The 53664-nt window shown below is 73.7% G+C and carries 32 protein-coding genes and 1 pseudogene (1 of these 33 cut by a window edge); 24 read left to right on the top strand and 9 right to left on the bottom strand.

Going from position 1 to position 53664, the window contains the following annotated elements:
* Positions 1-19: 19 nt before the first annotated feature.
* The 5 genes and pseudogenes from ACFCZ1_RS17690 to ACFCZ1_RS17670 all read left to right on the top strand — a co-directional run.
* A pseudogene (locus ACFCZ1_RS17690) lies at positions 20-8788 on the top strand (SDR family NAD(P)-dependent oxidoreductase); the annotation flags it as partial.
* Between the two features lie 89 nt (positions 8789-8877).
* Positions 8878-10485: an AMP-binding protein gene (locus ACFCZ1_RS17685; RefSeq protein WP_376679188.1), complete on the top strand. Its 1608-nt coding sequence runs from the start codon at positions 8878-8880 to the stop codon at positions 10483-10485.
* Positions 10486-10717: 232 nt separating this feature from the next.
* Positions 10718-12334 (top strand): MFS transporter, encoded by a 1617-nt coding sequence (locus ACFCZ1_RS17680; RefSeq protein ID WP_376679183.1) that lies wholly within the window; start codon positions 10718-10720, stop codon positions 12332-12334.
* 270 nt (positions 12335-12604) lie between these two features.
* Positions 12605-13987: a KamA family radical SAM protein gene (locus ACFCZ1_RS17675; RefSeq protein ID WP_376679182.1), complete on the top strand. Its 1383-nt coding sequence runs from the start codon at positions 12605-12607 to the stop codon at positions 13985-13987.
* Complete coding sequence (locus ACFCZ1_RS17670; protein WP_376679181.1) at positions 13984-15237, top strand: pyridoxal phosphate-dependent aminotransferase; 1254 nt, start codon at positions 13984-13986, stop codon at positions 15235-15237. Before ACFCZ1_RS17675 ends, ACFCZ1_RS17670 begins: the two co-directional genes overlap by 4 nt.
* 81 nt (positions 15238-15318) lie before the next feature.
* Here ACFCZ1_RS17670 and ACFCZ1_RS17665 read toward each other — a convergent pair whose 3' ends face one another.
* Positions 15319-15588 carry a phosphopantetheine-binding protein gene (locus ACFCZ1_RS17665; protein ID WP_376679180.1) on the bottom strand — a complete coding sequence of 90 codons (270 nt, stop codon included), beginning with the start codon at positions 15586-15588 and terminating at the stop codon, positions 15319-15321.
* A 108-nt stretch (positions 15589-15696) separates the two neighbouring features.
* Between ACFCZ1_RS17665 and ACFCZ1_RS17660 the strand changes: the two genes are divergently transcribed.
* Both ACFCZ1_RS17660 and ACFCZ1_RS17655 read left to right on the top strand, forming a co-directional pair.
* Positions 15697-17307: an AMP-binding protein gene (locus ACFCZ1_RS17660; RefSeq protein ID WP_376679179.1), complete on the top strand. Its 1611-nt coding sequence runs from the start codon at positions 15697-15699 to the stop codon at positions 17305-17307.
* Between the two features lie 37 nt (positions 17308-17344).
* Positions 17345-18943: a PQQ-binding-like beta-propeller repeat protein gene (locus tag ACFCZ1_RS17655; RefSeq protein WP_376679178.1), complete on the top strand. Its 1599-nt coding sequence runs from the start codon at positions 17345-17347 to the stop codon at positions 18941-18943.
* A gap of 34 nt (positions 18944-18977) precedes the next feature.
* Here ACFCZ1_RS17655 and ACFCZ1_RS17650 read toward each other — a convergent pair whose 3' ends face one another.
* Positions 18978-20321: an RNA-guided endonuclease InsQ/TnpB family protein gene (locus tag ACFCZ1_RS17650; RefSeq protein WP_376679177.1), complete on the bottom strand. Its 1344-nt coding sequence runs from the start codon at positions 20319-20321 to the stop codon at positions 18978-18980.
* Between the two features lie 198 nt (positions 20322-20519).
* The gene (locus tag ACFCZ1_RS17645; protein ID WP_376679176.1) at positions 20520-21485 is read right to left on the bottom strand and encodes an ACP S-malonyltransferase; all 966 of its coding nucleotides are present in this window, start codon (positions 21483-21485) and stop codon (positions 20520-20522) included.
* A 154-nt stretch (positions 21486-21639) separates the two neighbouring features.
* Here ACFCZ1_RS17645 and ACFCZ1_RS17640 point away from each other — a divergent pair, with 154 nt between their 5' ends.
* Genes ACFCZ1_RS17640 through ACFCZ1_RS17605 form a run of 8 tightly spaced genes read left to right on the top strand, consistent with a single transcriptional unit; the run spans position 21640 to position 32567 of the window.
* On the top strand, positions 21640-23463 hold the full coding sequence (locus tag ACFCZ1_RS17640) for a fatty acyl-AMP ligase (RefSeq protein ID WP_376679175.1): 1824 nt from the start codon (positions 21640-21642) through the stop codon (positions 23461-23463).
* Positions 23457-25211 (top strand): acyl-CoA dehydrogenase, encoded by a 1755-nt coding sequence (locus ACFCZ1_RS17635; protein ID WP_376679174.1) that lies wholly within the window; start codon positions 23457-23459, stop codon positions 25209-25211. Before ACFCZ1_RS17640 ends, ACFCZ1_RS17635 begins: the two co-directional genes overlap by 7 nt.
* Positions 25212-25248: 37 nt before the next feature.
* Positions 25249-25572, top strand: a complete 324-nt coding sequence (locus ACFCZ1_RS17630; protein WP_376679173.1) for an acyl carrier protein — start codon at positions 25249-25251, stop codon at positions 25570-25572.
* Entirely contained in the window at positions 25572-28550 is a 2979-nt protein-coding gene (locus ACFCZ1_RS17625) for a type I polyketide synthase (protein ID WP_376679172.1), read from the top strand. Before ACFCZ1_RS17630 ends, ACFCZ1_RS17625 begins: the two co-directional genes overlap by 1 nt.
* Entirely contained in the window at positions 28547-29566 is a 1020-nt protein-coding gene (locus ACFCZ1_RS17620; protein WP_376679171.1) for a 3-oxoacyl-ACP synthase III family protein, read from the top strand. The genes ACFCZ1_RS17625 and ACFCZ1_RS17620 overlap by 4 nt, the downstream gene beginning before the upstream one ends.
* 7 nt (positions 29567-29573) lie before the next feature.
* Entirely contained in the window at positions 29574-31493 is a 1920-nt protein-coding gene (locus ACFCZ1_RS17615; RefSeq protein ID WP_376679170.1) for an HAD-IIIC family phosphatase, read from the top strand.
* The gene (locus ACFCZ1_RS17610; RefSeq protein ID WP_376679169.1) at positions 31480-31716 is read left to right on the top strand and encodes a phosphopantetheine-binding protein; all 237 of its coding nucleotides are present in this window, start codon (positions 31480-31482) and stop codon (positions 31714-31716) included. Before ACFCZ1_RS17615 ends, ACFCZ1_RS17610 begins: the two co-directional genes overlap by 14 nt.
* Complete coding sequence (locus ACFCZ1_RS17605; protein WP_376679168.1) at positions 31713-32567, top strand: 4'-phosphopantetheinyl transferase family protein; 855 nt, start codon at positions 31713-31715, stop codon at positions 32565-32567. The genes ACFCZ1_RS17610 and ACFCZ1_RS17605 overlap by 4 nt, the downstream gene beginning before the upstream one ends.
* Positions 32568-32614: 47 nt before the next feature.
* Here ACFCZ1_RS17605 and ACFCZ1_RS17600 read toward each other — a convergent pair whose 3' ends face one another.
* A complete protein-coding gene (locus tag ACFCZ1_RS17600; RefSeq protein ID WP_376679167.1) occupies positions 32615-33655 on the bottom strand; it encodes a LuxR C-terminal-related transcriptional regulator in 1041 nt (346 codons plus the stop codon).
* A 393-nt stretch (positions 33656-34048) separates the two neighbouring features.
* Complete coding sequence (locus ACFCZ1_RS17595) at positions 34049-34777, bottom strand: 4'-phosphopantetheinyl transferase (RefSeq protein ID WP_376679166.1); 729 nt, start codon at positions 34775-34777, stop codon at positions 34049-34051.
* A 290-nt stretch (positions 34778-35067) separates the two neighbouring features.
* Here ACFCZ1_RS17595 and ACFCZ1_RS17590 point away from each other — a divergent pair, with 290 nt between their 5' ends.
* The 4 genes from ACFCZ1_RS17590 to ACFCZ1_RS17575 all read left to right on the top strand — a co-directional run bounded on the left by ACFCZ1_RS17590 (position 35068) and on the right by ACFCZ1_RS17575 (position 40711).
* Entirely contained in the window at positions 35068-35913 is an 846-nt protein-coding gene (locus ACFCZ1_RS17590; RefSeq protein WP_376679165.1) for a metallophosphoesterase family protein, read from the top strand.
* A 146-nt stretch (positions 35914-36059) separates the two neighbouring features.
* Complete coding sequence (locus ACFCZ1_RS17585) at positions 36060-38762, top strand: AAA family ATPase (protein WP_376679164.1); 2703 nt, start codon at positions 36060-36062, stop codon at positions 38760-38762.
* Between the two features lie 360 nt (positions 38763-39122).
* Positions 39123-40079: a polyprenyl synthetase family protein gene (locus tag ACFCZ1_RS17580; RefSeq protein WP_376679163.1), complete on the top strand. Its 957-nt coding sequence runs from the start codon at positions 39123-39125 to the stop codon at positions 40077-40079.
* A gap of 62 nt (positions 40080-40141) precedes the next feature.
* A complete protein-coding gene (locus ACFCZ1_RS17575) occupies positions 40142-40711 on the top strand; it encodes a DinB family protein (protein WP_376679162.1) in 570 nt (189 codons plus the stop codon).
* 41 nt (positions 40712-40752) lie between these two features.
* On the opposite strand, the gene ACFCZ1_RS17570 is transcribed toward ACFCZ1_RS17575, so the two are convergent.
* From ACFCZ1_RS17570 to ACFCZ1_RS17555, 4 genes are all read right to left on the bottom strand, one after another.
* Positions 40753-42477, bottom strand: a complete 1725-nt coding sequence (locus ACFCZ1_RS17570; protein WP_376679161.1) for an AMP-binding protein — start codon at positions 42475-42477, stop codon at positions 40753-40755.
* Positions 42468-44690, bottom strand: coding sequence for a LuxR C-terminal-related transcriptional regulator (locus ACFCZ1_RS17565; protein ID WP_376679160.1), 2223 nt, complete (start codon positions 44688-44690; stop codon positions 42468-42470). Before ACFCZ1_RS17565 ends, ACFCZ1_RS17570 begins: the two co-directional genes overlap by 10 nt.
* An 82-nt stretch (positions 44691-44772) precedes the next feature.
* A complete protein-coding gene (locus ACFCZ1_RS17560; protein ID WP_376679159.1) occupies positions 44773-47424 on the bottom strand; it encodes a BTAD domain-containing putative transcriptional regulator in 2652 nt (883 codons plus the stop codon).
* 5 nt (positions 47425-47429) lie between these two features.
* Entirely contained in the window at positions 47430-48437 is a 1008-nt protein-coding gene (locus ACFCZ1_RS17555; RefSeq protein WP_376679158.1) for an AfsA-related hotdog domain-containing protein, read from the bottom strand.
* A 253-nt stretch (positions 48438-48690) separates the two neighbouring features.
* Between ACFCZ1_RS17555 and ACFCZ1_RS17550 the strand changes: the two genes are divergently transcribed.
* The 5 genes from ACFCZ1_RS17550 to ACFCZ1_RS17530 form a co-directional block, all read left to right on the top strand.
* A complete protein-coding gene (locus ACFCZ1_RS17550; protein WP_376679157.1) occupies positions 48691-50100 on the top strand; it encodes an MFS transporter in 1410 nt (469 codons plus the stop codon).
* Between the two features lie 98 nt (positions 50101-50198).
* Positions 50199-51194, top strand: a complete 996-nt coding sequence (locus ACFCZ1_RS17545) for an AIR synthase-related protein (RefSeq protein WP_376679156.1) — start codon at positions 50199-50201, stop codon at positions 51192-51194.
* 162 nt (positions 51195-51356) lie between these two features.
* Positions 51357-51956, top strand: a complete 600-nt coding sequence (locus ACFCZ1_RS17540; RefSeq protein WP_376679155.1) for a DapH/DapD/GlmU-related protein — start codon at positions 51357-51359, stop codon at positions 51954-51956.
* A gap of 430 nt (positions 51957-52386) precedes the next feature.
* Positions 52387-53556: a hypothetical protein gene (locus ACFCZ1_RS17535; RefSeq protein ID WP_376679154.1), complete on the top strand. Its 1170-nt coding sequence runs from the start codon at positions 52387-52389 to the stop codon at positions 53554-53556.
* Positions 53553-53664, top strand: partial view of a WecB/TagA/CpsF family glycosyltransferase gene (locus ACFCZ1_RS17530; protein ID WP_376679153.1) — the start only. It continues 668 nt past the right edge of the window; the window shows 112 of its 780 coding nt (coding positions 1-112); its start codon is at positions 53553-53555; its stop codon lies off the right edge, out of view. The genes ACFCZ1_RS17535 and ACFCZ1_RS17530 overlap by 4 nt, the downstream gene beginning before the upstream one ends.

The raw sequence follows: 53664 nt of genomic DNA, 5'->3' as shown, positions 1-53664 counted from the left end.
CGGTCTGGCCGCGCAGAGCGTGGACGATGCGGTGCTCGTCGCGGCCGTGCGCAAGAACCGGCCCGAGCCCGAGACCCTGATCACGGCCCTCGCCCGGCTCCACGTCCACGGTGTCCCCGTCGACTGGGAGGCCTTCTACACCGGCGCCGGCGCCGGCGCCCGCCGCGTCGACCTGCCCACCTACGCCTTCCAGCGCACCCGCTACTGGATCGGCACCGAGGAATACCTCGCCAACTCGTGGATCGGATCCGGCGGCGGCAGCATGGCGACCGCAGGCCTGACCGATGCCGGGCACCCGCTGCTCGGAGCCGTTCTGCCCTCCCCGGACACCGACCTGGTCACGTTCACCGGCCGGCTGTCCGCGAGCACCCACGCCTGGATCGCCGACCACGAGGTCCTGGGGAACGTCCTGCTGCCCGGTACCGGCTTCGTGGAGCTGGCGGTACGCGCCGGCGACCAGGTCGGCTGCGACGTACTGGAGGAGCTGGCGCTGCAGGCGCCGCTGATCCTCCCCGAGCGCGGCGCGGTGACCGTACAGATGGTCGTCGGCGCGGCCGACGCCTCCGGGCGGCGGTCGGTGAGCGTCTACTCGCGCGCCGAGGACCGGCCGGACCTGCCGTGGACCCTGCACGCCGACGGTGTGCTCGCGACGCGCGCCGGAGCACCCGGCTTCGACCTGGCCGCCTGGCCGCCGGCGGGAGCGGAGGAACTGCCCCTGGACGGCGCGTACGAGGGCCTGCGCGAGCGCGGCTTCGGCTACGGCCCGACGTTCCAGGGCCTCAAGGCGGCCTGGCGGCGGGGCGACGTCCTCTACGCCGAGGTCGCCCTGCCGGAGCAGTCGCACGCCGAGGCCGCGGAGTTCGGACTCCACCCCGCTCTCCTGGACGCCGCCATGCACGCGGCGCTGGTGAACGGAACCGGCGGCGACGAGACCGTACTGCCCTTCGTCTGGAAGGACATCACGCTGCACGCGGCGGGAGCCTCCGCCGTACGGGTGAGGATCACGCAGCCCACGCCGGAGAGCCTCTCGCTGCAGGTGGCCGATGCCACGGGCGCTCCGGTCGCCACCGTCGGCGCGGTCGTCGGCCGGCCCGTGTCCACGGAGCAGCTCGACGCGGGCGGAACCGATTCCCTCTTCCGCATCGCCTGGAACCCGCTGCCCGTACCGGCCCCGGCCGGCCCGCAGAGCCTGCCGGAAGGCACGGTCGTCTTCACGTGCGACGTGACGGACGCCGACGTTCCGGCCGCCGTCCACGACCTGGCCGACCGGGCCCTGGCAGCGGTCCAGGAGTGGCTGGCCGAGGAGCGTCCCGAGGGCGCGGTGCTTGCGGTGGTCACGCGGGGTGCGGTGGCCGTCGTGGACGGCGAGCCCGTCGACGTGCGGCAGGCCCCGGTATGGGGCCTGGTGCGGGCTGCGCAGGCGGAGAACCCGGGCCGGTTCGTGCTGATCGACACCGACGGCTCGGTGGACGTGGCACGGGTACTGGCCCTGGGCGAGCCCGAGTCGGCCGTACGCGCCGGCGAGGTGTCGGTACCGCGGCTGGTCCGGGTGCCGGTGGACGAGGGTGCGGAGCCGGCGTGGGACGCGGACGGGACCGTCGTGATCACGGGCGGTACGGGCGGTCTGGGCGCCCTGGTGGCCCGCCACCTGGTGGCCGAGCACGGGGTACGGCACCTGCTGCTCCTGGGCAGGCGGGGCGCGGACGCGCCCGGCGTCGACGACCTCCTCGCGGACCTCACCGGTTCGGGCGCCTCGGTCACCGTCGCCGCGTGCGACGTGGCGGACCGGGACGCGCTCAAGACGGTTCTGGACGGTGTGGATCCGGCGCATCCCCTGACGGGCGTGGTCCACGTGGCCGGTGTCGCGGACAACGGCGTCATCGGGGCTCTGAATCCCGAGCGCATGGACTTCGTGCTGCGTCCGAAGGCGGACGCGGCCTGGCACCTGCACGAGCTGACCCGGGACCTGGACCTGGCGGCGTTCGTCATGTTCTCCTCGGCCGGCGGTCTGGTGCTGGCGGCCGGTCAGGGCAACTACGCGGCCGCCAACGTCTTCCTCGACGCGCTCGCCGCCCACCGCCGCGCGCAGGGCCTGGCGGCCACCGCGATGGCCTTCGGCCTCTGGGGCGTCAACACGGGCATGACCACCATGCTGGACCTGGCCGAGGAGCGCATGGCGGCCCAGGGCCTGCCCGCCCTCTCCCAGTCCGAGGGCCTGGCCCTGTTCAGCCTCTCCCTGCGCTCGGGGCAGCCCGCCCTCGTTCCGCTGCGGATCGACACCAGCGTCCTGCGCGGCCGGGCCGAAGAGCTTCCCGCCCTCCTCCGTGGCCTCGTACGCGTCCCGGTGCGCCGGGCCGCGCAGTCCGCGGACGGCGGGGACGGGCTCCTCGCACGGCTGGCCGGACTGGACGCCGACGGGCAGGCGGCAGCGCTCCTGGACCTCGTACGCGGCCAGGTCGCCGGTGTCCTCGGGCACGCCTCGCCGGACGCGATCGAGCCCGAGCGGGCCTTCAGCGAACTGGGCTTCGACTCGCTGGCCGCCGTGGAGCTGCGCAACCGGCTCGGCTCGGCGACCGGGCTGCGGCTGCCCGCCACGCTGATCTTCGACTACCCGACCGCACAGTCCGTCGCCGCCCACATCGGCGCCGAGGTGGCGGGCCGGGGCCACGCGGCCCCCGTACCCGCCCGCGCCCTGCCCGCCGCCTCCGGCGGAGCGGACGCGGACGACCCGATCGTGATCGTGGGGATGGGCTGCCGCTACCCGGGCGGGGTGACCACCCCGGACGAGCTGTGGGACCTCGTCGCCGGCGGTGTGGACGCCATCGGCGGCTTCCCGGCCGACCGGGGCTGGGACCCGGAGGTCTACGACCCGGAACCGGGCACGCCCGGCCGGACGTACGCGCGTGAAGGCGGATTCCTTTACGACGCGGCCGAGTTCGACCCGGTGTTCTTCGGGATCAGCCCGAACGAGGCGCTGATGATGGACCCGCAGCAGCGGCTGCTGCTGGAGGTGTCCTGGGAGGCGATCGAGCGGGCCGGCATCGACCCGTCCGCGCTCAAGGGCAGCTCGACCGGTGTGTTCGCCGGTGTGATGTACCACGACTACGCCCTGGGCGTGGAGGCCGCGGCCAGCAGCGGCGGCAGCCTCGTCTCCGGCCGTACGTCGTACACGCTCGGCCTCGAAGGCCCTTCGGTCACCGTGGACACGGCGTGCTCGTCCTCGCTGGTCGCGCTGCACATGGCGGCGCAGGCGCTGAGGTCCGGGGAGTGCTCCCTCGCCCTGGCCGGCGGCGTCGCCGTCATGGGCACGCCGGGCATGTTCGTCGAGTTCAGCCGGCAGCGCGGCCTCGCCCCCGACGGCCGGTCCAAGTCCTTCGCAGCCTCGGCTGACGGTGTCGCCTGGGGTGAGGGCGCGGGCGTCCTGCTGCTGGAGCGGCTCTCCGACGCCCGGCGCAACGGCCACCCGGTGGTCGCCGTCGTCCGCGGGTCCGCCTTGAACCAGGACGGTGCGTCGAACGGTCTGACCGCGCCGAACGGGCCTTCGCAGCAGCGGGTGATCCGCCAGGCGCTGGCCAACGCGGGCCTGTCGGCGGCCGAGGTCGACGCGGTGGAAGCGCACGGCACAGGCACGACGCTGGGCGACCCGATCGAGGCGCAGGCGCTGCTGGCCACGTACGGTCAGGACCGTCCCGAGGGCCAGCCCCTCTACCTGGGCTCCATCAAGTCCAACATGGGCCACACCCAGGCGTCCGCGGGTGTCGCGGGCATCATCAAGATGGTCATGGCCATGCGCCACGGCACGCTGCCGAAGACCCTGCACGTGGACGCGCCGTCCGACCAGGTGGACTGGGCGGCGGGGAGCGTGGAGCTGCTCACCGAGGCCCGGGAATGGCAGACCACGGACCGGCCCCGCCGGGCCGCCGTCTCCTCCTTCGGCATCAGCGGGACGAACGCCCACGTCATCGTCGAGGAGGCGCCGGAAGGTGCCGGGGCGAAGGTTGCACGGACCGAACTCCCCGCCCTGCCCTGGGTGTTGTCGGCCAAGACCCCGCAGGCCCTGGCCGCCCAGGCCGAGCGCCTGCTGGAGCGGGTCACGGACGGGCCGGAGAACGACCCGGCCGACATCGGCCTCTCGCTGGTCTCCTCGCGCACCGCGTTCGCCCACCGGGCGGTGGTCGTGGGCACGGAGCGCTCGGAGCTGCTGCGCGGCCTGACCGCGCTGGCCCAGGGCCGCAACGCACCCGCAGTGGTCCGGGACCTGGCGCGCCGCTCCGGAAGGACGGCGTTCCTGTTCACGGGGCAGGGTGCGCAGCGGTTGGGGATGGGGCGGGAGTTGTATGCCGCTTTCCCGGTGTTCGCGGAGGCTTTCGACGCGGTGTGCGCGGAGATCGACCCGCATCTGGGCCGCTCGCTGTGTGAGGTGGTGTGGGGTGACGACGCGGAGGCGCTGAATGCGACCGCGGTCACCCAGCCGGCGTTGTTCGCGCTTGAGGTGGCGTTGTTCCGGCTGGTCGAGGCGTGGGGTGTGAAGCCCGATGTGGTGGCCGGTCACTCGATCGGTGAGCTGGCGGCCGCGCATGTCGCGGGGGTGCTGTCGCTGGCCGACGCGGCCCGGCTGGTGGTGGCGCGTGGCCGTCTGATGCAGGAGCTTCCGGCGGGTGGCGCGATGCTGGCCGTGCAGGCGACTGAGGCGGAGGTGCTGCCGCTGCTGACCGACGGTGTCGGGGTCGCGGCGGTCAACGGGCCTGAGTCGGTGGTGGTTTCGGGTGCCGAGGCCGGGGTGCTGGCCGTGGGTGAGCATTTCGCGGCGGTGGGTCGCAAGACGAGTCGTCTGTCGGTGTCGCACGCGTTCCATTCGTCGCTGATGGATCCGATGCTGGAGGAGTTCCGGGCCGTCGCGCGGGAGCTGACGTACGGCGAGCCGCGGATCGCGGCCGTCTCGACGGTGACGGGCGACCGCACCGGCGCCGCCTGGCAGTCGCCCGAGTACTGGGTGGGTCAGGTGCGGGAGGCGGTCCGGTTCGCCGACGCCGTCCGCACGCTGGAACAGGAAGGCGTCACCCGCTTCCTGGAGGTCGGACCCGACGGTGTGCTCACCGGTCTCGCCCAGCAGGTACTCGACTCCGAGCAGGCCGTCTCGGCGGCCGCTCTGCGCAAGGACCGCACGGAGCCCGATTCGCTCGTCACCGCCCTCGCGCAGCTGCACGTGGCCGGCGTACGCGTCGACTGGGAGGCGTACTACGCGGGGACCGGCGCCCAGCGCGTCGACCTGCCGACCTACCCCTTCCAGCGCACCCGCTACTGGGTCGAGGCCGCCAAGCCCGCCACCGATGCCGTCGCCGTCGGCCAGGACGCCCTCGACCACCCGCTCCTCGCGGCCGTCCTGCCGTCCCCCGACTCCGACACGGTGTCCTTCACGGCCAGGATCTCGCTGGACGCCCAGCCGTGGGTGGCCGACCACGCCGTCCACGGCAGCGTCCTGCTCCCCGGCACGGGCTTCGTGGAGCTCGCGCTGCAGGCCGGCGACCACGTCGGCTGCGGCCTCCTGGAAGAGCTCACCCTCCAGGCCCCGCTCGTGCTGCCCGAGCGCGGAGGCGTCGCCGTGCAGGTCGTCGTCGGCGAACCCGATGCCCGGGCCCGGCGTACCGTGCAGGTCTACTCGCGCCCGGAGAACCGGCCCGACGAACCGTGGACCCGGCACGCCGACGGCTTCCTCGCCCCCGGCGCCACCGGGCCCGGCGACGGCCTCACCGCGTGGCCGCCCACCGGCGCGGCCGAGCTGGACGCCGCCGAACTGTACGACCGGCTCCAGGAACGCGGGTTCGGCTACGGCCCGGTCTTCCAGGGCCTGACCGCCGCCTGGCGGCTCGACGACGCCCTGTACGCCGAGATCGAGCTGCCCGAGCAGGCGCACGCCGACGCCGGACGGTTCGGACTCCACCCGGCGCTGCTCGACGCCTCGATGCACGCGCTCGGCTTCGGCGGGCTCGGCGCCGAGGAGGACGAGGGGGTCGCGCTGCTCCCCTTCTCGTGGGCGGGCGTCACCCTGCACGCCGCGTCCGCGACCGCCGTACGGGTCCGCCTCGCGCCCGTCGAGGGGCAGCGCAACGCCGTACGCATCGACCTCGCCGACCCGGCCGGGGAGCCGGTGGCCTCGGTGGCCGCTCTGCAACTGCGCCCGGTCGCCGCCGCGCAGCTGTCCACCGGCGGCTTCCGCGACGCGCTCCTGTCCGTCGAATGGCAGCCGGTCGGCGGCGGATCCGGACCGCGCGGAGCATGGACGGTCGCGGGCCCCGGCCTGGAGATCGCCGGTGTTCCGGTGACCACCGGCCTGGACGCGCTGGGCGCGTCGGCCGCGGAGGGCACCGACGTGCCGGACACCGTGCTGCTGCCGGTCCTCGCGACCGGGCCCGGCGCGGGCCGTGAGGAAGAGGTCCCCGCCGGGGTCCGCACCGCGGTCGGCGCGGCGCTCGCCGCCGTACAGCACTGGCTGGCCGAGCCCGCGTTCGCGCAGTCGCGGCTGGTCCTGGTCACCCGGGCCGCGGCTGCCGTGGCCGACGGCGACCCGGTCGACGTACGGCAGGCCCCCGTCTGGGGGCTGGTGCGGGCCGCGCAGGCCGAGAACCCCGGCCGGTTCGTCCTGCTCGACCTGGAGGAGGCCGAGGTGTCCCCGAAGGCGCTGGCCACCGCCCTCGCCTCGGGTGAGCCCGAGCTCGCGGTCCGGCGCGGCAAGGTCCTCGCGCCGCGCCTCACCCGGTCCGCGGCGGCGGGCGGCGACACGCCCTGGGACAGCGAGGGAACCGTCCTGATCACCGGCGGCACGGGAGGCCTGGGGGCGCTCGTCGCCAAGCACCTCGTGACCGCGCACGGAGTACGCCACCTGCTGCTGACCAGCCGGCGGGGGCCGGGCGCGCCCGGCGCGGCGGGGCTCCGCGAGGAACTGTCCGCGCTCGGAGCCCAGGTGGACATCGCCGCCTGCGACGTGTCCGACCGGGCCGCCGTGGCCGCCCTGATCGACGGCATCGACCCGGCGCATCCGCTGCGCGGGATCGTCCACGCCGCCGGTGTGGCGCACAACGGCCTGGTCGGGGCGCTCACCCCGGAGCAGGTGGACACCGTACTGTCCGCCAAGGCGGACGCGGCCTGGCACCTGCACGAACTGACGGCCGGTCACGAACTGTCCGCGTTCGCGCTGTTCTCCTCGGCCGGCGGCCTGGTCATGGCCGCCGGACAGGGCAACTACGCGGCGGCGAACGTCTTCCTCGACGCGCTCGCGGCCCACCGCCGCTCGCAGGGGCTCGCGGCCACCTCGATGGCCTTCGGCCTGTGGGACACCGAGACCGGGCTGAGCCAGTGGCTCGGCGAGGCCGACCTCCAGCGGATGCGGCGCAGCGGAACGCCCGCACTGTCCGAGGAGGAGGGCCTGTGGCTCTTCGACGCGGCCGTCGCGGCCGACGCCCCCGCCCTCGTGCCGCTGCGGGTGGACCTGGGCGCCCTGCGGGCCCGTACCGACGAGGTGCCCGCGCTGCTGCGCGGCCTGGCACCCGCCGCGCGGCGCCGGGCCGGAGCCGCTGCCGGAGCCGCCGAAGCGGGCGCGCTGCGCGAGAAGGTCCGCGCGCTCGGCGGCGCCGAGCGCGAGAAGGCCGTGCTCGAAGCGGTGCTCACCCACGCGGCCGAGGTCCTCGGACATGCCGACGCGAGCGCCGTCGACGCCGAAGCGGGCTTCCTGGAAGCCGGATTCGACTCGCTGACGGCGGTCGAACTGCGCAACCGGCTGAACGCGTCGTCCGGCCTGTCCCTGCCGGCCATGGTGGTCTTCGACAGCAAGAACCCGCTGGCCCTGGCCCGGGTGGTCGCCGAGCGGCTGGGCGCCCCCGGTGAGGCCGGGCAGGCCGACGCGCCGGCGGGGCACGCCGACGAGCGGCTCGACGACACGCTGTACGGGCTGTTCCTCGACGCGATCATGTCGGGGAACATCCAGCCCGGCCTGGCGATGCTGCGTTCCGTGGCCGCGCTGCGGCCCGCCTTCGGCTCGGCGGCCGACCTGGCGGAACTGCCCGAGGCGGTGTCCTACGGAGCACGTACCCGGGCTCCGGGCGAGGACGCGAAGGCGCCCCGGCTGATCTGCCTCAGCACGCCGACCGTGGCGGGCGGCGTGCACCAGCACGCGAGGCTCGCGGCCAGGCTCTCGATGCCCGTGTCCGGCATCCCCACCCCCGGGTTCGGGCGCGGGGAGGCGCTGCCGGAGTCGTTCGACGCGGCGGTGGACGTCCTCGCCGAAGCCGTACTGCGCACCGCGGGCGGGGAACCGTTCGCCCTGCTCGGCTTCTCCTCGGGCGGCCTGCTCGCCCACGCCACCGCGGCCCGTCTGGAACGGGTCCACGGGGTACGGCCCGCCGGGCTGGTCCTGCTGGACACCTACTACATGGGCGAGACCAACGACGCGATCTTCGACCAGATGGCCTTCGCCGTCCCCGGCAAGGCGGCCACGCTGGGCAACTTCAGCAGCGCCGAACTCTCCGCGATGGGGCGGTACGTGGAGCTCCTGCCGCAGTTCCGGCAGGACGACATGGAGGCGCCGGTGCTCTTCGTGCGGGCGGGGGACCTGTTCGAGATGGGGGAGGGCGCGCAGATCGAGCCCGACACCGACTGGCAGGCCGACTGGGAGGGCGCGGACACCGTGGCGACCGTCCCCGGCACGCACTTCACCATCGCCGAGCAGCACGTCGACACGACGGCCCCCGTCATCGACCGCTGGCTGACGGACCTCAAGGAGCGGATCTCCTGATGAGCCGGACGACGACGACCGAACAGCGCCAGACGACCGAACCGCACGAGACGACCGAACCGCACGAGACGACGAGAGGTGGCACTTCGGTGAGCCTGAGCACGGTACGCCCGGCGGCAGGAGCGGCGGCGGTCCACGCACCGGCGACACTCCTCCACGAGTTCATGCTGGCGGCGGCCCGGACCGCACCGGACAGCCCGGCCGTCTGGGAGGCCGGCCCCGACGGCTCCGCACGCGTCCTGACCTACCGGCAGCTGGAGCGCAGGGCACACGACTACGCGCTCACCCTGGACTCGCTCGGCCTCGACATCGGCGACCGGGTGATCCTGGAGTCGGACAACTCCGCCGCCGCGGTGGCCGTGCTCCTCGCCTGCTCGATGCTCGGGCTCACCTTCATCCCGGTGAGCCCGGAGGTGCCCACCCCGCGGCTGCTGGCCATCGCCGCCACCGCGGAACCCGCCCTGCACCTCCAGACGGCGGACGGCAAGCGCGAGGAGGTCCCGGAGTCCATCGGCACGGCCCGGTTCGGCCCGGACGGGATCACCGTGGAGCGGGCCCCCGCGCCGCGCACCCGGCACCGGCGCGAGGCGGTCGGCACGGACGCCGCGTACATGATCTTCACCTCGGGGACCACCGGTCGCCCCAAGGGCGTGGTCATGAGCCACCGCGGAGTGCTCTCCTTCTACCGGGGCATGCTCCAGCACTCCATCGTCACGGCCGAGGACCGGCTCGCCACCACCTCGCCGCTCCAGTTCGACTTCGCGCTGCTGGACATCGGGCTCGCGCTCGGCTCGGGTGCGCAGCTGATCCCCGTACCGCGGGAGCTGATGCACTGGCCGCGCAGGCTGCTGCGCTTCCTCACCGAGACCGGCGCCACGCAGGTGGACGGCGTGCCGTCCATCTGGCGGCCCGTGCTGCGCCACGAGGCCAAGGGGCTGGCCACGCTGGCCGGTCAGCTGCGCGGGGTGCTCTTCTCGGGCGAGGCCTTCCCGCTGCCGGAACTGCGGCAGCTGCAGAACCTGTTGCCGCAGACCCGGGTGGTGAACTGCTTCGGCCCCACCGAGGCGATGGCCTTCTCCCTCACCGACGTGCCGAACCCGCTGCCCGAGGGCGTGGACAAGCTGTCCATCGGATTCGCCTACCCCGGCGCCGAGATGCTGCTGATCGACGAGGACGGCCGGCCCGTCGAGGAGCCGGGAGCGGTGGGCGAGATCCACCTGCGCGGACCGTCGCTCTTCACCGGCTACTGGGACGACCCGGAAGCCACCCGGGCCGTGCTCGTGCCCGATCCGCTCAACCCCAGGTCCGGCCAACTCGTCTACAAGTCGAATGACTTGGCATACCGCGGCGAGAGTGGTGAGCTGTACTTCGTCGGCCGGTCCGACCTCCAGGTGAAGATCCGCGGCAACCGGGTCGAGCTGGGGGAGATCGAGCGCCGGCTCCTGGAGTTCCCGGGCGTCGAAGCGGCCGCGGCGGTGGTGCGTCCGCGGCAGGGCGACGACCCCGAGCTGTACGCGTACGTCGTCCCGGCCCGCGGGTTCACCGCCGACCCCCTCGTGATCAGCGCGTTCTGCAAGCAGACACTGCCCGAGTACATGGTTCCGCGGAAGGTCGGCCTGATCCCGGGCCTGCCGCTCACCCCCAACGGCAAGACCGACCGCAGGGCCCTGGCGGCACGCGCCGCCGAGGAGGCCTGACCCCCGCTCCGCCCCGACGCCCCCCGCCCCCGCCCTCCGAGGTCCCCCGACGCTCCCCGGACCCCCCTGTCCGGACCCCCCTGCCTCCGGACCCCCCTGTCCGGACCCCCCTGTCCGGACCCCTGTTTCGACCCCTGTCCTGACCCCTGTTCGCGTCCGGACGCTCCCCCCACATCCCAGCCTTCCGTTCACTGGTACGTACGCCCCGTCCCGACAGCATTGGACAGCCCCCATGACCAGCTCCCTGAGCGAGAACGACAACACCGGACCGGAGGGCAAAGCGGGCCGCAAGGAATGGATCGCCCTCGGCGTTCTCCTCCTGCCCGTGCTGCTCGTCTCCATGGACCTGACGGTCCTCTACTTCGCGATCCCCTCCATCAGCGAGGACCTGAAGCCGTCCGGCAGCGAGCAGCTGTGGATGATCGACATCTACGGCTTCGTCCTCTCCGGAGTCCTGCTCACCATGGGCGCGCTCGGCGACCGCATCGGCCGCCGCCGCCTCCTGCTGATCGGTGCCGTGGTCTTCGGCGGCGGCTCCCTGCTCGCCGCCTACGCCTCCAACCCCGAGATGATCATCATCGCCCGGGCCCTGCAGGGCATCGGCGGCGCGACCCTCATGCCCTCCACCCTGGCGCTGATCCGCAACCTGTTCCGCGACCAGACCCAGCGACGCACCGCCGTCGCCGTGTGGTCCACCGGCATGGCCGCCGGCGCGGCCCTGGGCCCCGTGGTCAGCGGCGCCCTCCTCACCGGCTTCTGGTGGGGCTCGGTCTTCCTCATCAACGTCCCCGTGATGCTGCTCCTGCTGGTGACGGCGCCGTTCCTGCTGCCCGAGTTCAAGGACGCCGCGGCCGGGAAGTTCGACCTGATCAGCGCCGCTCTCTCGCTCGCCATCGTGCTGCCGGTCATCTACGGCTTCAAGAAGATCGCCGTGGACGGCTTCTCCGTCACCCACGTCGTCGCCATCGTGGTCGGCCTCGCCATCGTCCCGCTGTTCCTGCGGCGCCAGCGCACCAGCTCCGACCCGATGATCGACATCTCGCTGTTCCGCAACCGCGCGTTCGGCGCCTCGGTGACCGTCAACATGCTGGCCTGCTTCACCCTCGTCGGCTACTCGCTCTTCAGCACCCAGTACATGCAGTCGGTCCTCGGCATGACCGCGCTGAAGTCCGCGCTGTGGACCATCCCCGGCACCCTCGCCGTGGGCGCCGTCGTCCCCGTCGCCACCGTGCTCGTGCGTACCGTCAAGCCCGCCCACATCATCGGCGCCGGGTTCACCATCGCCACCCTCGCCCTCCTGATGCTCACCCAGGTGCCCGCCGAGGACGGCCTGGTCCTGATCCTCATCGGCATCATCGCGCTCGCCGTCGGGCTCACCCCGGTCCTCACCCTGGTCACCGAGCTCGTCGTGGGCCAGGTGCCCCCGGAGCGCGCCGGTACCGCCTCCGCCCTGCTCCAGACCGGCCAGGAGCTCGGCGGCGCCCTCGGCGTCGCCGTCCTGGGCAGCATCGGTGCGGCCGTCTACCGCAACAGCTCCGAACTGGACGCCCCGGCCGGGGTGCCCGCCGAGGCGCTGGACCCGGCCCGCGAGACCATCGGCGGCGCCCTGGCGACCGCCGGCAAGCTCTCGGGCGAGGCCTCGACCCACCTGATCGAGGCGGCCCGCGCCGCGTTCACGACCGAGGTGCACGCCGCCTCGGTGGCCGGCGCCGTCGTCATGGCCGGCGCCGCCGTCTTCGCCCTGATCGGGCTGCGCGCCGTCCAGACCGACAACCAGCGGGCCGCGGAACTGGCCGCCCAGGCCGCCCCGGCGGAGCGGGCCGGCCAGCCGGGCGCGGGCACGGCGTAAGGCGCAGGCCCCCCACATCCCCGACAGGCCCTGCTGCCACAGGGCCCACCGACAGCCGCCCAGGACCTGAACCCCCGCCGGTCCTGGGCGGCTTCGCCATGCCCGGGGACCGTCCGGGACCCCCTCCCCGGCCGCCGCGCCGCAGGGGCCGCCGTAAGGGTAGGGCTGGGGTCCGATCTGGGGTCCGGTGGCCGATTCCCCTCCCTAGCATCGAACCGCATTCGAGCAGAAGCTCGGAACTGCCAGGCACCAGGCTGGAGGAATATCCGCATGTCCCTGCTGGCAACCGATTCTGTCGAGACGGCACGGTTCCGCGCGTACGGGCCGCGGCAGCTCGACGAGATCGCCGACCGCCACGGCCTGCCCGCCGACATACGGGAGACCGTCCGGCTCGTGTCGATGGTGCTGCCCTTCCGGGTCAACGAGTACGTCCTGTCGCAGCTGATCGACTGGAACCGCATCCCGGACGACCCGATGTTCCAACTGGTATTCCCCCAGAAGGGGATGCTGACCGAGCAGAACGAGCGGGACCTGGCCACCCTGTCCGCGGACCCCGCCTCGAAGATCGCCCTGCGGACCCTCGTCCAGCAGATCCGCGGCCGGCTCAACCCGCACCCGTCCGGCCAGAAGGAGCTCAACGTCCCCACTCAGGAGGGCGCCGAGATCGCCGGGCTCCAGCACAAGTACCGCGAGACGGTCCTGTACTTCCCGAGCCAGGGCCAGACCTGCCACTCGTACTGCACCTACTGCTTCCGCTGGGCCCAGTTCGTCGGGGACGCGGACCTGCGCTTCGCGGCGCCCGACCCCAGCGGCCTCATCTCCTACCTCGGCTCGCACCCCGACGTCACCGACGTGCTGGTGACCGGCGGCGACCCGATGGTGATGTCCACCGAGCGGCTGCGCTCCCACCTGGAGCCGCTGCTGGGCGTGGACACCGTACGGACCATCAGGATCGGCACGAAGTCCGTCGCCTACTGGCCGCAGCGGTTCGTCTCCGACCCGGACGCCGACGACGTGCTGCGCCTCTTCGAGAAGGTCGTCGCCTCGGGCCGCAACCTCGCCGTCATGGCGCACTTCAGCCACCCCCGGGAGCTCGGCACGGACCTGGCGCAGCGGGCGATCGCCCGGATCAGGTCCACCGGCGCCCTCGTCTACTGCCAGGCGCCGCTGATCGCCCGCGTCAACGACGACCCCGACGTGTGGAGCCGGATGTGGCGGGCCGAACTCGCCGCCGGATCGGTCCCGTACTACATGTTCGTGGAGCGCGACACCGGCCCGTACGACTACTTCCGGGTGCCGCTCGCCCGGGCGGCCGAGATCTTCCAGGCGGCCTACCGCACCCTCCCCGGCCTCGCCCGGACGGTCCGCGGCCCGGTGATGTCCGCGACCCCCGGCAAGGTGGCCGTGGACGGCGTCGTCGAGAACGCCGAGGGCCGGTTCTTCCAGCTGCAGATGGTCCAGGCCCGCGATCCCTCCCTGGTGGGCCGGCCCTTCCTGGCGCACTTCGACCCCGAGGCGGCCTGGCTGGACGAACTGCGGCTCGACCGCACCGTACCGGCCGACATCGCCCGCGCGATCGCGGGACCGGCGTGGCAGGGCGAGAAGGAGCTCTTCGGGACCAAGGCGGCCGCGCCGGTGGGGAGCCCCGCATGAGCGACATGCGGATGTCACCGAACCTGGCCCTCAACCAGCTGGTGGCACAGCGCCAGGCGGCCGGCGAGCCGCTGATCCACCTCGGCTTCGGGGAGTCCAGACTGCCCGCGTTCGCGCCGCTGGTGGAACGGCTCGCCGCCGGGGCGACCCGCAACGCCTACGGTCCGGTGGCCGGCTCGCCCGCGGTCCGGGGCGCCGCCGCGGGGTACTTCAACCGCCGCCGCATCCCCACCGACGCCGACCAGATCGTGGTCGCCCCGGGCAGCAAACCGCTGCTGATGGCCCTCAACCTGGCCGTCCCCGGTGACGTGCTGCTGCCCCGCCCCGCGTGGAACACCTACGCCCCGCAGGCACGGCTCGCCGGCAAGCACCCGATCGCCGTCCCGATCCCCGAGGAGTGCGGCGGGGTACCGGACCCGGACGCCCTGCGCGAGTGCATCACCGCGGCGCGGGTGCTCGGCCGCGACCCGCGCATCATGGTGCTGACGCTGCCGGACAACCCGACCGGCACCCTGGCGTCGCCCCCGCTCATCCGCGAACTGTGCGCGATCGCCCAGGAGGAGGGGCTGCTGATCGTCTCGGACGAGATCTACCGGGACGTGGTGCACGACCCGGCCACCGAGTTCCTCAGCCCCGCCGAAGTGGCCCCCGAGTGCACGGTCATCGCGACCGGCCTGAGCAAGAGCCTCGCCCTGGGCGGCTGGCGCATCGGCGTGGCCCGCTTCCCGCAGGGCCCCTGGGGCGAGTGGATCCGTACCGGAGTGGTCTCCGTGGCCAGCGAGGTCTGGTCGACGCTGGCCGGGCCGATGCAGGAGGTGGCCGAGTACGCCTTCAGCGAGCCGCAGGACGTCCGCGACAGGCTCCGGGCCAGCGCCCGGCTGCACGGGGTCGTCGCCCGCGAGGTCCACCGCATCACCGTCGAGGCGGGCGCCCGCTGCCGGCCGCCGACCGGGGCCTTCTACGTCTACCCCGACTTCGAACCGGTCCGCGAGGAACTGGCGAAGTACGAGGTGACCGACTCTCCGACGCTGGCCCGGCGGATGCTGGACCTCGGGATCGTGGTGCTCGCCGGACACCTGCTCGGCGACGAGGGGGACGCCCTGCGGTTCAAGTGCGCCACCAGCATGCTGTACGGCGAGACGGCGGAGCAGCAGCAGCTCTCGCTCGACGCGCGGGACCCGCTCGCGCTGCCGCACGTCCGCTCGAATCTCGACAGGATCGAGGAGAGCTTTCAGCGGCTGGTTCCCTGACCTTTTTTTCCTGTCGCGGAAAGAGAAACGGCCCGACTCGGATGTCACATCCTCGTCGGGCCGGTCGGTGGACCGATTTTCTCACGCAGCGGATTCGGTTTCGGTGATCAGGGTCTTCCAGAGGACGTCCGGGCTCGCGAAATTCTCCAGTTTCAGCGCGTCGTCCAGGAAGCGGACGTCGTAGGCGCCTTCCAGAGCAGCGAGCAGTTCGACCGTACCCATGGAGTCAAGCCCCAGGTCGCGGAGTTGTGCGTCCCCGGTCAGTTTCTCGTCGGGGGAGAGATAGGGCAGGAACGGGCGAATGACGGCCTCGAAAGCGTCATCCCAGGTGTGATTCGTGAGTTCTGGCATACGGGAATGATGCGGGCGCCCGCCGATGGCTGTCAATGCGTCCCGGAAATGCGCCCGGAAAGCGTCCGGAAAAGAGCTTGCCGGTAATTCTGGCGAGGAGGAGCAGGAATGGAACCATTGGCGCGGACCGCGCTGCACGCACGTTTTCTGCGCGGTCTGGAACGTTCACCGCGCGGGGTGGCGGTGCGCGTCGGGAAGGAGACCGTCGACTACACGACGGCCCACGAACTGGCCCTGTCCTGGGCGGGCGCGCTGCTCACCGCCCCCGGCGGCCCGCCGAAGGCGGTCGGCATCCTGGCGGGCCGCAGCGTGACCTCGTACGTCGCCGTCCTGGCGAGCCTGTACGCGGGACTCACCGCGGTGCCGGTCCTGGCCGACTTCCCGCCCGGCAAGATCGCCTCGATGCTCGCGTCGGCGGAGGTCTCCGCCCTCGTCGTCGACGAGGAGGGCGCGGCCCTGCTCCGGGACCGGGACGGCCTCGCCACCGGTCTCGCGTCGCGGCTCGGCGGCCTCCCGGTGCTCGCGCCGGACCTCGGCCGCGAGGAGGCCGAGGCGCTGGCCGCCGGTGGACAGCGGCCCCTGTTCGCCGCCCCGGAGACCGCACTCGCACAGCCGCGGTCCGCCGCTCCCGACGACGTGGCCTACATCCTCTTCACCTCCGGTTCCACCGGCCGGCCCAAGGGCGTACGGCTCACGCACGGCAACACGGCGCACTACTTCGCGCTGATGGACGCCTGGTACGACTTCACCCCGGACGACGTCTTCTCCCAGGCCGCCAACCTCAACTGGGACTCCGCGGTCTCGGACCTGTGGTGCGCCTGGGCGGCGGGCGCCCCGCTGGTCTCGGTCTCCCCCCACGCCTACCGCGACCTGCCCGCCTTCGTCGCCGAGCACGGCATCACCGTCTGGTTCTCGGCCCCCAGCGTGATCTCGCTGTCCCGCCGCACCGGCCGCCTGGTACCGGGCAGCATGCCCTCGCTGCGCTGGACGTACTTCGGCGGCGAGGCGCTCCAGTTCCAGGACACCGACGCCTGGCAGCAGGCCGCCCCCCACTCCGCGGTGATCAACGTCTACGGCCCGACCGAGATGACCATCACCACGCACCGCCACACCTGGTCCCCGCAGGAGTCGACCCGGCTCGGCGTCAACGGGGTCGTACCGCTCGGCCTGCTCCACGACGGCCACGCGGAACTGCTCCTGGACGAAGAGGGCGCCCCGGCGGCGGACGAGGGCGAACTGTGGCTTTCCGGACCGCAGTTGTCGGCCGGCTACCTGGACCCCGAGGACGGAGCCGGCAAGTACCTGGAGCAGGACGGCGTCCGGTGGTACCGCACCGGTGACCGGGTCCGCCGGCTCGCCGGAGGCGAACTGGTCTACCTGGGCCGTACGGACTCCCAGGTGCAGGTGCAGGGCTACCGGGTGGAACTGGCCGAGGTGGAACACGCGCTGCGCGCCGGCACCCCGGTGACCGACGCCGTGGTCGTCGGCGTCCCCGTGGCCAACAGCACCGAACTGGTCGCCTTCTACCTCGGCGGGCAGCGCTCGCCCCAGGAGTTCCACCGCGACCTGGCCGGGCTGCTGCCCGCCCAGCTGATCCCGCGCCACTACCACCGGCTGGACGAGTTCCCGCTGAACACCAACAAGAAGACCGACCGGCTGGAGCTCACCGCACGCGCTGCCGCACTGCACGGCACCCGCGTCGCGGTGGCCGCCGGCTGATCCCCGAACCCCATCACAGCACGAAAGAGGAAGTCCCATGCGCACAAGATCCCGGTCCCGGCAGGGAGCGGTCCGCAGATTCGCGCTCCTCGCCGTAGCCGCACTGACCGCCACGCTGTTGACCGGACCGGCCACCAGCGCGGCCTCGCCGCCGTCCTCCTGGCCGACGGGCGGCCACGACATCCGCAACAGCCGCACCAACCCGCAGGAAACGACGATCGGCAAGGACAACGTCGGCCGTCTCAAGGCCAAGTGGACGTACGCCACCCACGGCGACGTGTCGGCCACCCCGGCCGTGGTCGGCGGAGCCGTGTACTTCCCCGACTGGGGCGGCTACCTGCACAAGGTGGAGGCCAAGACCGGCCGTCCGATCTGGTCGCGCAAGGTGTCCGACTACACCGGTGACCCGGGCTCCGTCTCCCGGTCCAGCCCCACCCTCGTCGGCGGCAAGCTCTACATAGCCGACTGGAACAAGGCCGTCCTGATGTCGGTCGACGCCGCCACCGGCAACCTGGTGTGGAAGCGGGAGATCGACACCCAGTACAAGGCGGTGCTGACCCAGTCGCCCGTCGTGCACGACGGCGTGATCTACCAGGGGGTCTCCTCCCGCGAGTCCGAGGGCGCCCTCGACCCGGCCTACCCCTGCTGCACCTTCCGCGGCAGCGTGAACGCCATCGACGCCGCCACCGGCAACCTCCTGTGGCGCCAGTACACGACCCCCGACAACGGGGGCAAGACCGGCGGCTACAGCGGGGTGGCCGTCTGGGGCACCCCGGCGCTGGACCCGTCGACCAACACGGTGTACTTCACCACCGGCAACAACTACACCGTCCCGCAGTCCGTCAGCGACTGCCAGACGGCCGGCCACACCCCTGCCGAGTGCTACGCCCCGGACAACTACGTGGACACGGTGCTGGCCCTCGACATGACGACCGGCCGCATCAAGTGGAACACCGGCGCCAAGCGCTTCGACGCCTGGAACACCGGCTGCATCCCCGGGTTCCCGCCCAACAACTGCCCGCCGAACCCCGGTTACGACTACGACTTCGGCGACGGCGCCCACCTGTTCACCATCAAGGGCCCCAACGGCTGCCCCCGCAAGGTGATCGGCGCCGGCGAGAAGAGCGGCGAGTACTGGCTGATGGACGCGGCCACCGGCGCCGTGGTCTGGAGCGCTGCGGCCGGCCCCGGCGGCCACATCGGCGGCATCGAATGGGGTACCGCCAACGACGACAAGCGGATCTACATCGCCGAGGCCAACTTCAACAAGCTGCCCTACCAGCTGGCCGACGGCTCCACGACGACCCGCAGCTCGTTCGCGGCGCTCGACCCGCAGACCGGAAAGATCCTGTGGCAGGTCGCGGACCGCACCGACGGCTTCGCCTGGGGCGCCCTGACCGCAGCCAACGGGGTCGTCTTCGGCGGCTCCACCAGCGGCCGCATGTACGCGTTCGACGCGGCGACCGGTGCCTACCTGTGGGACTTCACCGCGCCGTACTCGTCCAACGCGGGCCCCGCGGTGGTCGACGGCACCGTCTACTGGGGCAACGGCTACGCCCGCTTCGCCAACGGCGGCGGAACCACCGGCAGCCTCACCGAGGGCACCTTCTACGCCTTCACGGTGGACGGCAAGTGACGATCCTCGCCCCATAAACTGGGGGCGATTCCCTTCAACTCGCGTGTGCGGGCTTCGGGGCTTCACGCATCCGCCTCCGGCCGTTGGCCGGGACTCGCACCCTGGGGATGCTGCGCGTGCTGTTGATGTCCGAGCCGCCCGTCCGGCGGGCTCGGGCCTCGATCTCGATCGAGGCGTTGTGGTCGGCGTCATCCTCGTGCCCGCAGTGGGTGCAGGCGAACAGCCGGCCGCATCCCTTACGGGATCCGGGATCGACCAGTCCGCAGGCTGCGCAGGTCTGGGAGGTGTGGAACGGCGGCACGGCGACGAGTACGCACCCGTACATCCGGGTCTTGTACTCGAGCTGTCGCCGCCGTTCGCCCGGGGTGTTGTCGAGGACCGAACGGTTGAGGCCAGCCTTCGACCGCACGTTCTTGCCGGGTGCCCCTGTGGTGCCCTTCGCTGAGGTCGTCATGTTCTTCACGCGCAGGTCCTCGATACCGATCAGGCTGTGGCTTTTGGCGAGGTCGGTGGTGAGTTTGTGCGTGAAGTCCCGGCGCCGGTTGGCCCGCTGGGTGGCGAGCTTTGCGATCTGGGCGATGGTGGTACGCAGGCGGCGGCTGTACTTCCCGCCGTTGTGCCTCTTCGCGTAAGTGATTTGGCGGGCCTTGCGTTGCTCCAGGGCTTTGAGTCGCTTGCGTTCGTTAGCGGTGAGCGTCGGCGGCATGAGGCGGGGTGTGGGCTCGGTTGACACGAATGCGGAGGCGGCGACGCCGAAGTCCACCCCGCACACGGGTTCCCCGTTCGGTGGGTCCGGCTTTCGGCCGATGTGTACGCCGAAGGAGATGTGCCAGCCGTTGCCGTCCCGGGAGATGGTGGCGTTGCGGATCGTGCCGCCCATCGCGCGGGAGAGCCGGAAACGTAGCCAGCCGAGCTTGGGTAGGCATACCTCGGCCCACTTGCGGTTCAGCTTGCGTACCTCGACCGCCTGCCCGGGAAGCGGGATCGACAGACGGTGCCCGCGCTTCTTCCGCGCCGGAAACCGGGCCGGATGGTCGGGGTTCCAGAAATTGTCGTACGCCCGGTCCAGCTGACGCAGTATCTGCTGCCCGGCCTGCGCGGGCAGGCCGCCGATCCAGTCCAGCTCACTACGGGCAGCGGTGAGATACTTGCACTGCTCGGCCGAACGTAGCGTGTATCGCCGCTGCTCCCACAGATACACACGCTGTTCCAGAGCCACATTCCACAGAGCGCGCGCAGTGTGGCCCCACCCAGTCAGGATCTGTTCCTGCCCCCGGGTGGGGTACGCACGATACTTGCGCCCCGCGTCTGCCCTCACGCCTCCAATTGTGGCGATGAACGTGGCGCAGATTCGAAAAGACAGAAATTGCGTCTTCACGGGCGCACACTATTGGTTTCGTTACGAAATACCGGCACAAAGTGCTCATTGGTGAGCATCTCAAGTGTGTGGGGGAGGCCGTGAACGGCGAATCGCTGCGGTAGCCGCACACGTGAGAGGGGCCGGTACCCGCTGGGTACCGGCCCTCCCGCCGTCCGTGCGCCGCGTGTGCGGCGGGCCGGGCGGCCCGGCCACGTGTCAGGCCGCCGCCGGCAGCCGCCGGCGCACCGGCCGCATCGCCGACCTAGGCGTCACCGGCACCACCTCGAAGGCGCGCGTCGTGCACGCGACACGGGTGAACAGCCCGTCCTGCCCGGACACGTACAGCCGGCCGACACCGGCCCGCTCCAGCGCGGCCACCACGTCCGGCCACCGCACGGTACGCACGAAACCGTCCAGCAGCATCCCGCGCACCCCTTCGCCGGTGGTCACCAACCGGCCGTCCTGGTCCGCGACGACCGGCAGCCGCGGCTCGGACCAGGTCAGACCGTCGAAGATCTCGGCATTCACCCGGTCGCGCAGCCCGCCGAAGAGGTACGAGTGCATCGGCGGCTTCATCGTGTACATCGACATCCCGCCCAGCGAACGGATCCGCCGCTGCAGCCAGTCGAGCACCGACTCGTGGACCGTCAGCATCGTGAAGTCGTGGTCGACGACGCAGGACACGTCGTTCCACTCGCCGCGCTCGTCGAGCTCCTGGCGCAGCAGCGCGACCTTGTCCTGCGGCACCCGCGCGATCGACTGGGTCACCAGGGCGGGGTGCTCCCGCGCGAAGTAGTCCTCCATCGTGTCGGCCAGGCGCGCGGTCATCCGTACGGCATCGGCGAAATCGAGCACTCCGCTGTACACGGCGGCGGCCCGGGCGCCGAAGCTCGGCCCCGTCACGTACGCGGGCGCGAGCTCCAGCCGGTCCGTCGCCCACCGCGCCAGCGCGAGGCAGTTCACCACGAACGAGATCTGCCCGTAGAGCGAGTAGTCGCCCTCGGCCTGCTGGTACCGGTCGGCCAGCGAGAAGCCCAGCACGTCGTCGGCGATCGCGTGCAGCTCCCGCGCGTACGGGTTGACCAGCATGAACCTGGCGACCTCGGAGAAGGCGGTCGGTTGCATACCGGGGAAGACGATCGCCGCTTCCCGCGGTGTCCCGGTGTCGGTGTGAGTGTCCATGGACCGAGGGTCGCCCGCGCCCCCGGGCGCCGAGCACCCCTGCCGCCCCCTAAGGCGGCGCTCGCGCAAGCGCGCCTTAAGGGCGCGCGCGGAGGATCGCCGGTAAACGAGGTCCGCAGATCCACGGGCCCGCAGACGCGAGGGGATGCCGCGGATGTCAGAGTCACGCTTCGCCACCTTCACCGAACTGCTCCGCGTTCGGACGGCTGAACTCGCCGACGAGGATGTGCACATCTTCCTCCGCGACACGGTCGGCGGAGCGCAGGCCGAACACCTCACATACGGGGAGCTGGACCGGGAGGCGAGACGCATCGCGGCCTGCCTCCAGGAGTACGGCGTGACCGAGCAGCCCGTGCTGCTGGTCTACTCCTCGACCGCCCAGTTCCTCAAGGCCTTCGCCGGCTGCCTCTACGCCGGCGCCGTCGCGGTCCCCGTGCCGATGCCGGGCGAAGCGGGCCGCGACAAGCGGCTCAACCGCACCACCGCCGTCCTGAAGGACACCGGCGCCAAGGTGGTCCTCACCGAGACGTCCGCCGCGCCCGACGTCGCGCTCTGGCTCGCCCGCAACTCCCGCCCCGACGCGGCCTGCGTGGTCACCGACGTCCCCGGCATCGGCGATCCCGACGCCTGGCGGCCCGTCACCGCCCGCCCCGACGACCTCGTGTTCCTCCAGTACACCTCCGGCTCGGTCTCCGAACCGCGCGGGGTGACCGTCTCGCACCGCAACCTCCTGGCCAACCAGGCCGCCCTGCAGAAGGTGCTGCACACCACCCGCGAGGACCGCTTCGGCAGCTGGCTGCCGTACTTCCACGACATGGGCCTCGTCGCCCACCTGCTGCACCCGGTGTGGCTCGGCACCCACAGCGTCCAGGTCACCCCGCTGTCCTTCGTCAAGCGCCCGCTGCGCTGGCTCCAGGCCATCGACGAGTACGGCGTCACCGTCGGCGGCGGCCCCAACTTCTGCTACGACCTGTGCGTGCGGCGGGTGAAGGACGAGCAGGTCGCCGAGCTGGACCTGTCCCGCTGGCGCCTCGCCCTCAACGGCGCCGAACCGGTACGCCCCGAGAGCCTGGACGAGTTCGCCGAGAAGTTCGCCCCCGCCGGATTCCGCCCCGAGGCCCTGCGCCCCTGCTACGGACTGGCCGAGGCGACCCTGGTCGTCTCCGGCGGCGTCCCCGGCACCCCGCACGTCCGCAAGGACTTCGACAAGACCGCCCTGGAACACGACCGGGTGACCGGCGCCGGGACCGCGGCCACCGGCACCGGGCGCGTCCAGACCCTCGTCGGCTGCGGCACCCCCGTCGACGTCGAAGTACGCATCGTCGACCCGCTGACCCACCACGAACTCCCGGCCGGCGCGGTCGGCGAGATCTGGCTGCGCGGCTACAGCGTCGCCCGCGGCTACTGGCAGCGGCCCACCGAGTCCGTACGCACCTTCCGCGCCAGCCTCAACGACGAGGAGAGCAACTTCCTGCGCACCGGCGACCTCGGGATGCTCGATGACGGTGAGCTCTTCGTCACCGGGCGGCTCAAGGAGGTCGTGATCATCAACGGCCGCAACGTGTACCCGCAGGACATCGAATGGGCGGCGCGGACCGTCAGCCCCGCCCTGACCTTCGGCGTGGGCGCCGCGTTCTCCGTGGACGCCGGACGGGAGCACCTCGTCCTCGTCCAGGAGGTGCGCGGAGCGGGCAGCGAGGAGCTGCGGACCGTCGCGCAGAAGATCCAGGCCCTGATCGGCAAGGAGTTCGAGATCCCGGCGGGCAACATCCTGCTGGTGCGTCCCGGCGCCGTTCGCCGCACCAGCAGCGGCAAGGTCCAGCGCACCCTGATGCGCAAGCTCTTCCTCGACGGCGTGGTCCGCGGCGAGTACGAGGTGCTCACCCCCGACGTGTGGGCGCTGGCCCGCTCCGAGGACGTGCTGTTCGGCGAAGACCTGCTGCGGCCGGAAGGAGCCGACGGAGGAAGAAGGTGGTGACAGCCCTCCTCGGCGACCAGGCGGTGGCGCACCGGCGCGAGAGCGCCGTGCGGACCCGGGTCGCCGCCCTGGAGTCGCTGCTGGGCGACCCCACGGACCCGGCCAACCCGGTCGGTTACACCGCGCTGCTGGAAGCGGACCGGGCCGCGGTGCCCTTCGCCGCCGGCGAGGCCCTGCTCGACGATTTCGGGATCACCGACGAGTACATCCCGCAGGCCCTCGGCGGCCGGCTCGACGGGATGGACACCCTGGTCAGGATCATGCGCCCGGTCTTCCGCCGGGACGTGGGCCTGGCCATGGGCCACGGCATGACCACCTTCATGGCCGCCTCCGACGTCTGGACCGCCGGCAGTTCCCGGCAGCGGCACTGGCTGGCCCGGCTGCTGCGCGACGGCGGCAAGGCGGCCATCGCCCAGCACGAGACCGCCCACAGCAACGACTACGTCCGCAGCCAGGTCACCGCCCGGCGCGGCCCGCACGGCTATCTGATCAGCGGCGGCAAGCCCCTCGTCAACAACCTGGAGCGGGCCGGCGCGCTCGTCCTGTTCTGCCGCACCGACCCCGCGCCCGGCAGCCGCAGCCACTCGGTGCTGCTGCTGGAACCCGAGCAGCTCACCGACGCACGCGCCGCGGTGACGGCCCGCCGCACCCCGGTGGGCCTGCGCGGCTGCCGCTTCGCCGGAGTGGAGTTCGACGACTGCCCGGTGCCCGGCTCCGCCCTGCTCGGCCCCGAGGGCAGCGGCATCGAGACCGCCCTGCGCTCCTTCCAGATCAGCCGGACGGTGATCGCCGCGTCGGCCGTCGCCGCGCTCGACACCAGCCTGCGCACCGCCGTCCGCCGCGACCGCGAGCAATCCGGCGGCTGGCAGGCCCGGGGCATCGACGGGAGCCGCACCGGCGCGGCGCTGACCAGCGCTTTCGTCAACCTGCTGCTCTACGACAGCCTCGCCGTCGTCGCCACCAGGGCCCTGCACCTGCTGCCCGCCGAGACCAGCGTCTACTCGGCGGCGCTCAAGTACCTGCTGCCCAGGGTGCTCACCGAGACCATGTACGACCTGTCCATCGTCCTCGGCTCCGGCTTCTACACCCGCGAGGGCACCCTCGGCATCTTCCAGAAACACGTCAGGGACGTGCCGGTGCTCAGCCTCGGCCACGCCGGTACGGTCGCCTGCCAGGCCACGGTCATCCCGCAGATGCCGCGCCTGGCCCAGAGCTCGTGGTTCCTGGAGGACGAGGCCCCCGCGGGCCTGTTCCGGCTGCGCGGCGACCTGCCGCCGCTGCGCACCGACCGGCTCAGCCTCGCGTGCGGGCGGGACTCCCTCACCGCGACGATGCTCGCCGTCAGCTCGGGCATCGACGGCGGCGGTCCCGTCGAACGCGCCCTGCGCACGCTCGCCGGCCAGCTCGTCGAGGAGTTCCGGGACGTACGCGGCCGGGTGCTCAGGCTGGAGGCGGCCGGTTCGGCGGCCTCCGCGCAGCCCGCGCGGTTCGCGCTCATGGACCGGTACGCGCTGCTGCTGGCCGCGGCCGCCGTGCTCGGCCTGTGGGACCAGGGCCGGTACGGGCCCGACCCGTTCCTCGCCGACCCGTGCTGGGCGGCGGCCGCACTGCACCACATCGCGCGCCGGCTGGGCACGCGCGTGGCCGACCTGCCGCCGGAGTGCGAGACCCGGATCCGGCACGAGGTGCAGCTCCGCTTCAGCACCCAGATCAGCTACGACCTCTACTCCACCCCCATCCCGGGCTGACCGGGGCCTGGGCCGTACGCACCGAAGGAGTCCCACGATGACCGTTCCCACCAGCGGGCACACCGCGACCACGGCGACGACCACGGCGACCGCGGCCGGCGCAGCGCCGCACGCGTGGCTGTCGGCCCGGCTCTCGCTCTACCTGCGCCGGGCTCCCGAGACCATCGACCCGACCGTGCCCCTCGCCGAGTACGGCATGGACTCGGTGGCCGCGCTGAGCCTGTGCGGAGACCTGGAGGACGAGTTCGGCCTGGAGGTGGAGCCGACGCTGCTGTGGGACCACCCGACCGTGGAGAGCCTGGTCCGTCACCTGTCCGCCGTCCTCACCGCCACCGAGCCGTCCGCGGGGGACCAGCGCTGATGGGGGACATCGCCATCGTCGGCATCGACTGCGCGTTCCCCGGGGCGGCGGGCGTGCAGGCGTACTGGGACCTGCTGCTGCGGGGCGGGGCCGCGACCGGACCCGTCCCCGGCCAGCGCTGGGAAGCGGGGGACTTCCCCGCTGTCAGCGGCAGCGGCGGCTTCCTCGACGACGTCGATGTCTTCGACAGTGACTTCTTCTCCGTCACCCCGCGCGAGGCGGCCGCGATGGACCCGCACCAGCGGCTGCTGCTGCCCTGCGCCTGGCGCGCCCTGGAGGACTCCGGCCGTGCCCCCGGCGAACTCGCCGGCACGGAGACCGGAGTGTTCGTCGGGATGATGGGCGGCGAGTGGGGCCGCCTCACCATGAGCGACCTCGCGCGCGTCACCCCGCTGCTCGGCGCCGGCAGCAGCGCCGGAATGGCCGCCAACCGGATCTCGTACCACTTCAACCTCACCGGGCCGAGCCTCGCCGTCGACACGGCCTGTTCCTCCTCGCTCGTCGCCGTCCACCTCGCCGCCACCTCCCTGCTGGCCGGGGAGTGCGACACCGCCCTGGCCGGCGGCGTCAACATCGTGCTGTCGCCCTCGCTGGGCATGGTCTACGGACAGCTCGGCCTGGCCGCCGCCGACGGCCGCTGCAAGCCCTTCAGCGCCGACGCCGACGGGATCGGGCGCAGCGACGGCGTCGGCCTCGTCGTCCTGCGCAGGCTCGAGGACGCGGCTGCCGACGGGCAGCGGATCTACGCCGTGCTGCGCGGGAGCGCCGTCAACCAGGACGGCCGCAGCAACGGGGTCATCGCCCCCAACCGCTGGTCGCAGCAACGGGTGCTGAACTCCGCGTACCGGCGGGCCGGTGTCACCCCGGACCAGGTCGCGTTCGTGGAGGGGCACGGCACCGGGACCGTACTCGGCGACGCCATCGAGTGCGCGGCGCTCGGCGCGGTGCACGGGGTCCCCCGCGACGTCCCGTGCGCACTCGGCTCCGTCAAGGGAAACCTGGGCCACACCGAGGGCGCGGCGGGCATCGCCGGACTCATCAAGACCGCGCTGGCCCTGCACCACCGCATCCTCCCCGCCAGCCTCTTCGCCGACCGCGAGAACCCGCAGCTGCGGCTCGCCGACCGGGGCCTGCGGCTGCTCAAGTCCCCGATGCGGCTGCCGCGCGGGGAGAGCCTCGCCGGGGTGAGCAGCTTCGGAATGGGCGGTACCAACGCCCACGCGGTCCTGGGCACGGCGCCCCGGCTGCGCCGGACCGCCGCCGCCCGGGCCCGTACGGGCGGCGCCGGCGGGGCCGTCGGCGTGTTCACCGTCAGCGGCGACACCCCCGAGGCCCTGCGCCGCAACCTCGCCGCCCAGGCCGACGCGGTCGCCAGGCGGCCGCGCGGCGGCGCCGCGGCCCTGTGCTGGAGCAGCAACCGCGTCAAGACCGGCCTGCCGCACCGGTTCGCGGTCACCGTGCGCGACACCGGCGAGCTGGTGGACGCACTGCGCCGGGCCGCCGCCCAGGACGGCGCCGGGAGCGCCGGCCGGCCGTGGGGGCGACCGGTCGTGGCCTTCCTCTTCACCGGACAGGGCACCGAGTTCCCCGGCATGACGGCGCGGCTCCACCGTGATTCGGGGGCCTACCGGCGCCATCTCGCCGAGGCCGACGAGGCCCTCGCCGGACCCCTGGGCAGCTCGGTGCGCGACCTGATCCTCGGCGGCGACGAGCGGGTGCACCGGCCGGAGTTCGCGCAGCCGGCCCTGTTCGCCGTCGGCTACGCCCTGGCCCGCACGCTCACCTCGCTCGGCGTCGCCCCGGCCGCCGTGCTCGGCCACAGCCTGGGCGAGTACGCGGCGGCCGTGACCGCGGGCGCCCTCGGTCTGGAGGAGGCCGCCCGCCTCGTGGTCCGGCGGGGCGCGCTGATCGGGGAACTGCCCCGGGGCGGCGGCATGATCGCCGCCGCCACCGGTCCCGAGGAGCTCGCCGGGATCCTGGCGGCGGAGCCGCAGGCCGTCGTGGCCGCGCTGAACGGCCCCGCGGACACCGTGGTCTCCGGGCCCCTGGACGTCCTGGCGAGGATCGGCGAGGAGCTCACCGGGCGGGGCGTGCGGGTCAGGGAGCTGCCCGTCTCCCACGCCTTCCACTCGTCCCTGATGGCCCCGGCCGCCGCCGGGATGCGTACCGCCGAGGTGCGGTGCGCGACGCCCGCGCTGCCGGTGGCCTCGACCCGGTTCGGCCGGATGCTGCACCACGAGCCCATGGACGCCGGCTACTGGGCCGACCAGATAGAGGAGCCCGTACTCATGGACACCGCGCTGGGAGCGCTCGTCTCGGACATCGCCCCCACCCACCTGATCGAGATCGGACCGCGCACCCAGCTGCTGCGGATCGCCGCCGGGGGAGGACGGGCGCCGGGGGCGGAGTTCCTGCACCCCGCCCCGGGCCCCGAGGCGACCGGCCGGGACCTGGCCGAGACCGTCGCCGCGCTCCACCGCTGCGGACTGGACCCGCACTGGGAGGAGCTGTACGCGCCCGAGCACCGGGTCGTCGAGCCGCTGAGCCCGTACGTCTTCTCCTCGGCGCAGCGCTACTGGGACCGGCGGACGCCGTCGCCCGCCACCCCGCCCCCGGCGCCGGCCGAGGAGCGCCGGCCGCGGGGCGGGCCCGGGCGGGAGGCCGGGGCGGCACCCGCCGGCGCCCGCCCCGCCCCCGCCACCGACGGCGCCCCCGCCACCGACGATCCGGTGCTGCTCGCGGTGGTCGAGGCGGTCACCGAGGTCGGCGGATACCCCCCGGAGCGCGTGGTGCGCGAGGCCCGCTTCCACGAGGACCTCGGCTTCGACTCCGTGATGATCATGCAGCTCAAGAACCGGGTGGAGGCCCGGCTTCCACGCGTCGGCGAGGTGTCCGTCCAGCGGATGCTGCCCGCGCTGAACTCCGTCGGCTCGCTCGCCGAGTTCCTCGGCGACCTGATCACGGCGGGGTCGGCATGACGGGCTCCGCGGTCTACCTCGCCGCCACCGGTACGGCGCTGCCCGGCGAACCGGTCGACAACACCGCGCTCGGCCGGCTGCTGGGCGTGAGCGAGGAGTGGATCGACATCTTCGTCGGCACCCGGACCCGGCACTTCGGCTGGGACCCGGTGACCGGCGAGGTCCGCGGTTCGCTGGCCGACCTGTGCGCCGAGGCCGGAGCGCAGGCCATCGACGCCTCCGGGCTAGACCCCGCCGACATGGAGTTCCTGGTCCTCGCGACCGCGACCCCCGACCTGCTCCTGCCGACCACCGCGAGCGAGGTCGCCGACCGGCTGGGCCTGGGCCATCTACCCGTCTTCCAGCTCCAGTCGGGCTGCTCCGGCGCGATCCAGGCCCTCGACCTCGGCCGCACCCTGATCCTCGGCGGCCGCCGGGCCGGCCTGGTCCTCGGCGGGGACGTCACGCACCGCTTCCTGTCGCCCCGGGGGGACACCGCCCGGATGCCCACCGAGGAACTGGTCAACTACGTCCTGTTCGGCGACGGAGCCGGAGCCGCGGTCCTCACCGACGAGCCCGAGGGCGAGCGGGTGGCGGTACGGGCCGTACTGAACTCCTGGACCGGGCAGGGCCGTCCGCCCGGCCAGGTACTGGACTGGTACGGGACCACGGACCGCCACTCGGAGCGGCGGATGCTGGCCGAGGACTACAAGGCGATCGAGGAGCACGTGCCGTCGATCTCCGTGGAGATCCTCTGGGAGCTCCTCGGCGGACTCGGCTGGAGCCTGGACGACATCGGCTACCTGCTGCCGCCCCAGCTGTCGCGGCGGATGACCGAACGGATCCTGGAGCGGCTGCCGGACAGCTCCGCGCGGGAGATCTCCTGCGTCTCGGAGACCGGGAACACGGGCAACGCCCTGCCGTTCCTGCAACTCGACCGGCTGATGCCGTCGTTCGCCCCCGGAGAGCGCGCACTCGCGCTGTGCGTGGAGTCCAGCAGGTGGATCAGAGCCGGGTTCGCCCTGGAGAAGGTGTGAGGCGTCGATGACGACGGGACTGGACCGGCTGCGCGAACTGCGCACGCGGGGCCTGCTGGAGAAGGAGTACGACCGGGTGCCGGCGCTGCTCGCGGACGAGAGCGGCACGGGCGGCGCGGGTACGCCCCCCGGTGCCGGTGCCGACGCCGCGGCCGCCGGGCGGCTGCTCGCCGGGCTCGATCCCGACGCCGTGCTGGCCCACCATCCGCGGACACCCGTCGTGACGGTGGCCGTCACCGGCCAGTCCACGGTCGGGCACGTCGTCGATCCCCTGAGGGGGGAACTGGCCCGCCACGGACTGCTGCTGCGGGCCGTCCTCGGCGAGCACGGCACCTACCTGCGGGACCTGACCGGCCCGGGCGGCGAACTGCACGGGGCCGCACCGGATCTGACGCTGTGCCTGCTCGACGCCGAGACCGTGTTCGGCGAGATTCCGGCCGTGTGGCGGGCCGAAGACGTCGAGGTGGCGGGCGACGAGGTGCTGCGCCGCTGCGCCGGGCTCGCGGACCGGGCCCCCGGCACCCTGGTGCTCAACACCGTCCCGCTGCCGCGCGCCTACAGCCACCAGCTCCTCGACCACCGCTCCCGGGCCCTGCTCGGCGCCGTGTGGCGGGAGTTCAACGCCCGCCTGCTGCGCCTCACCGCGTCCGCCGCCCGCCTCGTGGTGATCGACCTCGAACCGCTGGTCGGCGAGGGCGGGCCGGTCACCGACCCGCGCCTGGCGCGCTACGCCAAGGTGCAGCTCGGCGCGGAACTCCTCGCCGCGTACGCCCGCGAGGCCGCTCACCTGGCGCGCGCCCTGCGCGGCATGACCCGCAAGTGCCTGGTGCTCGACCTCGACAACACCCTGTGGGACGGCGTGCTCGGCGAGCGGGGACCCGACGGCGTGGCGGCGGCGGGCACCCTGCGGGGAGAGGCCTTCGGCGCCTTCCAGAAGTGCGTCAAACAGCTCGGATCCCAGGGCGTGCTCCTCGCGGTGAGCAGCAAGAACGACGAGGGTCCGGTCCGCGCGGCACTGCGCGGCCATCCCGATCTCGTGCTGCGCGAGGAGGACTTCGTCCGGATCAACGCCAACTGGGAGCCCAAGGACGGCAATCTCGCCGACATCGCGCACCGGCTGGACATCGCCACCGACGCCCTCGTCTTCGCCGACGACTCGCCGGCCGAGCGCGCCCAGGTGCGCTTCGGCGCGCCCGGGGTGGCCGTCGTACCGCTCGACGAGGAGCCCGCGCTGCACGTGACGCGGCTGCTCGCGGACGGCTGGTTCGACACCCTGCGGCTGACCGACGAGGACCGGGCCAGGACCGGCGACTACCACAGGCAGCGCGAACGCCGGGCCCTGCACGAGAGCTCGGGCTCGCACGAGGAGTTCCTGCGCGCCCTCGGGGTCAGGGTGGAGCTCGGGCCGCCCAGGCCGCACGAGTTCGCCCGGCTGTCCCAGCTGACCCTGCGCACCAACCAGTTCAACCTCACCGGCGGGGGTCACCAGGAGTCCGAGCTGGTACCGCTCGCCGCCGACCCGGACCGGCACCTGCTGCTGGCCGCCCGCACCGCGGACCGGTTCGGCGACAACGGCCTGGTCGGAGCGGTGCTGGGGACCTTCACCGACGGGGAGCTGCACCTGGACAACATGTGGCTGAGCTGCCGGGTGCTCGCCCGCGGCGTCGAACAGGCCTGCCTCGCCGTGCTGCTGGGCCGGGCCCGCGACCTCGGGCTGTCCGCGGTGACGGCCCGGTACGTACCCACGGCGCGCAACCACCGCGTCCGTGACTTCTACCCGTCCTGCGGGTTCACGGAGGTCCCGTCCCGCGCGGCCGGCGACGGGACGGTGGAGTTCCGCCACGATCTGGCGCGGGTGCCGGAAGTCCCCGGTCACGTACACGTCACCGAAACCTTTGGGGGAAGGCCGGCTGATGAGCTTCGATAGCCTCGAGACGTTCCTGCGGGCGGTCCGCGACGACATCGGCCTGGACCTGGAGATCCCCGCGGGCGCGGACACCGCCCTGGTGAACCTGCCCGGCTGGGACTCGCTCAACCTGCTCCGGCTGCTGGCCCTCCTGGAGGAGTCGGGCCACCGGGTGCCGGTGCACCGCCTGCTGGAGGCGCACCGTCTCCGGGACATCCACACGCTGCTTAAGGAGTACGGATGACCGCCCCGGGCAGCCCCACGCTCGGCCCGCCGCTCGGTGAGCCCGTCGCCGTGGTCCCGGGAGGGGACTCGTGGGACCGGGTCAGGGACGACCTCGCCACCCACGGGACGGCGCTGGTATACGCCTGGCTGAAGGACCTGGAGCCCGTCCTGCCGTCCGGCGACGGCCTGCGCGAACTGCTCGGCCGCGACTGGACGCGGTACCTGGACCTGACGCACGCCGACGTGCGCAACCGGTACATCGCCTCCCGGATGCTGCTGAAGTACGCGGCGGGCGCGGTGCTCGCCAGCGAACCCGCCGACCTGGAACTGGCCTACGGGCCGACCGGCCGCCCGTACCTGCGCGGCTGCGACCAGATCGACATCAGCCTGAGCCACACCGAGGACCTGCTCCTCGTGGGGCTGACGACCTGCGGTCTGATCGGGGTGGACGCGGAACGCGCCGACCGCGAGATGTACGGCAGCGGTCTGGGCCGCCACATCTGCACGCCCTACGAGCTGGTGCTGCTGTCCGGGATGCCGGAGGCGGAACGCAACGGCGCCCTCGTGCGGCTGTGGACCCTCAAGGAGGCCTACAGCAAGGCCATCGGCCAGGGCATGCAGTTCCGCTTCACCGAGTTCGGCTTCGGTCCCGACGGCCGGCCCGTACGGGTCCAGCGGCCGGACGGGACGGCGGGCACCGGAGACGAGTGGATCTTCCGGACCTTCCCGCTGGACGGCGGCTACGTCGTCAGCGCCGCGGTCTACGACGCGGGTTTCGGCAGGCTCCAGGACGCGCACGTCACGACGATGCTGGACCAGGACTGCGTGGACGCGATCACGCAGGCGCTGGAGGAAGGCCCGGGGCGGTGACCGCCGCCGGGTTCACGCGCCCCCCGGAGCCGGACACCACGGGACCGTCAGGTGATGGACGACGCCGCCGGACCGCCGGAGAGTATCTCCTGGCGCGCGGCGTTGTAGCCGGCCTGGAAACGGCTGGTGGCTTCCAGCTCCTCGGTGATCTCGGCGATGTGGCGGCGGCAGGTGCGCACGGACATGCCGAGCCGCCGGGCGACCATCTCGTCCTTGTAGCCCTTGGTCATCAGCCGGATGATCGACCACTTGAGCTCGTCGGAGGAAGCGGGGGACCGTTGGGACTCCACGACGTAGGGGGACGCGCCGTCCCACAGGTACTCGAAGACGGAACAGAGGAACGCCACGAGCGTGGGCTCGCGCACGATCGCAGCCCCGGGCGCGCGGTCCCGGGAGGATCGTTCCGGCAGGAAGGCCACCTCCCGGTCGTAGATGATCAGACGGTCGATGACCTCGTCGGCGGTACGGATCTCCGCGCCCTGGAGGGTGACGTCGCGGACGTACGAGCGGGTGGGCAGGTCGTTGCGCGCGGTGTGCTGGTAAACGGTCCGGATCCGGACGCCGCGCGCCAGGGTGGACAGCGCCGACTCCCGTGCCTCTTCCAGCAGTTCCGCCGGGCGTGCGCCGCCGGGCTGGACGGTGAGCAGCTCGCTCTTGCAGTTCTGGCTCAGGTGGTTGAGCATCGCCTGGATCCGGTTGACATCGGTGATGATGTCGAAGGCCTCCAGGCGGTTGCGCAGTCGGCGCCCCTCGAAGTACAGCGGCGTCAGCGACAACAGCTTCGCCCGGACGTCGGTCACCGCCTGCTGCAGTTCCCGGATGTGCCGCTCCGCGGGAGCCACCAGGGACGCGGCCGCCACATCGGGCGTGACGGGGGTCAGTTCGGACGGATGACCCGGCATGGACTGCAGCAGGCGTACGCCGCACAGCACCTGCTCCACCCGCGTGATCTCCGCGGGCGTCAGCGACAGCTCCTCGGCGATCTTCTCGCGCACGAAGCGCCCGCACTCGACCGCGAGGCCGTACGCCGCCGCGCTGAGGTCATCGAGCTCTGCGAACCCTGAATCCGGGCCCTCCCCTGCGAACATGCCAGCCCCCACTGATCGGTGTAATTGCTGCCACGTAACTTTACGCCAGCGCAGGACCCTTGGCGCGAATGATCGATATCAAGCACTCTATTCGCATCACCAGGGACACCAAAGCCGGAAAAATCGGGCGAAGGTGTGCTGACGGAGTTAATCTCGATCTTCGACTGGGGGAGTCGTGAGGGTAATTTCCGGTAAATTCTCTTCGGTTTACTTGACCTTACTGGCGGGTATGGTCATGTCCGTTATGGGGGTGCAGTACATGTCGGGCCCGGTTCTGCTGAGCACATCCGCTCTGTCCGCCGGACTCAGCGGGCCCGACGGGGCCGACGGGGGAGTCGCCGCGACGCCGGCGGACGACCGGTGGGGATGAGCCTCCCCCGCACGTGAACCGGTTCAGCAAGCGCTCCCCGCACGGTGGATGAGGGGAGCGCTTCGCGCTGTCCGGCCCCCGGTGTCCGCCGTCTTCGCGGCCGGCACCGCGATGGCGCTGAGCAGCAGGCCACCGTCCGCCGACCAGCGGCCGCTGAACGCGGTGGGCCCGTCGGGCGAGAGCCACCCGGGGTCCGGCAGCAGCCGGGCGCGGAACGTCTCCTGCCCCGCGTCGACGGTGACCAGGGCGTCGGTGAAGTCCAGCTCCTGACCCGTGAGCGGGAACCACGTCTTGTAGACCGCCTCCTTCATGCTGAAGAGCAGCCGGTCCCACGCGACGTCCGGCACCGCCCGGGCCAGCTCCCGCGTGCGGCGCAGCTCCTGGGGCAGCGCGATCGACTCCAGCACCCCGTCCGGCAGCGGAGCGTTCGGCTCCGCGTCGATGCCCACCGCGGCGAACTCCGACGCCCGGGCGAGCGCCGCTCCCCGGTAGCCCGCACAGTGCGTCATGGACCCCACCACCGAGGCGTCCCACTGCGGGACCCCGCGGCGCCCCGGCACCACGGGCGCCTCGGCCACCCCGAGGGCGCCCATCGCGCGGCGGGCGCACCACCGCACGGTCCCGAACTCCGCCCGCCGCTTCGCGACGGCGTTGCCGATCAGCAGTTCCTCCTCCGGGAAGAGGAAGACGTCGTCGGGGTCGACGGTGGACTCGGCGGTGGCGACATCCGATGGCAGGAGCTTCGTGAGCACGGCATTCCCTCGGGTCGATGTGTCGGTCTGACAGCTCCCACGCTGCCGCCGCCGCCCCTGCCCGGGCCAGGAACACGGGCGCCGCCGGCCCCGATCGGGCCCCGTGCGCCCGGTTTCCTCCCAGCTCACTGCCATCCGCCGCCCCCGGGGACCGCTTCCTGCCGGGAGGCTGGCACCGCCCCCGCCGGCATTGCCATCCGCCTGTCACGCGCCGGGGCCCGTGCCTCCACCGGCGGTTGAGGGGACGTGCAGGGGTGTTCCCCGCGAGTTCCGTCGCCCATCCTCACGGAATGCCGCACGGAAACCTCATGGGCATCAGCGACCTCCACGTCTCATTCCAGGAGAATCGCCGGATCGTCGAGGAACTGATCCCGGACACTCCCGACGACTGGCTGATCGTGGCCGGGGACGTGGGTGAGTCGCCCGATGATCTTCGATGGGTGCTCGGCCTGCTCGCCAGCCGCTATGCCACCGTGGTGTGGGCGCCGGGAAATCATGATCTTTGGACTCTGCGTGACGACCCGGTGGCTTTGCGCGGGGAAGCGCGCTACCGGCACCTCGTCGAGATCTGCCGCTCCTTCGGCGTGCACACTCCGGAAGATCCCTACCCCGTCTGGTCGGGGCCGGGCGGACCGCTCGTCGTGGCCCCCCTCTTCCTGCTGTACGACTACACGTTCCGCACGCCCGGGGCGGCCACGCGGGAGGAAGCGCTGGAGCAGGCGTACGAGGCCGGCGTGGTGTGCACCGACGAGTTCATGCTGCACCCCGATCCGTACCCGTCCCGAGAGGCCTGGTGCCGGGCCCGGGTCGCCCTCACCGAACAGCGCCTCGCCGCCTGCGACCCCGATCTGCGCATGGTGCTCGTCAACCACTTTCCGCTGGTCAGGAACCCTACGCGGATCCTGCGGCACCCCGAGTTCGCCCAGTGGTGCGGCACCGAACTCACCGCCGACTGGCACACCCGGTTCAGGGCGGCGGCCGTCGTCTACGGCCACCTCCACATCCCGCGCACCACGTGGTACGACGGCGTGCGCTTCGAGGAGGTGTCCGTGGGCTACCCGAGGGAATGGCGCAGGCCGGGCCACCCGCGCGACGTCCCGCGCCGGATCTTCCCCGGCGGTCCGGCCGGGGATTGATGCCTGGCAACTTCCGGACACCGTAAGAGTGCGATTTCGAGCCTATACTGATCTTGAATTCTCGCTCAAGCAATGCTCGACCATCCCTATTTCCGATATTCGCGATCCTTCCCGGAACGCACGGAAAAGGGACACTGGGGGACCCTATGGTGTTGTTCCGGCGTGCCGAGGAACTTTCTCTTTCACATGCATTGCTCGACGGCTGTGCCGAAGGGAATGCCGGATTACTATTGATCGAAGGCGCGGTCGGCTGCGGAAAGAGTGAATTCCTGGAGACCGTCGCCGCCCATGCCGAAGCCCGGGGCGCGGTCGTCCTGCGCGCCATCGGCACCGCGGCCGAACGGTGCCATCCGCTGGGCGTCCTGCGCCAGTTGGCCGCCGACGCGCCGGCCGGAGCCCTGCCGCCCGCGGACGAGGCGGGGCGGGTCGAGGCCATGCAGGTCTTCGCCGCAGCCGTACGCGAACTGAGCGCCGCCGCACCCGTGGTGATCTGCGTCGACGACCTGCACCACGTCGACGAACTCTCCAGCCGCTACCTGCTGCACCTGGCGCGCGGCGCCCGGCAGGCCAGGGTCCTCCTGGTGTTCACCGAGTCCGTGCACGAGCGCGGCGACGACCCGCTGCTGCGCACCGAACTGCTCCGGCTTCCCCACTTCGTACGGCTGAGGCTCGAACGGTTCACGCCCGAGGCCGTCCGCGCCATGCTGCCGGACCGCACCGAGGCGGAGACCGTGCGGCTGCACCGGGCCAGCGGCGGGAACCCGCTGCTGCTGCGGTCCCTGCTCCAGGACCCCGGGAGCCGCCCCGGCGACGCCTACGCCCAGGCCGTGCTCGCCTGCCTGCACCGCTGCGGGCCCGCCACCACCGAACTGGCCGAGGCGATCGCCGTACTCGACGGCCTCGCCGGCGCCGCGCACCTCGCACGGCTGACCGGCGCCTCCGAAGCCGCCGCCGCCCGGGCCCTGGCCGCGCTCGACGCCGCGGGCCTGCTCGCCGACGACGGCGGGCACGGGTTCTGCCACCCGGCCGCACGGGCCGCCGTACTCGACCGGATGGACCCGGCCGCCCGGCAGGCCCTGCACCGGGAGGCCGCCCTGCTCGCCCGGGCCTCGGGGGCGCCCGACACGGCGGTGGCCGACCAACTGCTCGGCGCACGCCACACCTGCGAGGAATGGGCCCTGCCGGTGCTGCGCTCCGCCGCGGACCAGTACGTCGCCGACGGCGCCCTCGACCAGGCCGCGGCCGTCCTGCAGCTCGCCCGGGAGGCGAGCCCCGACGACGCGCGGCGCGCCGAACTGGCCGTCAAACTCAGCGTCGTCGCCGGCCGCACCGACCCGGCGGCAGCCGAACGCCACCTCCGCGAACCCCTCGCCGCCCTGGCCGCCGGAACACTGGGACCGCACGCCATGGGCCCGCTCGCCAGGGCGCTGGCCGCCCAGGGCCGGATCGACGAGTCGGCCGACGTACTGGAACGGCTGGCGGCCGGCAGCGGCCGGCACCCGGGCGCGGAGCGCAGGCAGGGGGAGTTCCCCGGGGACGACCCGCTGGACGGACTCTCCGCCTTCCCCCAGTGGGCGGCCTCCAACCGCCGCGGCACACCGGCCGAGGCCGGACCGCTCCCGGTCGGCCGCGCGGTCAGGACCGCCGTCCACCCGGCGGCCCTGTGGGCCCTCCCGGTGGAGTCGGAGGAGGGCACGGCCGCCCAGGCGGCCGAGCTCTTCCTCCGGGGCGCCACCCTCGCCGAAGGCACCGTGGAGCCGGTGGTCCAGGCCCTGCGCACGCTCCTGTACCTGGACGGCGCCGCCCGGGCGCTGCCCTGGTGCGAGTCGTTCCTGCTCCAGGCGACCCAGCGCGGGGCCGCCGGCTGGCAGGCCGTGTTCGCCGGTCTGCTCGCCGAGGCCCGGATGCGCCTGGGTGACCTCCGGGGCGCGGCCCAGACCGCGGAAGGGGTCCTGCGGACCGTACCCGCACGCGGCGGCAGCGTCCTGCTGAGCGCGGTCGCCGGCACCCTGGTCCGGGCCCGCACGGCCATGGGCCGGCCCGAGGAGGCGGCGGCGGTACTGAGCCGGCCCGTCCCCGCCGAGCTGACGGCGAGCATCCACGGTCTCGGATACCTCCGCGCCCGCGGCCAGTACGCCCTCGCGACCAGCCGCTTCCACGCGGCGCTGGGCGACTTCCTCGACGTCGGCCGCCACATGAAGCGGTGGGGCCTGGACCGGCCGCGGCTCCTGCCTTGGCGCACCGACGCGGCGGAGGCCCTGCTGCGGCTCGGCGAGGCCCGCCAGGCCGAGCGGTTCCTCGCGGACCAGCTCAGCGGCCGGGACGCCGCGGACCCGTGGGTGCGCGGCATGTCCCTGCGGCTGCGGGCCTCGTTGCGCGAGCCGAAGGAGCGTCAGGCGATGCTCGCCAAGGCCGTGGACGACCTGCACCGCTCGGGCGACCAGTACGAGCTGGCCCGTGCCATGAGCGACTTCGGGCAGGTGCTGCGGGAGCTCGGCGAACCGGCACGGGCCGCCATGGTCAACCGCCGGGCCTGGCACGTGGCCCGGGAGTGCGGAGCCGAGTCCCTGTGCGTGAAGATCCTCCCCGGCCACACCGGTGAGGGTGCCGACGCGGGGGAGACCGCCGAGACCCCGCACGCCGACCTCGTCGCGAGTCTCAGCGAGTCGGAGAAGCGGGTCGCCCTGCTCGCTGTGCACGGCCACACCAACCGCGAGATCGCCCAGAAGCTCTACATCACCGTGAGCACGGTGGAACAGCACCTGACCCGGGTCTACCGCAAGCTGGAGATCCCCGGCCGGCAGGCGCTTCCGGTCGACTTCCACCTGGGCGTCGCGGAGTTCGTCTGAGCCGGGTCCCGGTCTGAGCCGGGTCCCGGTCTGAGCCGGGTCCCGGTCTGGGGCGGGGCATCGGTCCGGGCCTCGGCCCGGGCCGGGGGCTCGGTCCGGGCCTGTGGTCCGGGCCCGCGGTCGGGGCCCGCGGTCTGAGCCCGGGTCCCGGCCGGAGCCCGGGGCGGAGTCGCCGGGCCGGGAGCGGGATGGCAAGGTCATGGCAAGCCCACCCGCTCCCGGCCGTCCCCTGGCAGACAACTGGCGCACGTGACCCCCTCCTCCCCCCGGGTCCGCTCAGATGAGCCCTCTTTTACTGGCCCCCGCGGGCCACGTGCGCGACGGTTCGGTCATGAGTCGCAGCCCACCAGGGAGGGCACCATGACCACACCCACGCACGACCAGCCGTGGCGCACGGCCGCACCGGGACAGGTGCGCGACGCCATGCTCGACCGGGTCGAGGAGCGCCTCGCCCGACTGCTCGCCGAGGAGCACCGCAACCGCCGTACGCCCGACCCGCGCAGCGCCGTCCTGGTGGCCGGCGTCGCCGAACTCGTCCAGGCCGGGGCCGAGCGGGCCCACCCGGTCATCTGCCTCACCGGATACCTCGCCGCGGGCGGCGACCCGGACGGCGAGGACGCGGTGACCGCGGCCGCCGCCCTGGAACTCCTCGACACCTGCCTGATGATCCGTGAGGACGTCCGGGACAACGCACCGCTGCGCCGCGGCATCCCGACCCTGCACATCAGCCACGCCGCCGAGCACGAGCGCAACGGCTGGCGGGGCGAGTCCCGCCGGTTCGGCGAGGGGACCGCCGTGCTCGCGGGCGATCTCGCCCTCGCCTACGGTGACCGCCTCGCCGTCCGGCTCCCGCACGACGCCTGGGAGTTGTGGGACGACCTGCGCACCGAGCGGGCGATCGGCGCGCACACCGAGGCCGCCGCCGCGACCGAGTACCTCGACGACGCCTGGCCGGGACAGTGCCTGGAGGGCTGTGGCAGCGGCTGCCGGGCGGGCTGGTACGGGCTGCGCCACGCGCTGCTGATCGGCGCCGCGCTGGCGGGGCGGGGCGACCTGCGCGAGACGTACGAGGAGTACGCGCGGGTCCTGCACGCGGCCTGGCGGATCCGCGGATTCCTGCGCGGCGGCCCCGGCTTCGACGGCGACGCCCAGTTCCTGCGCGACGTGTTCTTCGACGCGCGGGCCCGGAACGGGGCCGAGGAGACCATCGCCGGACTCATGGCGCGCGCGGACGAGACCGTCGCCGCGGCCCCCGTCGACCCCCTGTGGCGCACCGAACTGGGGGCCTTCGCCCGCCGGGTGGCCGGCTGCGAGTGACCCCGGCGATCACGCCGCCCCCAGCGCCAATTCGGTAGCGGCCCCGGGTCCCCTGGTCGATCATGGCGCGCATGAGCGACCAACCCGCGCGATGGACCCAGGCGACCGTCTACCCCGACATGTGGGCCGATCCGGACGACGACCCCTGCGACAGCGCGGGAGCCGGTCCGGAGGGCGAACTCGCGACGCTGCAGGACTTCCTGACGAACTACCGCATCACCCTGCGGATGAAGTGCGAGGGCCTGGACGCGGAGCAGCTGGCCCGCCGGTCGGTCCCGCCGTCGACGATGTCGCTGCTCGGCCTGGTCAGGCACCTCGCCGAGGTGGAACGGGACTGGCGCAACTGGATCCGCGACGGCGACCCGCTGCCGAAGCTGTACGGCGAGCGCGACGCGGACTTCCACGGCGCCGTCGCCGAGCAGGCCGCGGTCGACGCCGCCTACGAGGATCTGGAGCGCGAGCAGGCCGCGACCGACGCCGCGCTGGCGGTCCACCCGGAGCTGGGCGAGCGCGTGGGGAAGGACGGGATCGCGATCCGGGAGCTGCTGGTGCACAGGGTCGAGGAGTACGCCCGTCACTGCGGGCACGCCGACCTGTTGCGCGAGTGCGTCGACGGAAGGGTGGGCCAGTGACGGGCCCGCTCCGGCCCGGAGCGGGGTCCCCCTGACGGGACTCAGCCGGGGGCCGGCCGCGGCCCGCCGGGCCGCAGGCGCGTCAGCCAGCCGCGCAGCGCGCCGCGGCGGATCCGGCCGAGGTCGTCGCGCGGCAGAGCGCCGACGATCTCCAGCCGCGTGGGCAGGAAGGCCTCCGCGACGCCCCGCGAGGTGAGGTGCTCGCGCATCTCGGCCGGACTCGGTGGCCGGTCCTGCGCGGTCGGGACCACGACGGCGCAGGGCAGCTCGCCGTGCTCGGGGTCGGTGTAGGCGACGACCGCGGCTTCGCTGACCCGGGGGTGGGTCAGCAACTGCTCCTCCACCTCGGCCACCGGCACCATGAAGATCGCGCCGGTCCGCATCCCGGCCCTGGCCAGGACCCGGATCCCGCCGTGCGGGCGGGTCTGCGCCAGGTCCCCCGTGTCGAGCCAGCCGTCGGCCCGCTCCCAGGTGGGAACCGGTGCCGGGGCCCCCTGCCCCCACGTGGCCAGGCAGACCGACGGCCCGCGCACCGCGAGCGCCGGTGTCCCGCACCCGGCGGACACCTCCAGCCCGCGCAGCGGGTGGAAGACGTCGCCCTCGTCGGGGGTGTCCCCGGTGAGGGCGCCCATGCCGAGCTCCGGCGTCCCCCACACCGAGAGGACCGGCACGCCGAACGCCGCGCGGAGTTCCGCGGCGAGCGGAGCCGGCGTGCTGGTGCGCCCGCCGGACAGCACCAGCCGCAGCCGGTCCAGGTTCCGGGGGCGGCGCTGCTGCGTGGTGAGCAGCTCGGAGAAGTAGGCGGGCTCCGCGTACACCTGGTCCACCCCGGCGGCCGCCATCAGGTCCAGGCACCGGCCGGGGTCCCACACGTCCTGGTGGACCCCCGTCCCGCCGACCGCCAGCGGCCAGCACACGGTGTAGAGCAGCGAGGCCAGCGAGGTGAGCGGCAGCGTGCTGAGGAAGACCTCGCGGGGACGGCGCCCCGGGCCGTCGCCCTCGTGCTGGGAGGCGATGTTGGCGTACAGCGTGTTGGGGGAGTGCAGCACCGAGGTGTAGGCGTCCCGCAGGCCCATCACGCTGATCAGCAGGGCGGGCCGGTCGGCCTGACCGCCGCGCGGCCTGCTCCGTCTGCCCGCCCCGGTGCGCTCGTGCGCGGTGCGCCGGAAGTACGCCGCGAAGTCGACCGCCCCGGTCGCCGCCGCGTCCCCCACGACGACCCGGTGGCGCAGCCACGGCAGGCGCGGGGCGAGGTCCGCGAGGACCTCGGCGTGCCCGTGGCCCTCCCACACGTCGGGCACCACGCAGACCCGGGCCCGGGTGCCCTCCAGGATCCGCTGCAGTCCGTGGGCCCGTACGGTCGGCAGCACCGGCACCGCGACCGCCCCGGCCCGCCAGCAGGCGAGGGTCAGCGCCGCGGTCTCCCACCAGCTCGGCAACTGGTAGGCGACCGGGTCCCCGGGGGCCACCCCGAGGGAGGCCAGGGCGGCGGCGAACCGGTCGACGTACAGGGCCAGCTGGCCGTACGTGAGGGTGATCCGGCGCCGGTCGGCCGGCCGGTGGGCCCGCTCCGAGATGATCGCCGGGCGCCCGGGCGCGGCGGCGGCCGTACGGTAGAGGTCGTCGAGGAAGGTCTCCGGGCGCCACCATCCGGCGGCCCGGAACCGCGCCGCCACCCCGGCGGGCGCGGTGAGGTCCATGGGGCGGCCGTGCGCGGAGGCGAGACCCTCCGCCGCGGGGTACGAGGGGGAGTCCGTCAGGCCCATCGGCCCACCGCCCCGGCGACCTGCACCCGCGAGGTGCACCCGAGCCGGCGCATCACCTGGCGGACGTGGTTGACCACGGTCCACTCCGAAATGTCCAGCCTGGCAGCGATGTGACGATTCGTCAGCCCTTCCGACACCAGCAGTGCCACCTGGACCTGCCGGGGGGTGAGCGACTGCGCCTCGGCGACCGCCCCCGCCACCGGGCGGCGCGAGGGTTCGGGCGCCGAGAGCGCCTCGGCCACCGCGGCGGGCGCGCCCATCCGTACCCCCTCCGCCCACGCCGTGGCGAAGTCGGACCAGTCCAGCCGGGCGCTCAGCTCCGTACGCGCCCGCTCGGCCTCGGAGCGCCACTCGTCGGGCACCTCCGCTCCCGTCCCGGCCCGCAAGGTGTCGGCCGCCGCCAGCAGCCGCACCGTCCGCGGCCGCTGCGCGGGCGCGGTGCGCAGCTGGAGCAGGGCGAACTCCTCCAGCAGCCCGGGCAGTTCGGTCCGCTCGCCGATCGCCCCGTACAGCCGCAGGGCCTCCCGCAGCGCCCGGTCGGCCCGGTCCGGATCCTCGCCCTCCAGGGCCAGCGCCGCCGAGGTCCGCAGCGCGCCCGCCAGGCCCCGCCCGTCCCGGATCCGCCGGAAGGCCTCCTCGGCGCGGTCCAGCAGCTCCTGCGCCTTGCGCCGGTCGCCGTCGGCGCGCAGCACGGCCGCGAGCGCCGCCGCCGCCCCGGCCGCACCCCCGGTGACGCCCATCGACTCCAGCGCGTTCAGCGCGGTCACCAGCACGGCCCGCGCCCCCGGCGGGTCGCCGGCCTTCAGCAGCGCCGTGCCGAGGTGGGCGGAGGCGAGCATGTTCTGGCGCCGGTCGCCGACGGCCTTGCCCAGCGCGAGCGCCCGCCGGTGGCGGCGTACGGCCTCCTGCGGATCGCCCAGGGCCAGGGCGAACAGCCCGGACATGTCGGCCAGCCGGGCCCGTACCGCCTCCTGCAGCGGGGGACCCGCCGCCTCGCCCGCGCCGTCGCACCACTCCAGCCCCTCCCGCAGCCGCCCCTGCGTCAGCCAGGGGAGCCGGCAGCCGAGCACCAGGGCGGCCGCCGCCTCGCCGTCGCCGCGCTCGCTCAGCCGCCGCAGGGCAGCCGTCACGTTCGCGCCCTCGGCCGCCAACTCCCTCAGCATTCGCTCCTGCTCGGTCCCGCTCAAGCCGGGCAGCGAGGTGGTCACCAGCCGCCGGTAGCGCTCCGCGTGCGCGTCCAGCGCCGCGCCGTCACGCCCCGACTCCGTAAGCGAGGCGCGGCAGTGGGACCGCACGGGCTCGGTCACGGCCAGCCGCAGCTCCCCCTGCTCCTCACCCACCACGGCCAGCAGGCCGCGGTCCAGCAGGGTCTCGATGCCGGCCTCCTCCGCCGCGCCCGCCGCCGACAGGCCGAAGCCCGGCTCGTACACCGAGAGCCGCTCCAGCAGGGCGCGGACCGGGGCGTCCAGTCCGCGGCAGCTCCACTCGGCGAGGGCGGCGAGCGAGCGGTGCCGCTCGGGGGCGTGCGCGGGTCCGCCCGCCAGGACGGTCGTACGGCCGCGCAGCCGCGACGGCAGCAGGTGGGGAGGCAGCAGCCGCAGCCTGCGCGCGGCGAGCTCTAGGGCGAGCGGCAGTCCGTCGAGGAGCGTGCAGACCTCGGCGACGGCCGCCGCGTTCTCCAGGGTGAGCGCGAAGGCCGGATCGGCGTCCCGGGCCCGGCGCACGAACAGCGCGACCGACGCCACTTCGCGCACCTCGTGCGGGTCGGCGGAGCCGTCCGCCGGCTCCGGTACGGGCAGCGGCGCCAGCGGCAGCAGCTGTTCCCCGTACACCCCGAGCGGCTCCAAGGCGGTCGCCAGCACCACCACGCGCGGATCACCGGCGAGCGCCGCGACGGCCCCGGCGGCACCCGGGCGCGCCTCGTGGTCACAGCCGTCGAGCAGCAGCAGGACCCGGCCGGGCTCCCCGGGCCCCCACGGGCGCAGCGGTTCGTCCCCGGCGGCCCAGCGCGCCGCCGCGTCGACCACCTCCACCCGGGCGAACTCCGGGCCGACCTCCCGTACGGCCTCCGCGGCCAGCCGGCTCTTGCCCACACCGGCCCGCCCGGTCACCGTCAGCAGCCGGACCGAGGGGTCGCGCAGCCGCTCCCGCAGAGCGGCCGCTTCGAGTTCCCGCCCGACGAGCTCCGTCACCGGGCTGAGCGCTACCGACATGGTTCTCCGAACGTTGCGTAGAGGGCGGTCGAATGGGTCGGGAGACCGGGTGCCGCCGGGCCGGGCCGGGGCGTCGTGCCGGTCAGCAGGGCACACCGGCCGGCTGGATCCGCCAGAGCCCCGGACGGATCTCCACGGCCCGCCGCGCGGTGGTGCCACCACCGGTGGCCGTGGACAGCGCCCGCAGCGAGCGTCTCGCGTACACCTCCAGCCGGTGGTCGCGCAGGGCCCCCGCCAGCTCCAGGCACTCGCCGAACCAGGTCCGGGCGGTCTCCGCACCCTCCGGCCCGTCCTGGGCCAGCGCGAGGAGCGCCCGGGCGCGGCTCGCCTCGTAGCGGCCGCGCGTACGGCCGGGCAGCGACAGGGCGGCGAGGGCGGGCTCCAGCAGGGCGGCGGCCTCCACCGCCGAACCGGCGTCCAGCCGCAGCTCGGCCAGGCCCACCAGGGCGCGGCCCGCCTCCTCCTCGTCGCCCGCCTCCCGGGCGTGCGCCAGCGCACCCGCGTACAGCTCGTGCGCCCGTTCCGTGCGGCGGTACTGCCAGGCGAGGTCGCCGAGCGAGCGCTCCATCCGGGCCTGGGCCGACCGGTCCGCGCACCGCACGGCCGCATCCAGCGCCAGGGTGTAGGCGGCCTCGGCGTCCTCCTCCACCCACCCGCCCGTGGCGTCCGTCAGCCGTACCGCCAGCGCCCACAGCCCGGCCTCGTAGGCGGTCCGCGCCAGCCGTACGAGCCCCCGCGCGTCGGCGTCCGCCAGACGGCCCGGCTGCGCGGCCCCGTCCGCGTACGCCCGGCACACCCGCTCCGCCGCCGCGCGCCGCACCCCGGGCGCCTCCTCCAGCGCCAGCCGCTCCACCGCCAGCAGCCTCAGCAGCTCCGGGAGGTGGCAGCCGTCGCGGTCCACCGCCAGCAGCCGTTCGTCGGCCAGCGCGTCAAGGGCCGCCGCGGCCCGCGGCTCGGCCAGGTCCAGCGCGGCGGCGGCCTGCCGGGCGCCGAAGCGGCCGGGCGGCAGCAGCGACAGCAGGCGAAACGCCCGGCGCTGGGCGCCGGGGGCCGCCGCGTAGACCTCCAGGAGGCGGGCCCTTACGTCGACGTCGCCGGTCCGCAGCGCGTCCAGCCGCCCGCCCTCGTCCCGAAGCCGGTCCGCCAGGGTGGCGGGGGTCCAGTGCGGACGGGCCGCGAGCTGGGCGGCGGCGGCCCGCACGGCGAGCGGGAGCCCGCCGCACAGCCCGGCTATCTCGTCGACCGCCGCGGACGCGGGCGCGGGGCCGCCGCGCTCGGCGAACAGCCCGGCGAGCCGCCGCGACTCCTCGGGCCGCCACGGCCCGAGGACCACCGGACGCAGCCCCGGGAGCCCGGCGGGCACGCGACCCGCCGTGAGCAGCAGCGCGGAGCCCGGGGCGAGTGGCAGCAGAGGTCGTACCTGGGTCTCGGAGGTGACGTGGTCCAGCACGATCAGCACCCGGCGGCCCGTCAGGGGTGACCGCCCCAGACGGTCGAGGATCTCCGCGCCGGCCGGCGGGGGCCCGGAGCCGCGGCGCAGGTCCAGGAAGACCTGCCCGTCGGGGAAGGCGTCCGCCACGCGGTGCGCGCTCTCCACCGCGAGTGCGGTCTTGCCGGTGCCCGGCAGGCCCGTCACGGCGACGCAGCCACCCGCGGGGCCGCACCGTAACAGCTGCTCCAGCTCGGCCAGTTCGGCCGCCCGGCCCGCGAAGCCGGGATCGGCGGGCGGCAGCGCGCCGAGCTCCGGCGACCAGCGTTCCGCACCGTCGGCCGGAGCGCCGGCCACGGCACCCGACCCCACGGGCCCGGACCGTACGGCCGATCCCGCTTCCGCCCCCGCCCCCGCCCCCGATCCGGACCCCGACCCCGACCCCGACCCCGCGCCGGTGCCGGTGGCGGTGCCGGAGCCGGGTCCGGTTCGGGCTCCGGGCATCGACAGCGCCGGATCCCCTTCCAGAATGCGCCGCTGGAGCCGCCGCGACGAAGGACCCGGCTCTATCCCGAGCTCCTCCACGAGGGTCCGCCGCAGCATCGCGAACACGCGCAGCGCCTCCGCCTGCCGCCCGCACCGGTACAGCGCCACCATCAGGTGGGCGTGGAACTCCTCGTGCATCCGGTGCTCGGCGACCAGCTCCTGGAGCTCCGCCACCAGTTCGCGGTGCAGCCCGAGGTGCAGCTCGGCCCGGATGCGCTCGTCGAGCACGGTGGAGCGCACCTCGCCCAGGCGCACGGCCGCGCCGTCCAGCAGCGGCCCGTGCGGGGTGTCCGACAGCACCGGCCCCCGCCACAGCGCGAGCGCCCGCCGCATCAGATCCGCGGCCGCGCCGAAGTCCGCCGCCCGCAGGGCCTGGTGGCCGCGGCGGGACAGGTCCTCGAAGACCGCGGTGTCGAGCGCGTCCGCGCCCACGCGCAGCAGATAGCCCGGGCGTCGGGTGACCAGGGACTGACGGCCGTTCTCCGGATCCGCGCTGCCCAGTGTCTTGCGCAGGTGCGACACGTAGACCTGGAGCGTCGTCGTCGCCGTACGCGGCGGCGCCTCCGGCCAGAGCTCGTCGATGAGGCTCTCCGACGACACGACCTCGTTCGCGCGGACCAGCAGTGCCCCGAGGACGACCCGCAGTTTGGCGGCCTGCGGAGCGTACGAAGGCACCGCACCACCGTCCGTACCGCCGTCCGCACCCCCCGCCGCACCGTCGCCCGTGACCTCCAGCGGGCCCAGAATCCCGAAGCGCATCGTCCTCAGTAGTCCTGGACGACGGAGGTGCGGGCCTCGGCGACCGCCCGGCGGCGCTGCGTCAGGGTGAGCGTGACCGGTACGGAGGGCCGCCCGGCGGCGTCGTGCCCCAGCGGCCCGGCCACCGCCACGCAGCGCAGCGGCAGATCGAGGTCCGCCTGCCCGCGGAAGTGCACCTGGCAGGCGCCGATCGCGCTGCGCGCCGGGTTCAGTCCGTGCGCCCGGCCCGCGGCGAGCAGCGACGTCTGGCGCAGTGCCTCCATCAGGTGCAGCCCGGAGAGCTGCCCGTCCTCGCCCGCGAACACGGGACTGATCTCCCGGGAGAGCAGCCAGGTGCTGATCCGGCCGCGCGCCGCGTCGGTCGGTTCGCTGATCACGGTGTTCTCGGGGGCGTAGCGGCCGGTCTCGGCGGGGTCGGCCGGCCGCAGCGGGCCGTCCGGCGCGTCGTCGAGCTCGGGCGCGGCACGCAGCGCCTGCCGGGAGTGCTCCAGGTGCCTGCGATAGAGCTTCGGCATGAGGAAGACCAGACCGGCGGCGCCCGTCGCGCACGGGCGGCCGTCGATCACCACCTGCAGGTGGAAGTCGAGTCCGCGCGGTACCTCGTCCACCACGTTCGCGGGGCGTGCTCGGATGTGGGTCTCCATGGGTACGGGGCCGGCGGGGGCCCCGTCCGTACGCCAGGCGGAGAGGTCGGTGAGGTCGAGAGTGAAGCGGTAGAACAGACCGGGGCGGTCCTGCGGCACGCCGAAGTAGCGGTGGCCGACGAACTCGCCGATCTCGCGCATGGTCTCGGTCGCGATCTGCAGGTCGTGGAAGTGGCCCGGACCGTCGTTGAAGAGCGGGTGGGCGACGGGGGTCGCGCCGACCAGGGTGAAGTTCTCCTCGCCGAGGCTGGGGACGTCGAGACCGTAGTGGGCCCGCGAGGGCGGACGGTGGATCAGGTGCTGGGCCGCCGCGGCCCCCGCACGGTCGTGTACGGCGGGGGGCGAGGTCGTGCTGTTGTCGACTGTCATGTCCCTCTCCTAACTCTCGCGTCATGGTGGAGCGGTGGTCGAGCGGCCAGCCAGCCGGTGCCGTTGGCAGGAAAGTGCATGGCAGGAACTCATGCGTTCCGCTTCGGCCCCCTCCGTGGTTGTGGGCTTTAGCGGCGTCCAAGGGGCAGGGCGGACCCTGCCGTACGAGAGCCCCGCCCCCGGGACGTTCCCCCACCTCCCCGGGCGGGGCCCTGCTCCGCGCCCAGTCGACGATCCCGGAAGGGAGCCCCCGATGACCACCACAGGTACCGACGCCGTGCGGCCGGTGGAGGCGCCGGCGGCGGATTCCGTGGCAGGAGCCGGCCCGGCGCGCCTGTCGGCCCGGCTCCGCCTCGGCTACGCCTCGGGATCCCTCGTCACGGGCACGTTCACCACCCTCCCCGGCCTGCTGCTGCTCCCGTACCTCACGGACACCCTGGGGGTGGGCGCCGCACTGGCCGGCGCGATCGTGTTCGTACCCAAGGCCTGGGACGCCGTCCTCAACCCGCTGGTCGGCCGGGCCAGCGACCGCACCCGTACCCGCTGGGGCGCGCGCCGCCCGTACGTCCTGTGCGGCGGGCTCGCGACGGCCCTGGCCTTCGCGCTGACCTTCGCCGGCCTGCTGCCGGGCACCGGGGGCGCCTGGCTCACCGCGGGCGGATACCTGCTCACCGCGACCGCGTTCGCCTTCTTCCTGGTGCCGTACGTCGCCATGCCCGCCGAACTCACCGACCGGCACCAGGACCGCGTGCGCCTGGTCGGCGGGAGGGTCGCCGTCATCGCAGTGGCCGCGCTGGTCACCGGCGCGGCCGGGCCCGCCCTCATCGACGCCGGGGGCGGCGGGCTCGCCGGACACCGGTGGGTAGGGGTGTTCGGCGGCCTGGTCATCGCCCTCGGCACGGTCTGGGTCTTCACCGGAACCTCCGGCGGGAGCGGGAGCGGGGGCGGGGGCGGGGGCGGGGGCGGACGCGTCGGCTCCCGCGTCCCGGAGAGCGAGCCGAGCCTGCGCCGCCAGTTCGCCGCCGCCCGCGGCAACCCGCCCTTCATGGCGCTGCTGCGGTGCGTGATCGTCCAGTCCGTCGCGACCGGCGTCCTGCTCGCGGGCGCGCCGTACTTCGCCGAGCACGTCCTGCGCGACTCCTCCGGGGTCGGCGCGCTCGTCGCCGCGTTCGTCGCGCCCAACCTCCTGACCGTGCCGCTCTGGTCGCGGCTGCGCGCCGGCCGCCACGGATACACCGTCGCCTCCGCCCTGTTCGCCGCCGGCTGCCTGCTCTTCCTCGCCGCCCCCGTACTGCCCGAAGGCGCCGTACTGCTCACCATGGCGCTGGCCGGCACCGGCCACGCGGGCCAGCTGCTCTTCCTGTACGCCATGCTGCCGGAGCGCATCGCCAAGGACGCCGCCCGTACCGAACGCCGCCAAGCGGGCGTCCTGTCCGGCCTGTTCAGCACCGGCGAGGGGCTGGGGGTCGCGCTCGGCCCCTTCCTCTACGGCCTGGTGCTCCAGCTCTGCGGCTACGTCTCCTCCGGCACGGGCCGGGCCGCCGAGCAGACCCCGACCGCCGAACTCGGCATGCTCGCCGGCTTCGCGCTCGTCCCGGCCCTGGCCACGGCGCTGGCCGTCCTCCTGCTGCGCGGCTACGACCGCACGGACCGCCCCTACTGACCCCTCATCAGCCGGGGTGCAACGACACGGGTATGCGGGGCACGGTCCGCGCAGGATGATGGGACGATCATGACTCGCGGGCTTCGGGGGATGCTTTCGTGACGTACGCACAGGAGTGGGACACCGGCCAAGTCGGTTTCGGCCCGGGGGTACGGGCCCTGATCGAGGAATCGCTCGTCCCGGGTCCGGGTCCGGGCCCGGGCCCCGGCCGCGCCGTCCCCGACCCCGGCCGCGACCCCGCCGTCGTTGTCCGGTCCGGTACGTACGTCGTCGACCCGCCCTTCTTCGGCAACGGGGACATCGGCCGGGTCGCCGTCTGCGGAGCCGTCAACGAACTGGCCGCCACCGGAGCCGAGGTCCGCCACATCGCCCTCGGCATCGTCCTGGAGGCCGGGCTGCCGCTGGACCTGGTGCGCAGGCTCACCGCCTCCGTACGCGGCGCGGCCGCCGAGGCCCGGGTCGCCATCGCCGCGGTGGACACCCAGGTCGTCCGCGCGGGCGAGGCCGACCGGGTCTTCGTCACCGCCACCGCGTTCGGCGCGCTGAGCGGCCCGCCCCTGGACCTCGGCTCGGTCCGGCCCGGCGACCGCATCGTGGTGACCGGCCGCCTGGGCAGCCACGCCGCCCACCTGGTCTCGCTGCGCGACGGGCTCGGCTACGAACACCACGTACCCAGCGACTGCGCCCCCCTGGGAGGCCTGCTGCGCGCGGTGGGCCCCGACATCCGCCACGCCCGGACGGTGGTCGCCGGCGGCCTGGCGGAGGTTCTGCGCCGGTGCGCCGCGGACCGTGGCCTGACCCTGCGGGTCGAGGAGGCGGCCCTGCCCGTCCGGTACGAGGCCCGCGTGGCCCTCGGCACCCGCGGCCTCGCCCCCCTGGACGCGGCCTGCGCCGGGTGCCTGTGCCTGTTCGTCGCCCCGGAACGCACCTCCCAGGTCCTGACCGCGCTGCGCGCCCACCCCTACGGCCGCCACGCGACCGTGGTCGGCGAGGTCACCGCCGACCCGCTGGGCGAGGTGGAGTTCCGCACCCCGGACGGCCGCCTCCACTTCCGCACGGTCCCCGCGGGCACGGTCCCCGAACGCCTCCTGTGAACGCGCGGGTCTCGGGGCCGGCCAAGTCCGTTGCGTGAACAGTCGGTTGATCCACGTATGAGCGACCCCGCGGCGGCATATGCTCGGACCGCACGCACGGACGCACGGACGTCCGTGCGCACGCGCGTCCGAACGCCTCGCGAGCCGTAAGGGGACCGCCCCGTGAGTGTCCGCATCCAACCCTCCTCCCAGGTCGACGAGACCGCCGAACTCGGCGAGGGGACCGTCGTCTGGGACCTGGCGCAGATACGCGAAGATGCCCGGCTCGGGCGCGGCTGCATCGTGGGGCGCGGGGCGTACGTCGGGCCGGGCGTGCGGATCGGCCACAACGTCAAGCTCCAGAACCACGCGCTCGTCTACGAGCCCGCCGAACTCGGCGACGGGGTGTTCATCGGGCCGGCGGTGGTGCTCACCAACGACTTCTACCCGCGGGCGGTCGACCCCGACGGCCGGCTCAAGCGCGGCGGCGACTGGGAGGCCGCCGGGGTCGTGGTGGCCGAGGGGGCGTCCCTGGGCGCCCGCTCGGTCTGCGTGGCCGGGGTGCGCGTCGGGCGCTGGGCGCTGGTCGCGGCCGGCGCGGTGGTGTCCCGGGACGTACCGGACTTCGCCCTCGTGGCGGGGGTGCCGGCCCGGCGGATCGGCTGGGTGGGCCGGGCCGGGGTCCGCCTGGTGGAGCGCGAGGACGAGCCGGGCGTGTGGGAGTGCCCGCGCACCGGCGCGCTGCACGACGAGAAGGACGGCAGGCTCGCCGAGCGCATCTGACGCAATGTCGGCAATTTAGGGCTTCGGCATTTCGTCAAAACCACAAACAACGCACAACCGTCGGCATACCGTGTCCCTGCACACGGGATCTGAGCAGGCAACAGGCTTGGCTCAGTGGGGGGTTGTACACGACGAGGGCACCGCGGGCAGTACGCCGGCGGCGCGGTTCCACCGCGCCTGCGGCGGCTGCCGTTCACGCGCGCCCCAGTCCGACGGCATCGCTGGGGGGTCCAGACGCAGCCGTCGGACGGCTCGTGCCATCGGTGGGGATTCACCGGCGGCACGTGCGCCGTCATGCGCGATTCCCCTCCGCGGAGTGACGACCGCCAGGTCCGTCCGAGGAGCGATCAGAGGGGGTAGGTGTGTTGGAGCCGAACAGCTCGGACATACGGGGTGCGCGCAGCACCCGGGGAGTCGGGGTGGGGACCCGATGACCGCAGCACGATTAGAAGCACTGGCCCGCGAGGACCTGCCGCTGCACGCCCTCGCCGAGCGGCTGCTCGCGCTGGCCGAGGCGGGACTGCCCGCGATGTACCTGCCGGGCGAAGAGAACTTCGTGTTCACCCTGGTGGGGACCGCCGCACCCGACGGCACCCGCCGCCTGGAACCGCGGGGGACCAGCACCCGGTACGCGGCCATCACCGCGCTGGGCGCCCGGTTCCTGCCCGAGGACCGCCAGCGCGCCCTGTTCGGCGGGCTCACCGCCGAGCAGTTCGCGGGGCTGCTGGTGGAACGGCTCCCCGGGGTGACGAACCTCGGTGACGCGGCGCTCATCGCCTGGGCCGCCGCCGAGACCGGCCACCCCAAGCTGTCCGACGCCCTCGAACGGGTCGCCGCACTCGACGTACCCGGGCGCCCGCAGTACACCGTCGAGGCCGCCTGGGTGCTCTCCGCCCTCGTGGCGGCCCGCGCCGCGGTGGACGTCGAGGACCGCCTCGCGGCCGCCCGCGACCGGCTGCTGGCGGCGAAGGCCGCCGACAGCCCGCTGTTCCCGCACGCCACGGGGCCCGGGCTGGTACCCGGATACCGGTCCCACGTGGCCTGCTTCGCCGACCAGACCTATCCGCTCCAGGCGCTGGCCCGGCTGCACGCGAGCGGCGGCGACCCCGAGGCCCTCACGGCCGCCGACGCGTGCGCCGCCCGCATCTGCGCCCTCCAGGGCGACGGCGGACAGTGGTGGTGGCACTACGACGCCCGCCACGGCGGCGTGGTCGAGGGCTACCCCGTCTACAGCGTCCACCAGCACGCCATGGCCCCGACCGCCCTCCTCGACCTGGCCGACGCGGGCGGCACCGACTTCGGCGCCGAGATCCGCCGCGGCCTGCGCTGGATGACCGAGGTGCCCGAGCTCGCCGGGCCCACCGGGACCCCGCGCGAGCCCATGATCCGCGACGACTTCGACGTCACCTGGCGCAAGGTCTACCGCGGCGACCCGAAGAAGGCCGTCCGCGCCGCCCGCGGACTCACCACCCGGGTGGCGCCGCACGCCCGGCTCGCACCCCTGGACCGGCTCTTCCGCCCGGCCTCGGTGGACCGCGAGTGCCGCCCGTACGAGTTCGGCTGGATGCTGTTCGCCTGGCTCGGGGGGCTGCCGAGATGAACCGGACCCACAGGCCGTCCCTCTTCGGGATCGCACTCGACGCCCTGACCATGGACGAGACCGTGCAGCGCTGCCTGGAGGCGGTACGGCGCGGCGAACAGATCGAGA

The organism is Streptomyces sp. NPDC056224, assembly GCF_042267665.1.
In the GTDB taxonomy this organism is placed as follows: Bacteria; Actinomycetota; Actinomycetes; order Streptomycetales; family Streptomycetaceae; genus Streptomyces.
Note: the sequence above shows the minus strand (reverse complement) of the source record. Positions and strands in the feature narration are given on the sequence as shown.

Excerpts from the sequence above, each read along its gene's own strand:
- ACFCZ1_RS17585 (WP_376679164.1), top strand. The coding sequence starts at position 36,060 with ATGGTGTTGTTCCGGCGTGCCGAGGAACTTTCTCTTTCACATGCATTG.
- ACFCZ1_RS17660 (WP_376679179.1), top strand. The coding sequence starts at position 15,697 with ATGGAACCATTGGCGCGGACCGCGCTGCACGCACGTTTTCTGCGCGGT.
- ACFCZ1_RS17655 (WP_376679178.1), top strand. The coding sequence starts at position 17,345 with ATGCGCACAAGATCCCGGTCCCGGCAGGGAGCGGTCCGCAGATTCGCG.
- ACFCZ1_RS17625 (WP_376679172.1), top strand. The coding sequence starts at position 25,572 with ATGGGGGACATCGCCATCGTCGGCATCGACTGCGCGTTCCCCGGGGCG.
- ACFCZ1_RS17670 (WP_376679181.1), top strand. The coding sequence starts at position 13,984 with ATGAGCGACATGCGGATGTCACCGAACCTGGCCCTCAACCAGCTGGTG.
- ACFCZ1_RS17600 (WP_376679167.1), bottom strand. The coding sequence starts at position 33,655 with ATGTTCGCAGGGGAGGGCCCGGATTCAGGGTTCGCAGAGCTCGATGAC.
- ACFCZ1_RS17590 (WP_376679165.1), top strand. The coding sequence starts at position 35,068 with ATGCCGCACGGAAACCTCATGGGCATCAGCGACCTCCACGTCTCATTC.
- ACFCZ1_RS17580 (WP_376679163.1), top strand. The coding sequence starts at position 39,123 with ATGACCACACCCACGCACGACCAGCCGTGGCGCACGGCCGCACCGGGA.
- ACFCZ1_RS17665 (WP_376679180.1), bottom strand. The coding sequence starts at position 15,588 with ATGCCAGAACTCACGAATCACACCTGGGATGACGCTTTCGAGGCCGTC.
- ACFCZ1_RS17615 (WP_376679170.1), top strand. The coding sequence starts at position 29,574 with ATGACGACGGGACTGGACCGGCTGCGCGAACTGCGCACGCGGGGCCTG.
- ACFCZ1_RS17645 (WP_376679176.1), bottom strand. The coding sequence starts at position 21,485 with ATGGACACTCACACCGACACCGGGACACCGCGGGAAGCGGCGATCGTC.
- ACFCZ1_RS17565 (WP_376679160.1), bottom strand. The coding sequence starts at position 44,690 with ATGTCGGTAGCGCTCAGCCCGGTGACGGAGCTCGTCGGGCGGGAACTC.
- ACFCZ1_RS17675 (WP_376679182.1), top strand. The coding sequence starts at position 12,605 with ATGTCCCTGCTGGCAACCGATTCTGTCGAGACGGCACGGTTCCGCGCG.
- ACFCZ1_RS17680 (WP_376679183.1), top strand. The coding sequence starts at position 10,718 with ATGACCAGCTCCCTGAGCGAGAACGACAACACCGGACCGGAGGGCAAA.
- ACFCZ1_RS17630 (WP_376679173.1), top strand. The coding sequence starts at position 25,249 with ATGACCGTTCCCACCAGCGGGCACACCGCGACCACGGCGACGACCACG.
- ACFCZ1_RS17550 (WP_376679157.1), top strand. The coding sequence starts at position 48,691 with ATGACCACCACAGGTACCGACGCCGTGCGGCCGGTGGAGGCGCCGGCG.
- ACFCZ1_RS17610 (WP_376679169.1), top strand. The coding sequence starts at position 31,480 with ATGAGCTTCGATAGCCTCGAGACGTTCCTGCGGGCGGTCCGCGACGAC.
- ACFCZ1_RS17570 (WP_376679161.1), bottom strand. The coding sequence starts at position 42,477 with ATGGGCCTGACGGACTCCCCCTCGTACCCCGCGGCGGAGGGTCTCGCC.
- ACFCZ1_RS17575 (WP_376679162.1), top strand. The coding sequence starts at position 40,142 with ATGGCGCGCATGAGCGACCAACCCGCGCGATGGACCCAGGCGACCGTC.
- ACFCZ1_RS17605 (WP_376679168.1), top strand. The coding sequence starts at position 31,713 with ATGACCGCCCCGGGCAGCCCCACGCTCGGCCCGCCGCTCGGTGAGCCC.
- ACFCZ1_RS17560 (WP_376679159.1), bottom strand. The coding sequence starts at position 47,424 with ATGCGCTTCGGGATTCTGGGCCCGCTGGAGGTCACGGGCGACGGTGCG.
- ACFCZ1_RS17555 (WP_376679158.1), bottom strand. The coding sequence starts at position 48,437 with ATGACAGTCGACAACAGCACGACCTCGCCCCCCGCCGTACACGACCGT.
- ACFCZ1_RS17640 (WP_376679175.1), top strand. The coding sequence starts at position 21,640 with ATGTCAGAGTCACGCTTCGCCACCTTCACCGAACTGCTCCGCGTTCGG.
- ACFCZ1_RS17620 (WP_376679171.1), top strand. The coding sequence starts at position 28,547 with ATGACGGGCTCCGCGGTCTACCTCGCCGCCACCGGTACGGCGCTGCCC.
- ACFCZ1_RS17535 (WP_376679154.1), top strand. The coding sequence starts at position 52,387 with ATGACCGCAGCACGATTAGAAGCACTGGCCCGCGAGGACCTGCCGCTG.